Genomic DNA, 45,305 nt, shown 5'->3' on the forward strand with positions numbered 1-45,305 from the left:
GCCAGCCCGGCGTCGAGATCATGTACCCCAACCCCGGTTTCCCGATTTACGAAAGCGTGATCCGCTATTCCGGTGCCATGCCGGTGCCGATCGCCCTCGAGGAAAGCAACGGCTTTGCCTTTTCAGCCGAGGCCGTTCTGGCCCAGATCACGCCGCGCACACGGTTGATCATCATCAACAGCCCTGCGAACCCGACAGGCGGCGTGACACCCCGCGCCGAAATCGACAAGTTTGTCGCCGGGCTGGCCGATCATCCCCATGTCGCCGTGCTGTCAGACGAGATCTACAGCCAGATGTTGTACGAGGGCCGCGAGCATGTTTCGCTGCTGCAATATCCCGAAATCCGCGACCGCCTGATCGTGCTGGATGGCTGGTCCAAGACATATGCCATGACGGGCTGGCGTCTGGGTTTCGCGGTCTGGCCCGACGATGCCGTCGGCCCCGCGACCAAGCTGGCGATCAATGACCATTCCTGCGTGAACGCCGCCACCCAATACGCGGGTATCGCGGCACTGACCGGCCCCCAGGATGCGGTTGCCGGCATAATGGTGGCCTTTGACGCGCGCCGCAGGCTGATCGTCGAAGAACTGAACAGTCTTCCCGGCGTGCGCTGCTCGGACCCCGGCGGGGCGTTCTATGCGTTTCCCAACATCGAAGGCACCGGCATGACCGCCCGCGAAGCGCAGGACCGGTTCCTCGATGTGGCAGGTGTCGCGACCGTCGCGGGGACGTCCTTTGGCAGCTACGGCGAAGGCTATCTGCGCTTCTCCTACGCCAATTCGACCGACAATATAAGCGAGGCGATCAGTCGCATCCGCGAAATTTTGTAAGGGGGACCAACGCGATGACCGATATTCAGTCGATGGCCCACGCCATTCGTTTCACTGCCCTAGATTCCATCCTGAACGCAGGCGAAGGCCATCAGGGGGTTCCTTTGGGCATGGCCGAAATCGCGGCGACGCTTTATGCCCGTCACCTCAAGGTGGACCCGAAGGACCCGCTTTGGCCCGATCGCGACCGTGTGGTGCTATCGAACGGACATGGGTCGATGCTGCTATATTCCTTGCTGCATCTGGCAGGTTACGCGCACGTCTCCACCGACGCGCTCAAGTCTTTCCGCAAGTTGGGGTCGGTCTGCGCGGGGCATCCCGAAATCGAGCAAGAGGCCGGCATCGAGCTGACGACCGGGCTTCTGGGTCAGGGGATCGCCTGCTCTGTCGGGATGGCCGTTGCCGAAGCGCGGCTGGCCGCACAATTCGGGTCCGACCTTGTGGATCACCGCACCTGGGCCTTTGTCGGCGACGGCTGCCTTCAGGAAGGTGTCGGTCAGGAAGCGATATCACTGGCTGGTCACCTGCAACTGGGCAAGCTGACGTTCCTTTGGGATGACAACCACATCACCGATGACGGCACGACAGACCTGTCGATCAGCGAAGATGTACCGGCGCGGTTCCGCGCCGCCAACTGGCATGTGCAAGACGTCGATGGCCACGACATCGAAGCCGTGTCGGCCGCGATGGATGCCGCCAAGGCCGATCCGCGACCGTCCCTGATTGCCTGCCGCACCGTGATTGCCCGGGGCATTCCGCGCCTGCAAGGTCAGCGCGGCGGTCACAGCGCCTCCTTGACGCCAGCGGATTCCGACGAGGCGCGGGCCTTGCTGAAGTGGGACCACGCGCCGTTTGATCTGCCCGAAAACGTACGCCAAGACTGGGCCGCCTGTATGGAACGCGGCAAGCAGGCACATGCGGCATGGAAATCCCGGATAGACGGCCATGCATCGGCGACGACCTTTCACCAGTGGACCAGCGGCGCTTTGCCAAAGGACTGGACTGCCACGATGCAAGGGATCATCAAAGATCAGGCGTCGCTGCGCACCCCGCGCCCGACGATCCAGTCGTCTGGTGAAATCTGCGATGCACTGGCCCGGACACTGCCCGACACCCTTGTCCTGTGCGCCGATCTCGAGGCTCCGACAAACCACAAGCGCAGCCGGACGGCCTTTGACGCATCCGACCGTTCAGGCAGCTATGTCCACTGCGGCGTGCGCGAACATCTGATGGGGTCGATGTGTGACGGGATCGCCGCCCACCGCGGCTTGCGGCCCGTGAATGTCACCTATCTTGCCTTCGCCGATTACGAACGTCCCGCGATGCGCATGGCGGCGGTGATGGGGCTTCCCGCACTTTTCGTGTTCAGCCACGACAGCATCGGCGTGGGCAGCAACGGGCCGACGCACCAGCCGGTCGAGATCCTTGCCAGTTTCCGTGCCATGCCCAACATGAAGGTGTTCCGCCCCGCCGACGCCGTCGAGACCGCCGAAGCTTGGGCGCTCGCGATGGAAGCGACCGACGGCCCAAGCCTGTTTTCACTGTCCAGGCAAACCGCGGATCAGGTGCGCGAAACCTGCACCAACAACCTGACCGCACGCGGCGCATATGTCCTGCACGAAGCGGTTGGCGCGCGCGACATCACCTTGATGGCAAGCGGCACCGAAGTCGGCCTTGCGGTGGCAGCACGTCAGGCGCTTGCGGGGATAGGCATCCAAGCCGCCGTGGTGTCCATGCCCTGTTGGGAACTTTTCGACACGCAGGATGCAGACTATCGGGCCAGCGTCATCGGAACCGCACCGCGCATCGGCATCGAAGCCGCGATGAAGTTCGGCTGGGAACGCTGGCTGCGGGAAGGCGACCATTTCATCGGCATGAACGGGTTCGGTGCATCGGATCAGTCCGCTAAACTGTACGAGCATTTTGGCATTACGGTCGATGCAATCGTCAAATCGGCCCGCAGCATGAAGAAGCAACAAACGTTAAGCTGAAAAATAAAGGCCTGCCCGCCGTCACAGATAGGACAGTCATGAGACCCAGCGGTCAGGCCAGATCAACAAACCGATCAATAGAGCGCGACAGGTAATCTGGCGGAGCATGATCCGCAAGCGAGAACGGATAAAACCGACTTTTCTCACATGCCGGAACTTATCATTTCACGGATTTTCATGGCTTTTTCAAAGTGATCCAGCTTGTGGGTTTTGATCCACCATTCCGCTGCTTCCATTAGCAGCTCTGGATCGTCATTCTTATTTGCAAAAAATGCGTAGAACGAAAGACCTACGGCATCTCCCTTCTTCGCGATCTTTTGGTCGCAGACAAAAATCGCTTTGTCTCTCAAAGAAGGTCTCATATTCTGGTGATCCTTAATTTTGCTTGCTGGCATCAGGAAGATGAAATGAACGGTCAAGGACGGCAAGGCGAAATACGCGATCAAAGTGGGCCTTGATCAGATCTTCGCCAAGGCTTGTTTCAAGGTCGACATACATCGCAAAGCGGCCATAACCAGCCTACCTCTGGGACCAGAGGGCTCATCATCATGATATTCACTGGCATTGAGGATCGCTTTCGGTGCAGTCGATCTGTCCAGATCGGCCGACAAGTGCCAGTGAGTCGCGCGGGCGATTGCGATACCATGCCGCGACCGCTATTCAAGGGCTATGAGACCAATTCTGATCCTAATACTAACCAGCTTGACGGCTGTTCCACTGGCCGCGCATCCGCACGTTTTCATCGATACTGGATTCGAGTTGATCCTCGACGATACCGGGCAGATGACGCATGTGCGGGTGATCTGGCAGTATGATGATTTCTATTCATTGCTAATCACCGAGGACATGGCGCTGGACAGCGATGGCGATGGCGTGTTGGCCGAGGAGGAGATTGCAATGTTAACGGGTTTTGACATGAAATGGGACGAAAGTTTCAATGGCGATCTGGTGGTGACACAAGGCGATAACCCCGTTGCTCTGTCAGGACCGCAAGAAGTCACGGCCAGCTTTGCGGATGGGCGCATCACAACAACACATCTTCGGGCTCTCGAAGTTCCGCTGGTGCCCGGAGAAACCCTGATCATGAAAGCCTATGACCCGACCTATTATGTTGCCTATGAGGTGACTGGCCCCGTGGCAGTGACAGGGGGTGGCGTGTGCCATGTGCGGCAGAAAGCGCCTGATCCGGACGCCGACTTGAGGGCACTTCAAGAGCAGCTTGCAACTCTGGATGCCCAAGCGGATCCACAGGATGCCGGGTTGCCAAATATTGGCGCGCAGATGGCGGACAGCGTGATCGTGATATGCGGCGCGTCCTGACGCTGGCAGGCATCGCGGTCCTGATCGGGCTGCTGGCGATGTGGTGGAGCGGCAGTTTCGACCGCCTCGCCTATTGGGCCGCAGGCCAACAAATGGCATTTCAGAACGCAATCGCCAGTGCTCTGCGTGCCGCCCGTGCAGAACAGCCAGGTGCGGTTTTCGCACTGCTTTCGGCATGTTTCGCCTATGGGCTGGCGCATGCGGCAGGGCCGGGACACGGCAAGGTGTTGATCGGCGGATATGGCATGGCGCGGGGCGTGCCGTTATTGCGTCTGTCGCTTATCGCGCTGGCATCTTCGCTTGGACAAGCGGTGACGGCCGTGGCGTTGGTCTATACCGGGGTAACCCTGCTGAACCTTGGGCGGGAGGCGATGGTGGGTGTGACAGAAGACATCATGGCCCCTGTTAGCTATGCGGCCATTGCGCTGATCGGCGGCTGGCTTGTCTGGCGCGGGCTCGGTCACCTGCGACCCGTGTCAACGCATGATCAGGAAGTCGCAACCTGTGCCAGTTGTGGTCATGCTCATGGGCCAACAATTGCAGAAGTCGAAAAAGCTGGAACACTGCGGGAGGCTTTGGTGCTCATCGCAGGGATTGCCGTCCGCCCCTGCACGGGTGCGCTATTCGTGTTGATCATCACTTGGCAGATGAGAATAGGTGCTCTTGGTATTGCCGGTGCTTTCGCTATGGCACTTGGCACAGCGGCGGTCACTATTGCAGTTGGGCTCGGCGCAGGTGCGTTGCGCGGCAGTGTACTGGCCGGGTTCGCCAAGTCACCGCGTGCTGCAATGTTGGCCGCAATGGTGGAGATATTGGCCGGTGGACTTGTTGTTGTTCTGGCGGCCGGACTGCTTTTTAGGACGCTATAATTTGCCAGAGCAATAAAAGTTCATAGTGCGACATGCGATCCCAACTTTATTACATAATTTCGGGCAAACGTTTTTTGGTTTTTAGCCTCCGAACAACGAACCTTATTGACCCTCTATTATGATCTGCACAAATATTTGTATCGAGAACCTGGATAACAGAGAAGAGGGCGAGCATCAGATCAGCCTCGCATGGATCAATACGAGATCTTCAGGCATGAAGGCTTCATCAGACACCTAAATCAGTTCTGATGCACCACAGCGGTCCTTTTTGAAAACCTTTCTTTCTGCGGCTATCTTGCTCTGAATTGATAATATCGTTCCATCGAGAAGCGTTCTCGGCACGTATTTCCGACGAAAGGTCTGAAAACAAGAACTCGTAGTATGGAAGCAAGTTTAGTACATCTGGCACCATCACACTATGGAGAACAGTTTGTGCGATATCGATCCCCAAGGCCCGCGCCAAGGTGGTGGACGCGTTATATGAAAGGCATCGAGCGGATGTATAACGACCCAGAGACGGCCCGTATGAGCTATGGTGTACCAATTCGCGAGCTGCCTCTCGCAGAGGGCAAATCGCTCCCCTACGTTGTCCTTGCTGACATGCAGCCAGACGTGGCCGAGAGGTTCGCGAAGTACGTCTGCCCCTGTGCTTGCCCCAATGTTCCGAGCCAAGACGCTTTCTACCTCCACGACTGGGAGCGCTGGGGGCGGGCAAACTATCCGAACGGCGCTTCGGAGCAGTGATAGTCCTAACTGACAATCTTATTTTCCCGAAAATATCCGATACTTGTCGCATAACGACGAGGCAAAAAGACTTCGGCAAACAGATATCACGTGCAGCATGCCGCTCCGAACGAAAACACGTCTCGCAAACCTGACGGGTCGGTGTTAACTTGCGGCCGTCTTGCCAAGCATGCGTGAAACAACATACTCCTCCCGCTTACCTTGCTCCCAAAGTGGCTGTGCATCGACATCGTTCATCGTCGCTACGGTCCCACGATCCAGACACGTCGACCATTCCTAGTTTTCTTGCCCAAAATTGGTTATGGAGACTCTCATCAAGGTGCCCCAACCATTTCAATTATTCATGTATAGCCAATCCGCTGAAGCTCTAAGTAGCTTTAGGCAGCAACAGTTTGATTAACCTGCCTTACAATTCTAATGATTTCAGCGGTTTGGTCAGCACCGAAAACCCCAACAATCCCCATATCATCGAGGTCGGTAAAGGGGCTTTCATAGAACATTTTGGGATCAATCAGACCGTTCTCGCATAGACTATCAATGATAAGGCCGATGAATTCATTTTGATTTGCGTTCAGGTCACTGGCGGCGACGAAGGAGCTGAACAAGCCCATGGCGGAAGCACGATCCAGTCCCGTCAATGAACGCAGAAAATGACCAAGACCAGCTTCTGCGTTGAGTTCTGTTATGGTTTTTTGATCCGTTACATTTTCGTCTAACATCATGCGTTCTAATTCAGCTAGGTCAGCTTGGGTTAAGGCATCACCACGACGGAGCTTAAGCATGGCGATATGGTCCTGATGTTGCTCAACGAATTTGCGCGCCTTTGCCTTGAAGCGCACCTTATCGACACCGCCCCCGACTTCCGGCAGATGAATCTTAGTACCTTCGCCGAGTGTATCCTCAAAATTTGTTATGACTATCTTCCGCTCTTTTGCTTCGATCAAGTCAACCAAACCGCGCAGTCGTTTGCGCACATCCTCTAACATTTCAACTGTAATATCCTGCCAGAATCCGTCTGTTTGGATATCAATAATCAGTTCCATCTGTTTCGCAACGGTCGGAACATTAGGCAGCGCCTCCAATTGAGATGCGAAGGACGTCACCTTTTGTTGCAAAACCGCAAACCCAGAATTTCCATTTAGCAGTAGAAGCTGCGCTTTGAGGATGAGCAGATCAAACTGCTTCGCTGGCAATGCACCGTCTTCAAACGCTGTGGGCAAGCCAGCAACTTCGCTTGCCAGCGCCATCCTCGCGTCTAAATCGAGGGTTTCCCAACTATCGGATGATTGGAATTTTTCCACCGACCGACGAGACTGACGCACTATGAAATTCTCGAGATTCATACCTTGCACTTCTTCATGCAGCCGTTTTTTGACGGCATTGAGCAACGGCTGATGTTCTTCGGATTCTTGCAACGCTTCTATTAAGCCAACCCGAACTGAAAATAGCCTTTGACCGATAGGCATCGCAGACGGGCCATCAGTTACTTTTGTATTTTCGTTGAAAAACTCCAAGTTTTGACAGAAATCGAAAACGATAAACTCTTCTTTGTCTTGGCCCGGTCCGAACAGGTTTTCACACGTCCGAGTCCCCCGCCCAATCATTTGCCAGAACTTTGTTTTGGAGCGCACAATCTTAAAAAAGACGAGGTTAACGACTTCCGGAACGTCAATCCCTGTGTCCAGCATATCGACCGACACCGCGATATGAGGCGCTTTTTCGGCCTCTGAAAAATCATCAATGAGGGATTGCGCATACGGAACACTATAGTCGATGAGTCGTGCAAATTTCCCTTCGTAATGCGGGTAGTTCGCATCGAACCGCTCAGCAATGAAATGGGCGTGGCGACTGCTTTTTGCAAAGATTATCGTTTTCCCCAAACGATCCCCGCCAGCAACCTTAATTCCGTTTACCATCAAATGTTCTAGGACTTTGTCGACGGTGTCCTTGTTGAAGAGCCACTTGTTAAGGTCATTGCTTTCGACACTGTCTGGAATATTTCCTTCGTCGTCCCATTCAATAGCATCCCATTCCGCCTTTTCCTCGTCTGAAAGACCGTCATAGTTGATCCCGTCCCGCTGGAATTTGAGAGGGACTGAGATTGACTTCGGGGGCACCAAGTATTCGTCGGCGACTGCGTCTTCAAGGTCATAGGAGTCCGTCGGAACACCACGTTCAAGTTCGAACAAGGAGTAAGTATCGCGGTCGATCTCGTCGCGAGGGGTTGCTGTTAGACCTACCAACATACTGTCGAAATACTCAAAAATAGCGCGGTATTTGCGGTAGACTGAGCGGTGAGCTTCATCGATCACGATTAGATCAAAATGGCCGGGGCCAAAGAGCTTCTCTCCACCTTTTACTTCATCAATCAAACCCATCATTGTTGGATAGGTCGAAAGAAAGACCCGCGCACCGGAGTGATCATTCTTTGCCGGATCGTGCTTTTGCAAAAGGTTCGCGCTTGAAGCTGACGGCAGGTGTGTTTTGAAAGCGTTGTGGGCTTGCTTGACCAACGCCACGCGGTCGGCAAGAAACAGCACCCGACGCGCCCAGTTCGCCCGCATAAGCTGATCAATCAGCGCGATTACAGTTCGGGTCTTCCCGCTTCCAGTCGCCATAACCAGAAGGGTTTTTCGCTGACGATCACGTTCAAAAGCCTCACCAACACGACGGATGGCACGCTGCTGATAGAAGCGACCGGCAATCTCTTCATCTACTGACACGCCATCCAAGACCTTTCGGGTTTCGCGGCGCTGATGAAGCAGGACCAGCTCGTCCTTCTTTAGGAACCCAGACACGCGGCGGGGCGGATACATCTTGTCATCCCAAATCCAATGCTCGTACCCATTGGTCGTAAAGATGACAGGTCGCCGCCCATACATCTGCTCAAGGCAATCGGCATAGTGCTTTGCCTGTTGTTGACCTATCCGGCTGTCTTTGCGTGTCCGCTTCGCTTCAACAACGGCCAACGGCTTTCCGTCGCTGCCCCACAAGACATAGTCGACAAAGCCCTGCCCTTTTTCATTTGGCATGCCCTGAACTGGAAACTCACGGTCGCGGCCTTGATCAAGCGGCCAACCTGCTTCTGCGAGCAACAAATCAATGAACGCATCGCGAGTTGCGGCTTCATCATAGTCATGTGGATCAGGGACAGCTTGGTTGGCTTTGCGTGCTTCCGCGACTTCCGCACGAACATTTTTCAGTTCAGCTTCAAGCGCCAGACGGCCATCTTCGGATGCTTTCCGAGCGGTTTCTGTATCCCTAAGAGATTTGGAGGCCGCCTCATGGCTGTCCTTCAGCTTTTGAATTTGCGCGACCGTGCTTGACGAAATCGTCAGTGTTTTTTCGAGCTTGCCTAAGTCAAAGGACAGCGCAGCATCTGGCTTTGCGCCTTTCGCATAGGTACGGGCGATCCAGTAGCATACATGGAACAGCTCACGCACCGTGGCCGCAGCATCTTGCGCAGTAAGAGGCTTGCCGCTGTCGTGGGCAGCGCGGTTACCTTGGTTCTTGATGAAGCGTGCTTTGGTAACAATGGCAGGCCCGGTGAGCTGCGACAGGCTAGGCTCAGCGATCAACGCCGCGAGGTTGTCTTGATATGGCGAGCGCAGCGAAGGGTCGTTTCGATAAAGCCAGTTGATAGCCGTTTCCAGCGTCAGCCGTGCCCGAAAACATGCTCCACGCGGGTCGGATAAGGCGGAACTCTCGGCGACCTTGGCATGGGTCAAAAGGTCTGGGAAATCGGCAGATAGAAACGCGAACTGGGTCATCAAATGGCTCCTTCTACCAACTGCTCTAACGGTACGTTGGCCATAATGTGTGCGGTCGCCGCTGCGAAATCAGTCGGTTTGGCATGCCCGATATTCATCACCATGTGGAAAAGCAGTTGATCCAGCTCGAACGTGTTCTCAAAGTCGATCATCGTCACGACCGACTGGTCCGAGCGGTCCAGTGCCATGAACTTGAGGTGGGTTTGGTTTGCGGCGTCCGAGACGAGCTGTAGCGTGCCAATCTGAAACGGGTTCAAGAATGTTTCAACAAAGGACTCCTGAACACTGCCAGCCGCGATTTGCCATACGACGTAGGCGACGAGGCCATGGGGCGTTGCGGCGATCCCTTTGTGGGCGATCAACGTCATGGGCTGGATCCCACTCAGGGCCTTGGCATATGGCGGATCTTCGCAGAACAGAACGTAGGTTTCTTCGCCAACTTCCGCGTCAAACGTCGTGCGCGAAAAACCACAGCCATAGCGGGATTGTTCGTCCGTCAAAGTTGGCACTCTAAAGTCGCGTATCCCTTGAAGCCATTGGTTCTGCTTAATCATTTGCCCTAGTCCGAATAAATCGTGTTCGCGTTTAGCGACTGTGTGAAATACGGGGTGAAACCGGCCAACATTATGGTGATCGAAACCATGTCTCGCATCTCGATCTCTCGGATTTGACTTGCAGCAGTCCCAGCGTGGCGAATTCCGGGGTAGTCGTTAGCAAAACGGTAAATCCCCTTGGCAGATTCTCTTATTTGCGCATGAGGCCAAACGGCTGTCTGGTCACACATCGCGCCAAAGGTGTTTGCTTCACGTCTAGCTGTCGCGTTGAACAGTACGACATCCGGGTGTTGCTTCAACAATGCTTCAAGGAGGTTAAACTGGGCAGATATGCACTGTTTGACCTTTCGGGGCGACTGGTCGTCTTTTAAGTCTCGAACACAGTCCTCAAAATCACGCATCAGTGTCGCGAGCGCAGCATCTTGCGAGGTTACCTGCCTGAGATCACGCATGAGACGTGCAAAAACGCCGGGGAGCGTTGGGTGCAGGCTGAACGGGCGGCGGAGGTCATAGCGCAGACTATATTTCTCAAGGAAATCCCGGATCAGGAGGAAATACTTGTTCGTCAGGGCTTCGCTGCCGAAATCCTCGATCACAGTATGAGCGCGTTCAAGGAATTCGAGGGCGGAGAGTTCGCCTTGTAGTGCTGCGGCTTTGGTACCGCGAAAGGCAACGCGGGCTTGATTGGTGTCATCCACAATCGCAGCGAGGGACGTGGCTGGGTCTAATTGGTCAGTGAAGGACTTGTTTAGCTCTCGGTAAAGTTCGCAAAACAGGTCATCTGGCGCGTCTCGGTGATCCGCAAGCTTGCGCCAGACCTGCCGCCACATTTCGGACCAGACGCCGATGATCTCGCCCCGCATCTTAGAGTTCCCCTCGGAAGGCACGATGTTGGATAGACGAGTAAAGTTTGTCGGAAAATTTCAAGGAGTTTTCGGCTTGGGTGGTAAGCGACTTAAGGCTTAATAAGCGGTTCGAAAACTCTTGTTGCAATTTCATAGGTGGTTCAAAAGCTGGATAGTCATTTAGTAGCGTTAAGTTCACTCCAGATTGGCCAGCTGTACGTTCAGAATTTGAAACCACGTGAGCATGCAAACGGGGTGCCTGAAGCAAATAGTATATAAAGTCTTTCGTCACGTCGCCTTTTGGTTCGGCCTTCATAAGGGCAACATTATAAGTTCCTGATAACCCTCTGAAAATCTGAAATACGGGAGGTCCGTAACGTCCAATTATAACATCGTCCTCTTGAAACGGACGTTTTGCGAGCGTTTTTGGTACGTATGTTTTGTACGCGTCAGTTCTAAAGTCGCGCGTTTGGACAAAACGAACGTTTTCTGGTCCATCTTCGTATAGAAAATGCTTTTTAGCGGGTTGAGAGCCGCCCACGATCTTGATTACGTCTTGCAACTTACAAGCTCGAAATTTGTTGGGGTTTTGGGCAGGTTCCCCAAACATCTCAATAAAGATGGACTTTCCTAGCCCCTCCAATTTGCTGAGGGCCATTGTGCGGTTATCGCGAAGTCTATCAGCCTGATCCAACATATCCGCAATCCGAATCTGTTCGCCAAGCGGCGGTAGGTGTACCAACAGGTCTAGAAATGTTTCTCGGTCCAAGGACCGCCGCCTCGCTGTCGTCGAACGTAGTTTCGCAAGATAGTAGGCGATCGCGATCGGCGACTTCAGAAAGGCCTCTAAATAAGAACGATCCACGCTATCGTCGCAAACAATGTCCCATATCCCGTAAGCTGGGCTAACTATTGCTTCATCGTGAAGCATTTGAAACGAAAGTACCCCTTCATCTATAGGGAACCCAACTACCAATTGACCTCTTTTGACTACTTTGTAGTTTGAAGTGTCGTCGCTCGCGATCCGCTTCTTGAATTTTGTCAGAGGATCTACCAAGCCATTTTTCATAGTCATCGATAGCAAGGGGTAATCCCCGTTTGCCGCCTTTATCGTCTTTGCGGGTCTAAGCAGCTTGCTTAATGGGACGGCAGCGACGCTCATCCCAATTTAGCCTTTAGTTCGTTTAAATTCTTGGAAAACTCCACCTCGATCGCGAATAGGTCGGCAATAATATCCTCTGGAAAATCATGTTTTGTTTCTTCCTGCGCCACTTCCTTATAGCGGTTAAGCGAGAGATCCCATGTTCCAGTTGCTTTAATATCTTCCAGCGGCACCATGAAGCTCTGAGCCGTGCGAGGACGATCTTTTTCCTCTGTTAAATTCTGCCATCGGCTCAAAATGTCTGGAAGGTTGTTTTTGGAATGCTCATCTTTAGTGAGTGGCACCTTAGGAACAGGTCCAAGTTTTTCTAATAGTAAAAGCTCGTTTCGTTTGTCATCTAAGCTCAGTCCGTCTTGCTCCATATCATAGAACCAGACATTGTCCGTACCGCCGCTTTCCGTCTTGGTGAAGATCAGAATGGCAGTGGAAACACCCGCATATGGGCGGAATACACCCGACGGCAGCTTGATAATCGCATCGAGTTTTTGATCCTCGACGATGGTCCGGCGAATTTCCTTATGCGCCGTGGAAGATCCAAAAAGTACCCCATCCGGCACAACAACCGCCGCGCGTCCACCTGTCCGCATAAGACGCAAGAAAAGAGCGAGGAATAGCAGTTCCGTCTTCTTCGTCTTGACGATCTTTTGAAGGTCTTTAGCAGTTGCATCATAGTCCAGCGAGCCAGCAAACGGCGGGTTGGCAAGGATCAGGGAATAGGCCCCCGCGTCCTTGCCATGCGCCTCGGCCAACGCATCGCGATAGGAAATATCAGGATTTTCAACACCATGCAGCATCATGTTCATTGAACCGATCCGCAGCATCGTGTTGTCGAAGTCGAAGCCTTTGAACATGTGGTTATGAAAGTGATCGCGGAGTTCTTTGTTCCGTAGCAGTTCGGGGTGCTTCTTGCGAAGGTATTCCCCCGCAGTCACGAGGAAGCCGCAAGTACCCGCAGCAGGATCGCAGATCACATCCTTGGGTGTCGGGGCCATGATGTTGACCATAAGCTCAATGATGTGGCGCGGCGTGCGGAATTGGCCGTTCTGACCTGCACTGGCGATCTTACCCAGCATGTATTCATAGACGTCGCCCTTCGTGTCGCGGTCGTCCATATCAATTTGGTCCAGCAGGCGCATGACCTTGTCGAGCAAGGCAGCGTTGGAGAAGCCAAGCCGTGCGTCTTTCATGTGGGTTGCGAAGGAAGAGCCTTTGTCGGCCATTGTGCGCAGGAACGGGAATACGTGCTGATCTACGAGTTTCAGCTTTTCACGGTTTTCAAAGTTGATCAGCTTCTGCCACCGCAAATCGTCATAGGGCCGCTCAACATGCTCGTCGTCTTCGGGGTCGTCATTGACCTTGTACTTGAAGGTGCCTTCCGGAAAAATTCGACGCTCCATCTCCGTTCCAAGGGTGTTGGCCATGGCCTCTTCCCGTGTGTGGATTTCATCGAGGCGCTTAATGAAGAGCAGGTAAGTGATCTGTTCGATCACCGATAGTGGGTTGGAAACGCCGCCGGACCAGAAAGCATTCCAGATTTGGTCGACTTGCGTTTTGATCGTACCGGTAATCACAACTGCACCCGCTTTTTCTCGATCTCACGCATAGCGAGAGCTATCATCACGACTCCAACCGCGCCACAAAGGCTCAACAAACTTAAGGCAAGTGCAGCTACTTCATGGTCATGCCTTAGGGGTATCGAAGGAAGGAAAAGCGTCATGAGAAGCAAGCAAGTGAAAGCCATTTTGAGAAGCTTCCAAGACAGCCCGCTTAGAAGTGTGTTGTTATAATGCGAGACAAAGCTGGTTTGTGTCATCCGTCATCTCCTTGGCGGGACGCCATATATTCCGCAATGTCACGGTCACTGAAACCCGGTTTTGAAAGTGTTTGTTTTAGTAGGAAAGCGATTGCGCCGACGTGGTGTGAATAGTCGTTGGCGTCTGATTTGGAGAGGTGCGGCAGAATGCGAGCAAGCTGTTCTGCTATCATCTCGCTCGACAGGCCAATCTCGCCGAGGACTAGGCTATCAAGGGTCGTGCCAGACATTTCGGCCGCCTTTATGAGCACGGAAACAGGCGTCTCACGGTTGCCCCACTCATAATTACGGTATGCGGCAACTGATACATTAAGCGCCTTCGCCATGTCGCCCTGCGACAAGCTCTTACTTTGGCGCAACATGCCGAGTCGTGCTCCAACCGCTGTATTGTCGAGTGCTGTCATAAAACGTTGACTTGCACTACGAACGTATCGCATGTAATCATAATGTATCGCATTCGTGCTTTTTTAGATATTTACTCATCATTGAGGTCAAACATGTCACAAACAGATGAACTTTCACAAGGCTTTGTATCGCCTCAAAGGTTATCAAAAACTTCCGGCTGGCCCATTGGTCGGGTTCGCCGCCTGATCAAAGATCGAAAAATCCGCTTCGTCATGATCGGACGAAACTACTATTTACCTTCGACGGCACTCTCTGAATACTTCGATCAAAACATGGTGGACCCGATGAAGTGTAGTGGGATCGAGGTTTAAAATGAGCCGTGCGAGTTTAAGCATCAGCGTAGTCGAAAAGCGGATGAAATCTGCTACTGAAGCTGCGCACTACTGTGGTTTGGCCGTCAAACATTTCAAAGCGCTTTGCCCCGTTCGGCCCATAGTCTTGCAGCAAAACAACTTGTTATATGACAAAATTGATCTCGACAGATGGATTGATGCAGTCAAATCAGACGCGGAAATGCAAACCCAACAAAGCATACTGGCGAAACTTGCATGACGCTAATTCGAGTAAAGGGCTTCAAGATTTTCCTCGACCGACATGGCAAAAAGGTGCGGTGTTATCATCGGAAGACAGGGGAATCGATAGACCTCACCAAATACCCGTTGGGTACAGCAGAGTTCTTTGCTGAGTGTGGTCGCATCACAGCCGTATCTAACGCGCAAAAATTACTTGAGCCAAAGGCTGGTACACTTGGGGCACTAATGCAGTTTTATGAGGAAACAGATCACTTTCGCGACGATCTTTCCGCCGTTAGCAAGAAGGACTACCGCTGGTGTAGAAGTTTTCTGGAAAGCGTTAAAGATACTCCGATCCATATAATCGATACGCCATTAATCTCTGGAATTCATGACATTGCCAGTGAGAAACGCGGCTTTAGGCGAGGCAATTTAGTCAAAACCTACCTCAGTGAGGTCTTCAAGTATGCCATTCCAAAGGGATTAATTGATGAGAATTATGCGAAAGACGTTATTAATAAACGTCGGCCTAAATCCAAGCCACGAGCAAATAAGCCTTGGTCACTTGCCGAGATCACTCTCATCTTTACCCGTGCTCCCGCACATATTAGCGCGCCACTTGGTATCATGCTTGGAACAGGTTTGGACCCCACCGATGCATTAGAATTGCCCAAAAGTGCGATACAAGATGGTGTAATATGGGATTGGCGGAACAAAACGGGCCATGAGCAAGCAGTTCCAATCGGTCCGCTTTTGCGGGCAGTCCTTGAGACGATAGCCCCCCACGACGCAGAAACGGTTTTGGCAAACTCTCGGGGTCAATCTTGGAAATACAGCGGTTTTTCCTCTAGCTGGCACACTTTCAAAAACAATCTTGCTACCGAAGGCTATCCCGTAACGCATCTTACACCAAAGGGTCTTCGGCACACTCTTGCCACTAGCCTAAGAGAAGAAGGGCAAGACGAACGCGCAATCGCGGACGTTCTCGGACAGAAAACACCCTCCATGGCGAGGCACTACTCGCGCAACGCATCGTTGGCAAAGAAGAACAAGAAAACGCTGAAATCGATCAGAAAACGAGAGAAAGCTTTGGCGGAAGTTGTCAAACCATCAAGAAAAACTGTCAAACCCATTGCACCCGAAGGGGGAACAATATGAAATATTCGTTATATATCAAGAGTTTAAATGGTGCCCAGGGGCGGAATCGAACCACCGACACGAGGATTTTCAATTTTCTTAGGTTTCCATTCAAACCCTCGCAAGACGCCTTAGGCCGCCGCAATCCTTCAATAGGATCAATTTCTTAGAGATCGCAGGCCGTCTCAGGACTAGCCAACTGTTTCCAAGCCAGCCCAAGTATTTTGGCACCCCACCGACACCCAGCATTCATTTTTCATCATCCGCCCGCTCGTCCATATGCTGGGTTGAGGGCTCTTTGAAATGAAGCGATTGGAGATAAACCATGTCGGCACGGGTTGGCCATTTTGAGTAACAATATTCGCGTGCTTCATCAGGTATGAATAGTAAACCAGACCTCGTTGGAAATTCTGTCTCAAGTTGAGAAATTTGCAACCAGATACTCATCGAGTCCAGTTGAGCATGCGCTTCGCGAAAACGGCAATACCAACTCAATTCATACATTTCGATTTCATCGAAGCGACGGGCGAGGTTCAGTGCTTTTGCGTGATCAGGAAACCCATCATATAGACCCAGTAGGCCATCTAGACCTGCCCAAGAGTATGTATCGCCCCTGACAACCATCTTTAGGACCTGTTCAGCACTCAGCTTGTCGCCAAAGCGACGAGTTAGGTCGACTAGGATTTTCCCAAATTCCTGTGAGCCTACTCGAGATAAGTGCGGCCCTCGTTTGATCAGCTTGTCTATGGTCCCGTTGAATATTGAAACGTGCCCCCCTTCACCGAGATGTTCAAGGAGGCCTGAAGCCAGCTCCAACGCCTTCTGATCATACTTTGATGAAAACACTTCAAATAGCTTCTGGACAGCCATCAACTGAGACCCATTAGTCACGCCAAGCGCTATCTCAGGTAACTGATGTTGGAACGAATGGTTCAACACGTTTTCTTCTGGAACCTTGACCAGAACGCTTTTGGCCCCGTACAAAATATCTTCCCTGCCAATTAGATACTCTTGTAGCCACAGATAGTGTATTTCTTTGCTTCGGACGTTCACCAAGAGAAGGAGTACCGGAACTCTAAACTGGTTAGCGTATTTCAGATAATCGGTTTTCAACCGAATATAATAACCGCGGTTCCTGAAGATAGGCTTGAGAGTTCCTTTGACCTGAATTTTTACGAGCGCGCCGGACAGTTCTTCGATTCCATCAACGATGTCGATTAGCTCTGCTTCCAGATCAATCCCACAGTCATGCGACTGTGTTCGGCAAATCCAGTTCGGAGCATCTAGAAAAGCTCCCTGGGCAAGGTTTTCGGCTTGGTCACCTGTTCTTTGAGAGATAGATCGTTTTGGCAATATACTGTTCCATCAATACCTTGTGGCATGTTGATACCGAACCATCTGGCCAAGACAACCTTAAGGTGCCAAAGATATAGTGTTTGGTACAAATCAGTTTGAGATATCCAATTGCCGAAACGTCACAACAACCATCAGATCGAAGATGCCAGCAGACGACAGTTTGACCGCTTGCTTCCCGATGCATGGGTTTCACGCCCAAAGCCATCTGACTATGGAACCGACTTAGAAGTCGAAATATTTGAAAAAGATGGGACCGCCACTGGCCTCATGTTCTATGTTCAACTGCGAGGCACCGATGACACAAAAAAGGAAACCAGCACAACTCTCAGCTTGGAGCAGCTTCGTTATTTCCACCAGCTAGATGTACCGACGCTACTGGTTCGCTTCTGCAGGCCTACAAGTAAATTTCATTGTAAATGGCACTTTGAAATCCATCCGACCGCTAAGCAAGAGACACAGGATTCCTTAACCGTCAATTTTTCGGGTAACCAGCAATGGAATGATGATACGCTGCCTGCTTTAGCGTCAGACTTGAAAATCGCTCGGCGCGCAAAGAATTTGAACGCCCATGGATTCGTCTCACTCAAAGCAGATTCCATAGACTTTGGAGCGTCAAAAACCTTCGAGTTAAAATTGGCCATCCAGCAGGCAACAGAAATATGCGGAACAATTGTACCCGCGGACACCTTACCAGATGATCGACATCTCCCACTGCTAATATCCCAAATAGGTAGTTCGATAACAATAAGATGTGGCAAGCTGACTAGCATCGAAATCCCTGAGGACGCTTTGGGCGACGAGCTTTCTACTGCTCTGCTTTACTGTGCATGTATCGTAAGCTCGGATATGGGGTGCACACATCAAGCCCAAGCGATTGCAAATTCGATCCTGCAAGACAAGCTTGTCGCCCCCCATCCGTTTATCGCTTTTCGTGCAGCTTTAGCTCTACGGTCGGCTCCTGCTGATTTAGTCAGCTTTGCTTTGCTAAATGACCTAGAGGACCCCTCATCGCCTGCGAACCCGATGTTGACTGTCGCACTAGTCAGCGCCTCACAAAAATCACACACTCAAGATTGGCTTAACGTCTGGTACGATGCGGTTCGGCATTTCGCCATTCAAAACGACATGCAGGGTCCCGCCGCCGCAACCTTTTATAATCAAGGCAATGTTGCTCTTCAAACTGCAAATTTTGCCGATGCCGTTTGGTACTATAACCAAGCCCGAAAGCTTCGCCCCGAGTACCTGACCACGGATTACTTTCTTCAGGAATTCGGTGGAGCCCTTTACAATTCTCGACATTATCGTCCAGCCAGAAAGCTTTATGAGTCGGCGATCACAGATACATCGTCAGCGACAGACTGGCACAGATTGGGTGATGCCCAGCTCCTCTCGGGCGAAATTGAACTTGCAACAAAGTCTTACGAAACCGCCGAAGGCTCACAGCGGCTAAGCCCTGAAAAGTTCAGCTCGCAAATGAAGCTATCGCTTTGCGATTGGCTAATTGCAAAGTACGGGGAAAATCTTGTCGTTCGCTGGCATGAAGCATCGAAAATGCTCCGACGCATTGAAATTCGAAACGCGCAAAAAGAGCAAGAATACCATAAAATACTACTAGAGGCCAATGCGCTAGACCCCGTTTCAAACTTCAACATGGGAACATCCTGCGCGAATAGATCAGAATTTGATGACGCCTTACACCACTTCTTACTTTGCGGCATACAATGCCCCCATGATCTTGAGGCATGGAGCAATGCCATAAAATGCGCTTGGAACGTTAACCATCATGCTTTTTTCGCAGTGCTTTCAGCAGCCTATGCGCACAATGCACTCGACGGCTATGCCCTCTTCAGAAGTGATTTAACAAATCAAGGCATGCCGGATAACCTGATTGAAATGTTGGATGCTCTGGTAGGAGAATTGGATGATCCAACACAAGTTTCAGATGAATTTTCTAAGTTCTTACAGCGCCACTTCAGCGATGGCGAAACGGTATGAGCGGTCTTGCATTCTGGGTTTTTTAAGCATGGAAACCAAGAGTCGAGTTAAGAACTTTCGTGGTAGCCTTGCCACTTAGGATTGTATTTAGTAACAATAATGAAAGTCGTAAGCTCATGGTGAGCCCCGCCTTCAAATGGCTCTAAATGCCTCTTCAAAGCGGACGGGCACGTTCAATTCGTGCGCGGCGACAGGAAAACTATGTTTGAACTTAATAGAACCCAAGCACGCTGGGCATTCAAAGACCTTCTGGGACAAGCCAATCACTTCTTGATCACAATCCTAGTCGGGTTAGACGGGGTCCGTACTGAAAAAGTCGAACTCAGTCCTGAATTTCGAACTTCTTGGAATCCCCAGAGTATTTCGAGATCAGCAGACCGCAGTCGGGTTTTCGTTTTGGATCTTGCCCTCATCCGCGCAATAGACGCTCTCGATACCTACATGATGATGTCTGCGCGAAAGCCGTCATCCTTATCCACGTTAGACTTTAGAGCTGCCATGGACGGAAGCCGCCGAAGCGTTGCAAATCGCTTTGACGCTTTTGATGAGCACCTCAGCGCGCTACCGCCCCAACACAAAGCAATTCTTTCCATTGCAATCGAATGGAGAAATCAGAGAGTTCATTCCCTTTCGAGCGATCCAATCGAGAAAAAGACTCTCCGTGTTGTTCGAGATAATGCAGAATTTTTCAAGTCTGGGTATAGCGGATTAGACGTCGATGACTTCATCTCACATTTCAAGTCAAGAGAAGCCCCAACATTCAAAGAAGCCGCTTCAGTTATTCGTCTCACCCACGAGGCTGTAGCCCATTATGATGCGGAACTTCTCCAAAACCTTCCCATCGAACGCTACCTTAAAGAAGCTCTCTTAAAATTTCTGGAAACAGACAACGCCAATCCACTCAGGTCCATACAAAAGACATGGGACCACCCAGAAAAAAAGCGGATCAAGGTCATACGACTCCTGCGGATGATTGGAGTGAACCAAACCGATGCAATCAAAGGCCGACTGGTGCCAGATAAATTTGTTGACGAACTGGTTGGCCTAAAGAGCGGTGAGGTCTTGGGTCATCTGCAGAGTTAATCTTGCTGCTTCCAACTAGGATGGTCAATTTAAATCATACTATTTCAGGGCTCTTCTTTCCCTTTTAAGTTTCATCAAACCATACCCTGACACGCGGATTCTGGGTGTCTTACAGTGTCCACATGAAACATACACTGACAACAAAATCACTCGACGCTATGAAGCCTGCCGCCGTTAAGCGGTACGAGGTTCAAGATGCGAAAGCACCCGGCCTGCATGTGCGTGTGTCGACCACAGGTGCGAGGATGTTTTACACCATGTCCCGCGCCAACGGCAAACGCAGGCGCATTAAAATCGGACCCTACCCTGTGCTCTCTTTGGCCGAGGCGAGACGCCGTGCGATGGAGATCGCACGTTCAATCGAACTAGGTGAATACGACGTTGCGCCGGAAGGCCCTGACGAGACAGCGCCCACCCTCGGTGAGGTCATCCCACAGTTCATCGAACTCCATGCCAAACCCAACACCAAGGACTGGAAACGCACCGCAAGCGTGTTGCGCAAGTTTGATTGCTTGAAAGACAGGCCCCTTGATCAGATCAAACGACAGGACGTTACCAAGGTCTTGGATGGCATTATCGCCAACGGAACGCCGACACGCGCAAACCGGGCGCTCTCAGCTATCAAAAAACTGATGAACTGGTGCGTCATGCGTGGCACCATCGAAACGTCACCTGTGGCTCTGCTCAGGCCGCCGACACGCGAAATCCAACGTGATCGCGTGCTCATCGATGACGAAATTCATGCAATATGGCGGCACAGCGAAACTGAGGACTATCCTTTCGGACCTTTCCTCAAATTGTTGATGATAACGGGGCAACGCCGAAGCGAGGTGTCTGGCATGCGCTGGTCTGAACTCAATCTTGATGAGGGCGTTTGGGAACTACCAGCAAGCCGCGTGAAAAACGCTCGCCTGCATATCGTCCCCCTGCCTGCACAGGCGGTGGCGATCCTGCGATCACTGCATAGGTTCCTCAACAGCGACTTCGTATTCACGACGACGGGGCGTTCGGCGATTTCTGGGTTTGGTCGTCTGAAAGAACGGATCGAGGCGACGCTGCCTGAGAACACGCAAGATTGGCGCTTCCATGATTTCAGACGCACCGCCTCCACAGGCATGGCTAAGATCGGTGTGATGCCCCACGTGATCGATGCTGTGACCAACCACAAATCAGGGGTCGTCTCAGGCGTCGGTGCAACCTACAATCGCTACACGTATCTGAATGAAAAACGTGAGGCATTGGATCAATGGGCCGCGCAGTTGGACGTCATCGTAAGGAGTTAAAGTCTTGGCAATAAGCGATTTCGACAAAAGTCCATTCGTTGGACCTCGGCAAGCATTTGAGATCGTGGGCAGTAGGCGTTGCCCGATGCACCCGAGACCGACACGCGGACTATTGATCAGGCTGTTGGAGTTGAGACGGAACCAAATATCTGAGTCTTTTCAAGTGGTCCGCATTTGCAGCAATCTACAATCACACATTTGGGTGCCGCATGGGTGGGTTTACTCATTGGTTGGAGTGTCCACGGAGTCATTTTGCATCCATCCCTTTTTGTGGAAGTGTCGCGTGACGATTGAGCGGTTGTAGAGCGGGAAGCCGATCCACAAGCCGTTGGCTGTGATCAGCGACAAGATCGACCACAGGAACATGCCCTTGAATAAGTAATACAGCGGACCGAACAGCAGGCACCACAATCGATGCCAGTTTCCGAGTATGACCTTTTGCTGTCCGTTGAATTTCCATGTTGCCCGAATGACCATTGTGGTCTCCTTTGTTGATTGCGGCTGCAACAGCGCAATAAGATCGAGCGATGGTCGACGTCAGGGTATTTCCTAGATGACTGGGCGTCTGCGCGGCGCACAGGGGCCAGCACTGGCGTCAGCGGCGCATTCGTCGCAACACGTCGTTCCCGCCGGCCACGAGGCCCTCTGGCTCAATGTAACGCGGCCACGCGCGCTTACGGCACCCAAGCGAGATATGGCAGTCACAGCCATCGCTGAAACAACAGCAATTATCCAAATAAATCAGATAGTTAAATGGTGCCCAGGGGCGGAATCGAACCACCGACACGAGGATTTTCAATCCACTGCTCTACCCCTGAGCTACCCGGGCACCGGAGACCACCGTAATGGTCGGGTGAGCGGTTTCTAGAAGGTTGCTGCTGGGGTGTCCATAGTCTTTTGCACTGTTTGGCAAAGGTTTTTTGCTTACGGCCCAAACGGGGTTCAATGTGGCTTTGATGGCGCGTTCAATGCGGCTTCTGTTGCCTCTAGTGCGGTCTCGATATCATCGGGGTCATTGCTGGGGGCCGCATAGCTGCCGTTAAGCCACTTGGCCAAGTCGATGTCGGCGCAGCGGCGCGAGCAGAAGGGGCGGTATTTGGGTGAAATTTCGCCGCTGCAGATTGGACAACTCACTTTAGAACCTCAGACATTGGCATGCGGGCGCGTTTGCGTTGCAGTTCGTAATGGCCCAAAGGCGTCCAGCCGATCAAGGTGGTCTCCACATCATCGGCGCGGAAGGCCTGACGCAAGGCTGTCTCGAAGGGACGGCGGTCTTTCTTGGGCATGGGCGCAAGATCCAGCGTAATCTGCCCACCAAGGCCGCGCAGGCGCAGCGCGCGGGGCAAAGCACGGGCGCAGGACATGTTGGCCTTGACCCCTGCCGCAAGGGACACATCAGCGCCGGTATTCACGTCCACAGCCACCAAGGCGCGGGTGGGCTCTACGAACATCGATGCGCCACCATCTAGCGTGACACGAGGTTGGCGCAGATTGTCGATGGCATCCAGCACGGCGTGAGTTTCAAAACTGCCCGGTTCCGTCACAACTTCGGCAGGTGCTACCCAATCACGCCAAGCAAGAATATGCGGGCCATCACCTTCGGACAGCACTTCCATTTCGGTCGCCGTGTCGCCAAGCACCTTGTCGGCGAGGGTCAGCATGGCGTCGATGTCATCGGCGATATCGTCGCCATCTGCACCAGCACATGAAGATCGCAGAATCAGGCCATGTGTGGCCCCTTGGGCCGCCTCGTGAGCAATCTCGAGCAAACGGTCACGCTCTTCCTCGTCACGGATAGAGCGCGAGATGTTGGTGCCCGGCGCACCGGGCGTCACGATGGCATAGCGGCTTTTGAACAGCACCTTTTGGGTGACGGGAACAGCCTTGCCGGGTTCGGCATAGCCTGACACCTGCACCAATATCGGCTGACCAGGGGCAAGCCCTTTGATCTGGCGCAAGAAGGCCGAACCATCAGGGGTTTTCAGGAACATACCGCCCTGCCCTTTGACAGGCCGGTCCGCGATGGCGCGGTAGATGGTACCGGGGCGAGGTCCGTCGCTGTCGATCAGCAGATCATCCAACTTACCGTCAACCATCAAGGCAGCGGCCTCAACCCCTGCGAAATGGTCCAGAACGATTGTGCGGCCCTTCATGATGTCTCTCCATCGAAAATATAGCCTGCGGCGCGCAGCAGGTTTGCGGTTTCGGCAAGGGGCAGCCCCACAATGCCGGTAAATGACCCGCTGATCCACGGGATCAACGCGCCTGCGGGGCCTTGGATGCCATAGCCGCCCGCCTTGCCCTGCCAGTCGCCGGTGGCAAGATAGGCGGTCACCTCGGCGTCGGACAGGCGCTTCATGCGCACCGTGCTAACCACGTCACGTTCCCACATCTTGTCGCCACGTTTGACAGCGACAGCCGTAATCACCTTGTGACGACGCCCCGACATGAGCCGTAAAAAGCTGGCAGCTTCGTCCGCGTTTTCGGGCTTGCCCAGAATGCGCCGCCCCACGGCAACGGTGGTATCGGCACACAGCACGATATCTTCCGGGCCAACCTGCAAAATCGCGGCCTTTTCACGTGCCATCCGCGCGCAATAGGGACGCGGCAGTTCGGCCTTGTGAGGCGTCTCGTCAATATCAGGGGCGCGGATGTCGTCAGGCACAACGCCAATTTGCGCCAGCAATTCCTTGCGGCGCGGACTGCCTGATCCGAGAATAAAGGTCATATGCAACCCCGAAGCGCTGACCGAAAATCGCGAGACTTCCGGTAAAACGCGTTATTTAAAGCGGTAATTGATCCGGCCCTTGCTCAGATCATAGGGGGTCATTTCCACCTGTACTTTATCGCCTGCCAGAACACGAATGCGGTTTTTGCGCATTTTGCCTGCCGTATGTGCGATAATCTCATGGCCGTTTTCAAGCTCGACCCGGAATGTCGCATTCGGCAGGAGTTCCTTGACAATACCGGGGAATTCGAGCGTGTCTTCCTTGGCCATGGTCTCTCCTTGAATACTATGTCCCGCAATTCCGGGACGCAGGCTTAAATGGGCGCAATCTTCCCGTTTTTCAAGGCCTATTCACATTAAGGATACGTTTATCGCCGTTGCGTCGCGTCCGGCCTGATCTTGCCAATGCGCGCGGTTCAACACAACGCCATCTGCACGGACACGGGCAATTTGGGCCAAATCGACCTCGGCATAGGTCCATCCGGGCACGTTAATGTCGGCTGCGGCCAGCACCCCGGTCGGCGGAAAGCCGACATCCGGCGGGCAAAAGATGCCCCCCGCCCCATAAGACAGGCCCAAAGCGTCCGACCAATCCGCAGGCCCAACGCACGAAGACATCGCCGTGATGCACTGATTCTCAAGCGCGCGGGCCATGGACCCGATCCGAACACGCCAATAGCCTGCCATGGATTCGGTGACGCTGGGGACCGCGATGATGTCACATTCGGCAAGCGCGCGGCCCAGCAGCGGAAATTCGCTGTCGTAGCATATTAGGATGCCGATTTTACCAATCGTAGTGTCAAACACCTGCAAGGCATTGCCGCCGATAACATGCCAGACCTCGCGCTCGAAACGCGTCATAATCTGCTTGTCTTGCACGCCGATCTTGCCATCGGGTGTGATCAACCTTGCGCGGTTCACGGGCCGCGTCGCAGTCGCCGCAGGGCCAGAGGCGGCAACGATATGGACGCCGTATTCTGCCGCCAGCTTTTGATGCAACACGTCTGCGTCGGGCAATCGGTCCGATACTGCAAACAAAGATGCCTCAAGATCAGCCGCCACGTCGAGGCCTGCCAAGGTCGCCAGCTCCATCGCGCCATATTCCGGGAAAACCAGCAGTTTCGCCCCGTATTGGGCGGCCCCTGCGACCCAGCTGGCCAGCTTGTCTTCATACTGGGCCCAGCTGGTCAGCACATCCAGGGGATAGGCAGCTGTTGCGATCTTCATCTTATGTCTCCGGCTTGTGTGATGCCTATGGTGCGCCCGATGCGGCTCCGCTTCAAGAGGTGGCTGCGCTGGCATGCACTATTTTGACATTTAGAAATCCGCCACCTGCTAGTGACATAAAACTTGCCACTTATCGCAAATAGTTTCACAAAAATGAAAACCAACCAAGGGTATGGCAATGATCAAGAAGGGCGTAACCCTGCGCGGGATCGAAGTCTTCGAAGCGCTGGCAAGCTGTGGATCGGTCGCACAGGCGGCGGAAATCACGGGCCTTAGCCAACCCGCCGTCAGCCAACAGATAAGCAACCTTGAAGCGGCCGTTGGCGTGGCCCTGCTGGACCACAGCCGCCGACCAATGCGGTTAACCGCAGCAGGCGAAGGTTTTTTGCGGCGTATGACATTGGCGTTGACGCAACTGCGGCTGGCGCAAAGCGAATTAACGGTGATGGATCTAGCCCATTTAACGGACCTCAGCTTGGGTGTGATCGACGATTTCGACAATGACCTGACCCCGCGCTTGGCCACGATGCTGGCAGATAGCATGGCGGGCTGTCGGTTCCGTATGATCACGGACAGCAGCAAAAACCTAATCCAAGCGATGCAGGAAAAATCCTTGCACATTGCCATCGCAGCCACCAGCGGCGATGCCAAGGAAGGGCTGATCGAACTGCCCCTGGCCCGCGACCCATTCATCGTTGTCACACCATCGGATTTTCACGGACGGGTTGTTGATCTGCTGGAAGGGCGCGGGCAGCTGCCATTCCTCCGCTACGAATCACATCAGTTGATCGCGAACCAGATCGAAAACCACCTGACGCGCAGCAATATTACACTGGAATCGCAATTCGAAATCGGCAGCCATCTGGCGCTGATGGCCATGGTGGCACGCGGCATTGGCTGGGCGATCACCACACCGTTCGGCTTTGGACGGGCAGAACGGTTTCATGCAGCCCTTGGCGCGCATCCCTTGCCCGCACCCGGCGTATCGCGGCAGATATCGCTGTTCACGGGGGCCGACTGGACGGGACCGGTGTCGCGCAATATTGCCACCACCATGCGTCAATTACTGCAGACCCATATGATCGCGCCAATGCATACGCAGCTACCTTGGCTTGCAGGCAGCTTTCACACCCTTGAGGGTTAGCAGCCTTGCACGCGCCGTTGCTTGCTGGTTCATTGACCGAAACGAAAGGCACCCCTCATGAGCAAGATCGTAATCCTCACCGGTGCAGGCATATCCGCCGAAAGCGGGATCGAAACTTTCCGCGCCGAAGACGGCCTTTGGGCGCAACACCGGGTAGAGGACGTGGCCACACCTGAAGGATTTTCCCGAGATCCCGAACTGGTGGTTGATTTCTATAATGCCCGCCGCAAGCAAGCCGCCGAAGTGTCGCCCAATGCCGCCCACAAGGCATTGGCCCGGCTTGAGCAGCTATATGCGGGTCAGGTGGTTGTGGTCACTCAGAATGTCGATGATCTGCACGAAAAAGGCGGGTCAAAAAACGTGATGCACATGCATGGCGCGTTGAAATCGGCCCTGTGCGCGGCCTGTAATCACCGCTGGCCCGCGCCAATGGTGATGGCACCGGGGGATGTTTGCCCGAAATGCGCGGCCCCTGCTGCGCGGCCTGATATCGTCTGGTTCGGAGAGATGCCATATGACATGGACGAGATCTTTGACCATCTGGCCGAAGCTGACATCTTTGCCGCCATTGGCACATCGGGAAATGTCTATCCTGCGGCGGGTTTCGTCGCCGAGGCACGGCGCAACGGTGCCCACACAATCGAGCTGAACCTAGAGCGGTCCGCCGTGGGCAACCAGTTCGCGGAACATCGCACAGGCCCCGCGACGCGCGTTGTGTCCGAATGGGTCGACGAGGTGCTGGGAAACACGGCGCATGGGCGGCCCGGCTTCAGGTGATCCTGTCGCCAGACCGCCAAGCGTCGCTTAGTTAGACATGTCGCCATGTTTGGCGTGGTTCATTTTGTCATGGCCGGAATGGTCCATTGTGCCGTGGCCAGGCTGACGGTCCTGATCAACGATTACGTCAATCTCAACCGGTCCGGCCTTTTCAAACTCCAGCGTCACTTTGATAATATCGCCCTGCTCAAGAGGCCGCTTCAGCCCCAAGAACATCAGGTGATCACCGCCACGTTTGAATTCATGGGCCGCGTCCACCGCGATTGGCACGCCGCCCTCGATTTCGCCCATGCGCATCACGCCATTCGCATCTTCGGCGTGCTGGTGCAGTTCGACTTTCTCCGCCACATCCGAAGACGCACCAACCAGCCGGTCATCGGCCCCTGTGTGGTTCATCAGCATGAGAAAGGCGGCACCGGATGTTGATGCAGCGGTCGAACTGCGGGCATAGGCGTCATGCACCATCATGCCCTGTGCTGCCAAAGGTGCGGCGGACAGCAAAACGATCGCGCAGACCGCGCGGGTCAAAGATATAAGTTTCATTGGGATTTCCTGTAAATTGATAAGTGTCTGAGGTATTTTGAATCAGACAAATACAGGGGGCCCCCTTGGGCCGGGTCGTTCAATACGTTGCGCGAGGACCGGCAAAACCGGCTTGGGACGGGCCCGTTCGAAAGTGATCAGCCGCTCTGGCACGACCGGCCGAAGCACCGCCTCGTCGAAGGCGATATTCAATGCCGAATCGGGACATATATGCGGTGCGCTGGTTGGCTTGCCCTGCGCGTCGAAATAGATAGCCAAAGGCCCAGAGCCCGTACACAACACCATCTGCCCCGTCGCGGCGGACGCCCCACGGGCCACAGCCATGCTTTGCCCGGTCAAGGCCAGCATCATGGCAAGCGCAATCGCAATGATAGAACGGAATGTCATAGGGGGCTTACTTAAGGCGTCGACCACAAATCTGCGAGAGGTAAAAACGCCGCAACCCCGGCCAAGAGACCGGGGATGCAAAATTCGTGTCGTAAAGGACAGCTTAGGAAAGCGCGTCAGCAGTCGTTGTTGCAGACTTAGCAATCGCTTTCTTGACCTTCAGGGCGTTGCCGGACAGTTCTGTATCCTTGGCTTTCGCCATGAACTTGTCCAAACCACCACGGTGGTCAACAGTGCGCAACGCAGCCGCGGAAATGCGGAACTTGAAGCTGCGGCCCAGCGATTCAGACTGCAGGGTCACATCGTTCAAGTTAGGCAAAAACCGGCGACGGGTGCGGTTTTTGGCGTGGCTTACGTTGTTGCCCGTCATCGGGCCTTTTCCGGTCAATTCGCAAACACGCGACATGGGTTAATCCTTTTGCTGCGGGGCGGTGACGGCGATCCGGCACAAACCCAAACGGGCTGCTTTACGGCAACCCTGAAATTCGTTTGCTGGCTTTAGGCGGAATCAGTAGCGGGGTCAACCCAAGCCTGCGCTACAAGATGCGTTTTTCCTTTTGCATCCGTGCAAAAGATTTGCCATTTGTGACCCATGCATATTCAGACACGCGCCCTTCTTGTCCACCTCTTTACTGCAACGGGTGCGATTTTCGCCATGCTTGCCATGCTCGCTGCGGTGGACGGCAAATGGGATATGATGTTCCTGTGGCTGGTTGTCGCGTTTTTTGTCGATGGCATCGACGGCCCCTTGGCGCGCAAATATAATGTCAAAACCAATGCGCCCCAGTTCGACGGAGTCCTGCTGGACCTGATCATCGACTATCTGACCTATGTGTTTATCCCAGCCTTTGCGCTGTTCAAATCCGGCCTGATGGACGGGTGGAGCGGGTGGGTGATGATCATCATCATTACCTTCGCCAGCGCGATGTATTTCTGTGATACCCGCATGAAAACAAAAGACAATTCCTTTTGGGGTTTTCCGGGGTGCTGGAACATGCTGGTGCTGGTGCTGTTTGCGCTCAGCCCGCCTTGGTGGGTGTCGCTGATCCTTGTGACCTTTCTTGCCGGGACAATGTTCGCGCCGCTGAAATTCGTCCACCCCGTCCGCACAGAGCGCTGGCGGCCAGTGACATTGCCCATGGCGCTTGCGTGGACCTTCTTTGCAGGATGGGCCGCTTGGGTCGATTTTCATCCCGAAAGTTGGGCGCATTGGGGGTTGGTTATCACCAGCTTGTATCTGACCTTCGCAGGCGTCGCCCAGCAGTTCCTTTACGAGCGTAACTTGTAGGGTGGGTGAATAACCCACGCCCCTCTTCGCTCAAGAAAAATCCGTTATATCAAAAGACCTGCCGCACCCTCGTGGCGCAGCAGTGCGATCTTGGTCTCAATTCCCCCTGCGCCGGAATATCCTGTCAGCCCCTTGGCCCCCATCACTCGGTGACACGGAATGATCACGGGAATCGGGTTCTGCCCACAAGCCTGCCCCACCACCTGTGCAGGGATGCCAAGCTTTTTGGCAATATCGCCATAGGTGCAGGTTTCACCAAAGGGAATCGCTGAAATCTCGCCACAGACGGCGCGCAGAACGTCGCTGCCTGCGACCTGCAATGGCACGTCGAATTGCGTCAACCTGCCCGCATCAAAGGCCCGCAATTGATCAGCGGCACGGTCCAAAAGATCGCTGGTGGCCCCTGCATCTACATGACCCCAAGACAGGCGCGTGATCGCGCCTGTCTCTTCGGTCAGGGTCAGCGTGCCGAACTGCGTCACAACCGAGCATTGCTTCATGCCGCAGCGTTGCTCAGCGGGGGCACCATCCTAGGACACGGCCTCGTCACAACGGCTGCATACGCCAGCGTGGCTATGCGTGCCGACATCCGGCAACACCTTCCAGCAGCGCGCACATTTTTCGCCGTCCGCCTTTTCAAAGATCACCGCGACGCCGTCCGTTTCCGGCATGCGGAACGCTTCGGCGGGGGCATCATCGCCTGTGATCGTGATCTGCGACGTGATGCAGACATCCTCAAAGGCGACGCTTTCCAGTGCTGCACGCTGCGCATCATCGGCGACATAGACAATGGGGGCCGCCTCAAGCGAGGCCCCGATCACTTTCTCGACCCGCTGCACCTCGAGAGCCGACGTCACGACCCGCCGTGCGGCGCGTACCTTGGCCCATTTGGCCGCCAGATCGGCGTCCAGCCAGTCCTTGGGTGTTTCGGGGATGTCAGTCAGATGAACCGAGCTTTCTTCGCCGGGGAACCGCTCCAGCCAGACTTCTTCCATGGTGAACACCAGAACCGGGGCCAACCATGTGGTCAGACGGTGGAACAGGATATCCAGCACAGTGCGCGCCGCACGACGGCGTGCCGTGTCACCATCACAATACAACGCATCCTTGCGCACATCGAAATAGAACGCCGACAGATCGACCGTCGCAAAGGTGAACACCGCCTGAAAAACGCCCTGAAAATCGAACTTGGCATAGCCGTCGCGCACGACTTGATCCAGCTCTGCCACACGGTGCAGCACCCAGCGCTCAAGTTCCGGCATATCAGCGGGGGCCGTCCGGTCGCTTTCTTCGAAATCGGACAGCGCGCCCAGCATATACCGCATGGTATTGCGCAGGCGGCGATAGCTATCGGCGACGCCTTTCAGAATTTCAGGCCCGATGCGCTGGTCTGCGGTATAGTCGGTCTGCGCCACCCAAAGCCGCAGAATATCCGCGCCGTATTGCTGCACGATCTTTTCGGGCACGATGGTGTTCCCGATGGATTTGGACATCTTCATGCCCTTCTCGTCCAGCGTAAACCCGTGCGTGACCACATTGCGGTACGGCGCGTGGCCTGTCGTGCCAACCGATTGCAGCAGCGATGAATGGAACCAGCCCCGGTGCTGGTCGGTGCCTTCCATATAGACATCTGCGATGCCATCCTTGGTCCCGTCCGGGCGGTCGCGCAGTACAAACGCATGGGTCGAACCGGAATCAAACCACACGTCCAAAATGTCGAACACCTGATTATAGTCGTCAGGGTTCACGATCCCGCTCAGAAAGCGTTCCTTGGCCCCGTCTTCGTACCAGACATCCGCGCCATCCGCTTCAAACGCGTCAACGACACGCTGGTTCACATCCCCGTTGCGCAGCAGGAAATCGGCATCCGTCGGCAGCGCGCCCTTTTTGGTAAAGCAGGTCAGCGGCACACCCCACGCGCGTTGGCGCGACAACACCCAATCAGGCCGTGCCTCCATCATCGAATACAGGCGGTTGCGGCCCTTTTTGGGCACCCAGTTGACGTTATCAATTTCGGTCAGGGCACGTTCACGGATCGTCTTGCCATGCATGTCCAACCCGTCGCCGACAGGTTTGTCGATCGCGGCAAACCATTGCGGCGTGTTGCGATAGATCACCGGAGCTTTGGACCGCCACGAATGCGGGTAGCTGTGCTTGATCTTGCCACGCGCCAGCAGCCCGCCAACTTCGACCAGCTTGTTGATCACGGCGGTGTTAGCATCACCCTCTTTGCCGTTTGGCTTGAGGATGCTTTTCCCGCCAAAGAACGGCAGGTCAACGCGGAAGGATCCGTCTTCGACCACATTGTAGGTGATCACTTGCTCCAGCATCCCCAGATCGCGGTACAGTTCATATTCCTCAAGGCCATGCGACGGCGCACAATGCACGAAACCCGTGCCTTCGGTGTCGGTCACAAAATCAGCGGCACGGAAATCACGCAGATCATCCCATTCGCCATTTGCGCCTTCTGCACCGGCCAGCGGGTGCTGCAAGCTGATCTTGGCCAGATCATCCTGCGTCACATCAGACACACGGCGCACTTGCGTTTCATCAAGACGCGCGCGACCGAACACCTCCATCGCCATCCCGTCGGACAGGATATAGCGATCACCGACGTTGACCCAGGATTCCTCTGGGCAGTCGGTCACTTCGTACAGGCCGTAAGCAATGTCTTCGCCGTAAACGACGGCCTTGTTGCTGGGCATGGTCCAAGGCGTCGTGGTCCAGATCACCACCTGCGCCCCGTCCAATGCAGCGTCGCCCGTCCCCACAACCTTGAATTTCACCCAAATGGTAAAGCTTTCCTTGTCGTGATACTCCACCTCAGCCTCGGCCAAAGCGGTCTTTTCCACCGGCGACCACATCACGGGCTTGGATCCCTGATAAAGCGTACCGTTCATCAGAAACTTCATGAACTCTTCTGCGATCACACGCTCCGCATGGAAATCCATGGTCAAATACGGATCGGCCCAATTGCCGGTGATGCCCAAACGCTTGAATTCTTCGCGCTGGATGTCCACCCAACCGGCAGCAAACTTGCGGCACTCAGCGCGGAAATCATTGATCGGCACGTCGTCCTTGTTCTTGCCCTTCTGGCGGTATTGTTCCTCGATCTTCCATTCAATCGGCAGACCGTGACAATCCCACCCGGGGATATAGCGCGCATCAAAACCCATCATCTGGTGCGATCGCACGATCATGTCCTTGATGGTTTTGTTCAGCGCGTGACCAATGTGCAGATGGCCGTTGGCATAGGGCGGTCCGTCATGCAGCGTAAAAGGTGTGCGCCCTTCTTTCTCACGCAACCGATCATAAACGCCAATCTTCTCCCACCGCTCAAGCCATTCCGGCTCGCGCTTGGGCAGCCCGGCGCGCATCGGAAAATCGGTCTTGGGCAGATTCAGCGTGGATTTGTAGTCTACTGTTTCGGGGGTGTCGGCGCACATATGGGGCGTCCTTTGGCAAACGAATATGAAAAGGGATGGTCAGCTGCGGTGCGAGTGTCTCGAACACCTAAGGCCCGGCGTCTCGTCAAATCAGAGCGCCGGGAAAATAATTCGAATAATGATCACGGATATCCGGTTCATACGCGCCTTATAGGCTCCACCAAGACAACCGACAAGCCCCCCACCCCGCGTTCTCTGGCTCTTAAATATCCCGGGGTTTGGGGCAGCGCCCCAATCTTGCGTCCCACTCACCCCTCAGCCTGCGGTCCTTTGCTGAACAACCCCGACAAGGCCCGCTTGATGATGCTGCGCACCTTGGGTCTGCGCCCTTGGGAAAACGGCATCGGACGGCAGACTTCCATAGCGGCAACACCGACCCGCGCCGTCAGTGCACCGTTAACCAGCCCCTCGCCAAAGCGGCGCGAAAGCTTGGCCAACATCGTCCCACCCAAAATCGGCTCGAGCATATCGTCGCCCACCGCAACCGCGCCGGTGGCCACCAGATGCGACATCACCACCCGCGTCAGCCGCCACGACCCGAAAAACCCCGACCGTCCGCCATAAATCTCGGCGATGCGGCGGATCATGCGCAGGTTGCTGGTCAGGGCTGCGGCCACATCAGCCAGTGCCAGCGGCACCAGTGCGGTCACCGTCGCGACTTGCCGCGCTGCGGCCTCGACCTCGCGGCTGGCGGCAATATCAAGCGGACCCAGCAATTCTGTCTCGGCCAAAGCCAACAGACTATGGGCATCCAGCTGATCTTCGCGCAGCTCGGCCAAGCGGTCGCGGCCCCAGCGGGTGTCTTCACGTCCCTTGTACAGTCCAACCAAACGGTCCGTCACCGACCGCGCTGCTTTCAAATCATCTTGCGCCAACGCCTCGCCTACGTCGTGGTGCAATCCGTCCAGCCGCGCGAGCCGGCTAAACGCCGCAAGCTCGCGCAGGCACAGCAAGGCCAACACCAGCAGCAATGCGCCGATCAGCACGCTCATTGCCAACCCGATCACGGGATAGCTGGCCATCAGACCGGCAATGAAATTCCACGCAGCAATGGATACCAGCGCCCCGACAAAGGTCGTGAGCAACCACCAGAACAGCTTGACCAGCTTTGACGGTTTGCGCGCCCCCAGCCGTGCTGCGATCTGCATCGCCTGCCCTTGGGGTGCGGGCATGCCAACCTCGGGCACGGGGGGCGCTTCGGAAACAGAAGGGCGGGGTGCCGCGTCTTCTTCTAGATCAAACAAGATCGGACCTTTTGCCATCACGCAGCCCCTTTTTTCCATTCGAACCGGATGTCCGGTAAACCAAAGTCATTGCCGGACCCGTCGCTGCGCGCAATCTCGACAAAGGACGCCTTGCGATAAAACCGCGACGCCCGTGCATTTGCTTCAAAACTCCACAGCCCCAAATCATCCCGCGCACGTTTGGCGCGTTCCATCAGGGCGCGAGCAATGCCTTTGCCCTGCGCTGCGGGGTGCAGATACAGGCCGTGAATTTCTGCCTCGCGCCGCGCGAGGAAACCGACGATCAGCGCCTCTGACCGTGCGACTTCGACCCAGCCAGCGTCGATCATGTCGCCCAACGTGCCAATTTCCTCGGCATTGCTGTGGACGCGGGGCAGCCACCCAAGGCCCGCGTTTGCCTGCGCCATCACATCGGCCAAAGATCCGGCGTCCAGTACATGTGCAGGTCCGATCGCGAGCTCCTCCAATGTCACAGCTTGTCGCCGATCAGGAATTCAGCCGCTTTGTCCAACCGGATATGCGGTGGACCGTCGCCGGGGCGCAGGTTCAGCTTTGCAGGGGCAAAGCGCATGATTTTATAGTCCTGATCCAGCCATTTATCTGCGCCTGCCCGCGCGGGGCTTAGCAGATGCGCGGGGTCTTTGGGCAATTCGCCCGGATAGAACGCCGCCTCTTTTCCGGTCTCAAGCAAGCTACCCCGCACGACATCCAAGGTTTCGCCGTCATGCGGCATCGACGCTTCGGTCGTGGCGCGCAGCGATGCCAGTGACATCGCAGAGGTGCCCGCCCCTGCGAACCGCGCGCGGTCACGGGCATCACGGGTCAGCGCCTCCATGATCGCGGTCAGACTGGGGTGTTGGGAATGATGCAGATGATCGGCTTTGGTCGCGGCGAAGAGTATTTTCTCGACCCGTTTGCCGCGCAGAATTTGTGTCATAAAGCCGTTGCGACCGGGTTTAAAGCTGCTCAGGATCTCGCTCATTGCGGCGCGCAGGTCTTCGACCGCGCGCGGGCCTTGATTGATCGCGCCAAGGGCATCGACCAGCACGACCTGACGGTCAATCTTGGCAAAATGGTCGCGGAAAAATGGTTGTACGACCTTGCGTTTATACGCCTCAAAACGCCGCGCCATTTCGCGCAGCAGCGACCCGCGTGGCCCGTCCCCGCCGGGCAGCGGCGCGAATGTCAGCACAGGCGATCCGGCCAGATCACCGGGCAACAAGAACCGCCCCGGCGTGCAATCCGAATAGCCGTTTGCGCGTGCAGTTTGCAGATATTCGGCAAAGCTTGCAGCAAGGGTTTGGGCTGTAGGCTCATCAAGGTCGGCTTGTGGATCAGTATCAGCGATCAACGCGCGATACGCTTCGGCTTCCGCGCGCCCCTCGATCCGCTTGAGAACCTGCGCGGACCATTTAGCGTAATCCACATCCATCAACGCCAGATCCAGCAGCCATTCACCCGGATAATCCACGATATCCAGATGGATTGTGCGCGGTCCCTGAAACCCCGCCAACAGACCGTTGGGGCGCACACGCAGGGACAAGCGCAGTTCAGATATCGCGCGGGTGCTGTCGGGCCAATGGGGCGTCGGGCCGGTCAAAGCGGCAAGATGGTTCTCATATTCAAAGCGCGGCACGGTGTCGTCAGGCTGGGGCTGCAAAAACGCGGCCTCGATCCGGCCCTCGGACGCGGCCAGCAAACCCGGCATCCGTCCGCGGTCCAGCAGGTTCGCCACCAGCGACGTGATAAACACAGTCTTTCCCGAACGCGCCAATCCGGTGACGCCCAGACGGATGACCGGCTCAAAGAACACCTCGGACACGCCATCCTGCACGTTTTCCACCTGCCGCCAAATACCATCGGCAATTTTTGAAAGTACCAAAGCCCGCGCCCGCCCTAATCTTGTTGTTGCCTGGTCTTGCTGCTGAAAGAGAACATAAGCACGGGGAGCAGGGATTGCCAGAAGGCACCACCCACGCTAAGCCCGCGCCATGTATCGCTTTGCCCTGAAAATCGAATATAACGGCGTACCTTTCGTAGGCTGGCAACGGCAGATCGGCCTTGCAACGGTTCAGGGTGTCGTCGAAGCGGCCTTGGCCAAGGTTGAGCCCCGCGCCCACAAGATCGCTGCCGCAGGGCGGACCGATGGGGGTGTGCACGCAATGGGTCAGGTGGCCCACTGCGATATGGAACGCAACTGGGAACCGTTCCGTCTATCAGAAGCGCTGAACTATCACATGAAACCCAACCCGGTGGCGGTCGTCGATTGCGCGCCCGTGGGTCAGGATTTTCATGCGCGTTTTTCAGCGCAGGAACGTCGCTATCACTTTCGCATTCTGGTGCGCCGTGCGCCTGCGACCCATCAGGCAGGGCTGGTCTGGCAGGTAAAAAAACCGCTTAATCTGGAGGCAATGCGCGCAGGGGCGGCGCATCTAATCGGGAAACATGATTTCACCACGTTCCGCTCCACGATCTGCCAGTCGGCGACGCCGGTCAAAACCGTTGACCGTATTGATATTTCTGCCGTCGAAACCCTTGGCGGGCTTGAGGTACATCTGGACGTGCGCGCACGGTCGTTCCTGCACAATCAGGTTCGCAGCTTTGTCGGCACCCTAGAACGGGTTGGCGCAGGGTCGCTGACGCCCGATGATGTCAAAACGATGCGCGATGCGCGCGACCGGCAGGCATGCGGTCCGGTATCGCCGCCGCATGGGTTATATCTGACGCATGTGGGATATCCCGTGGATCCGTTCGCACGCTAGGTTTTCTGGATCGGGTTCCAAATGCCGTGATGCGGGCCTTCGGCGTCCAAACGCTCGAACCCATGTGCGCCAAAGAAATCACGCTGCGCCTGAATAAGGTTGGCCGTGCCACGCCCGCGCCGGATCGTGTCATACCACGCCAATGCCGCGCTAAGCGAAGGCACGGCGACACCTGCGAGAACAGCCGCCGCAACGACGCGCCGCAAAGCGCCGATTGACCTTTCCAGCATCTCTGAAATCGCAGGCGCAAGCACCAGTTCGCCCTGAGGAGCATCGCCCCGAAAGGCTGCGGCGAAATCGTCCAGCAAGGCAGAGCGGATAATACACCCGGCCCGCCAGATTTCGGAAATGCGCGCCATATCAAGCTGCCAGTCAAAGTCTGCCGACGCCGCGGCAAGGATACGAAATCCCTGCGCGTGGCCGAGGATACGAGCGGCAAGCAGGGCGTGTTCAAGATCAGCGGGTGGTGGGAAATCGCTTTGCTGTGGCATTTCCGGCAGCTGCGGCTCGGCGGTCACGCGTGTTCCCTTCTCGCTCGACCACCCGCGCGCACCGACTGCGGCCTCAATCGTGCTGGCGGATTGCCCCAGTTTTAGCGCCTCGATCAAAGTCCAGCGACCGGTGCCCTTTTGCCCCGCATGATCAAGGATCACATCCACCAAAGGTTGGCCCGTTTCGGGGTCCACTGTCTTAAGCGCCGCCGCCGAAACCTCGATCAGATACGAGCTTAGCGGGCCGTTTTGCCAGCCTTCGAACAGCGCGCCGATTTCTGGGGCTGACTGGCCGCCCGTATCACGCAGCAGGCCATAAACCTCTGCGATCATTTGCATATCAGCATATTCGATGCCGTTATGCACGGTCTTCACAAAATGGCCCGCCCCATCGGGGCCCAGATGCGCCACACAGGGATCGCCCTCGAACTTGGCAGCGATGGCCTGTACCATCGGGCGCAGCTGGTCCCAGCTGTGCGGCGTACCGCCCACCATCATCGACGGGCCATGCCGCGCCCCTTCGGCACCGCCCGAAACGCCCATCCCAACGAAATGCCGCCCCGTCCCCTTGAAGGCGGCGGATCTGCGACGGGTATCGTTGAAATCTGCGTTGCCGCCATCAATGATCGTGTCGCCTTCGTCCAGCAGGGGCATGATCGCGTCAATCATGGCGTCCATTGGCGCACCCGAGGGGATCATGAACAAAATGCTGCGCGGGCGGGCAATGGCGGCGACGAAATCCGATAGCGTTTCGGTGCCTGTCAGGCGCGCCTCAAGGGGGCCGGACGCATCAATGAATGGGACGATCCAATCCGCTTCCTTATTGCTGACCGCGACCTTGAACCCGTGATCCGCAAGGTTCAGCGCCAGCGCGCTCCCCATGGTGCCCAGACCGTAAACCCCGATATCGGCGTCGCCGTGATGCATTATCATGCCTCTTGTTCCTTCTTGGTTTGCGAAAAGAGTGGCGATGCGAACTCTGCGCTACAAGGGTAAACTGGCAAGAATTTGATTTCAGTTATGAATTCGTTTACAAAGAGCACATAAAAGCAAAAACAAGTATTCAGGCATTTGGTTTCAGAATGATGCACGCCTTCAAACGCGCGTGGGCGGATATGATCCTTCCCATGTGGCAACGCCCAAAAATGGTGCAGGTCGCAGCACTGTGCTACCGTGAAACGGAAAACGGGAAACAGGTCTTATTAGTCACCAGCCGGGACACCGGACGATGGATTGTGCCTAAAGGCTGGCCGATCGACGGGATGAACGGTGCGCAGGCCGCACTTCGCGAGGCATGGGAAGAGGCAGGTGTGTCAAAGGCCGATATAGAAACCGATCCCATCGGATTTTATGATTACGACAAAGGGTTGAACGACGGGCTGTCCACACCTGTGGTGGCGCAAGTCTATTTGACACGTGTGCGCCATATTCAAGATGCCTACCCCGAGGTCGGCCAGCGCACACGGCGTTGGTTTACCCCGAAAGAAGCCGCGCAGCTTGTTGCAGAACCAGCGCTTAGGGAAATATTGTTAAGCCTCTGATGCCCCTGCATGCCGTCTGGCTTGTTAAATCATCTGCCATATGCCACCACCGCCGGGTTTGAGAAACCGGAGCCTTCATGACAGACGCACCCAAAGGTCAGCAGTGGAAAACACTGGACACCGACCTGCACCGCATTTCGCGCGTTGAGCAAGCCGCCAGTTATGTTGCGCGGCCCATGGTCGGTCTGGGCATCGCTTTGGCCTTTATTGTCATGGCGGCTTTGGCGGCTGCCGTCTTCCTTGGGCATGCCCCCTCGAATTTTATCGTGATCGCAGCGGCCGCATTCGGGGCCTATATGGCCGTCAATATCGGCGCAAATGACGTTGCCAACAACATGGGGCCTGCGGTCGGGGCCAAGGCGCTGAGCATGGGCTGGGCCATTGTGATTGCCGCCGTATGCGAAAGTGCCGGCGCGCTGCTGGCGGGGGGCGATGTCGTCTCAACCATTGCCAAGGGCATCATCGACCCCGCATCGGTTTCAGATACCAAAGTCTTTATTTGGGCGATGATGGCCGCGCTGATATCTTCTGCGCTTTGGGTGAACCTTGCCACTTGGGTGGGCGCGCCGGTGTCGACCACACATTCGGTTGTGGGCGGCGTCATGGGGGCCGGAATAGCCGCAGCAGGGATGGCGGCCGTCAACTGGGCGTCGATGGGTATGATCGCCGCAAGCTGGATCATTTCGCCAGCGTTAGGCGGCCTGATCGCTGCGCTGTTTCTGGCCCTGATTAAATCTAAAATACTATATCAAGAGGATAAAATCGCAGCTGCGCGCCGCTGGGTTCCGATATTGATCGGCGTCATGGCAGGCGTCTTTGCCGCCTATCTCGCCCTAAAGGGGTTGGGCAAAATCATCCACATCAACATGGGCAGCGCCCTGTTGATTGGCTTGGGGTTGGGTGTCGTGGCCTATGTGCTGTCGCGCCCTTATGTCGAACGCAAATCCCACGGGATGGAGAACCGCAATAAATCCGTCAAACTGCTTTTCGCCCTGCCCCTGATCTTTTCCGCAGCCCTGCTAAGCTTTGCCCACGGGGCGAATGATGTCGCCAATGCCGTGGGACCGTTAGCAGCAATTGTGCATGCCAGCGAATTCGGCGGGGTAGAGGCCAAAGTATCAATCCCCATGTGGGTCATGGTCATCGGCGCTTTCGGAATCTCGTTCGGGTTGTTCCTGTTCGGCCCCAAGCTGATCCGCATGGTGGGCAGCCAGATCACGAAACTGAACCCGATGCGCGCCTATTGCGTAGCGCTTTCAGCCGCGATTACCGTAATCGTCGCATCAGGGTTGGGCCTGCCCGTCAGTTCAACGCATATCGCTGTGGGGGGCGTGTTTGGCGTGGGGTTCTACCGCGAATGGCATATGGAACGCCGCCTGCGCCGCCCCGGTGCCATTGTCGGCCGCGTGAACAGCATGGCCATCGAGGAACGGCGCAGGCGCAAGCTGGTGCGCCGGTCGCACTTCATGACAATCCTCGCCGCTTGGGTCATCACGGTTCCTGCGGCGGCAATCATGTCGGCGGTGATTTACTGGGTCCTGACCAGCCTAGTCAGTTAAGGTCCGACGGTGTCAGATTGGGCAGCCCCTGCCGTGCGTCTTGCGCCCTTTTGATCTGCTGGGACACGCGGATACACATCGGGGTCGGCACTGACTTTTGGGCCCCCATGTCGATGATCAACCCCTGAAGCGCGTCAATCTCTGTCGGTTTGCCAAGCTCGATATCATAGGACATCGACGTGCGCGCGGTCGGATCAATCGTCAGCATCTTTGTCGCGACGCGTGAAAACAACGGCGTGGGCAAGCGCAACACCCACGGGATCAGGCCAACTGGCAGCGGCGTGGTGGACGCTGCCGAAATGCCATGCGCCTTGAGCACAAGCAACGCCTCGGCCATTTGCGCGGCCATGATGCAGCGCCACGGGCGGCTAAGCAGCTGTTCCTGCAAGGTCAGTCCCGAGAGCGCGTTCAAGCCATTGTTCAGGTTGATCAGCAGCTTGCCCCATTGGACGGCTTCAATCTGCCCCGTTTCGGTGAACATCAGATCGGGCGTGTCCAGATGTTGGCCGATATCTTTCGGGCCAGCCTCGATCACAATGTCGCCGCTGGTGGCGCGATGATAGCTGCCAGCGGCCGTTGGGACGACATTGAAGGGCACCATTCCTGCGCGCACATCAAATTGCGGCAAGCATTGGCGCAAAACCTGTGCGGCCTCCATCCCGTTTTGCAAGCTTAGCACCGTTGCTGTCGGTGCCGCATGGGTGGCGATGGCATGAGCTATCGTCGCACTATCGCCGGTCTTTACGCAGACTAGGATAATTCGGGCACTAGCCAAACATGCCAAATCGTCTGACAGGGTCACGTCAGAGCCATCGACCGCACAATCAAGCCCGCCAAAATCGGTCAGGCGCAAACCGTGCGATCTGATATGGTCAAGAATACGCGGGCGGCCCAAAAGCGTGACGGGGTGCCCCGCCGCCGCCAACAGCCCGCCCACGAAACAGCCGATCGCCCCTGCACCCGCAACGACGATCGGCTGATTTAGCATCACTTGCCCAAGCACCAGCGCATGACGGATTTTTGAGCATGCAGCCGGTTTTCCGCCTCGTCAAAGATCACCGAACTGGGGCCATCCATCACCGAGCTTGTCACCTCGTCATCGCGGTGCGCGGGCAGGCAATGCATGAACAAGGCATCTGGTTTTGCCTTGGCCATCAGCGCATCATTCACCTGATAGCCGCGCAGTTGGTTATGGCGCCGTTCACGCGCTGATTGCGGGTCGTGCATGGAAACCCATGTGTCTGTGACCACCAGATCAGCGCCCTCGACCGCCTTGTTCGGGTCGCGTTCAGTTGTGTAAAGCCCGTTGAGCGAGGATTCCGGATCAAGGGTTGGCGGGCCAGTAAAGACCAGTTCAAAGTCAAAGCTTTTGGCCGCGTGGGCAAAGCTTGCGAACACGTTGTTGCCGTCCCCGGACCAGACGACTTTCTTGCCCTTGATCGGGCCGTTGTGTTCCTCGAAGGTCATAATATCCGCCATGATCTGGCATGGGTGCGTCCGGTTCGTCAGCCCGTTGATGACCGGAACAGACGCGTATTCAGCCATTTCAAGCAGGGTTGCTTCTTCGAAGGTGCGGATCATGATCAAATCGACATAGCGCGACAGCACACGCGCGGTGTCGGCGATGGTTTCGCCGTGGCCAAGCTGCATGTCAGCACCGGACAGGACCATCGTTTGGCCGCCCATCTGGCGCACACCGACGTCGAAACTGACGCGGGTCCGTGTAGAGGGCTTTTCGAAAATCAGCGCGACCATGTGGTCTTTGAGCGGCTGCTCGTCATCAGGCGCACCGCGGGGGCGTCCTTGACGGCTGGCTTTCATGGCGGCGGCGTGATCAATGATGTGCCGCAGATCGGCAGGATCGGTTTGGTGGATATCGAGAAAATGGTTCATAAGAGATTCTTTTATTTAGAAAGGAAGGGGGGCCAGCCCCCCAACCCCCCGGAGTTTATTTGGCAAAATGAAGATCAGGCGGATTTGAGGCTGCCTGCTGCTTGATCAAGGCGCGAGATGGCTTCGGCAATTTCTTCATCGGTGATGTTGAGAGGCGGCAGAAGGCGGATCACATTATCTGCTGCTGGAACTGTGATGACCTCATGCGCATAGCCGGCACTGAGCACATCGCTGTTGGTTGCCTTGCATTTGAGCCCAAGCATCAAACCGCTGCCGCGCACGCTTTCGAATATATCGGGATGGTTGGCGACCAGACCTTCTAGCTTTTGGCGGATCAGCCCTGCCTTGCGGTTCACCTCGGCCAGGAATTCAGGTGTGCCGATAATATCGATAACGGCGTTGCCGACGGCACATCCCAACGGGTTGCCGCCATAGGTCGATCCATGGGTGCCAGCGGTCATGCCCGATGCGGCATCTTCTGTCGCAAGAACGGCCCCCAAGGGGAACCCACCGCCGATACCTTTGGCGACCATCATGATGTCAGGGGCAATGCCGGACCATTCATGGGCAAAAAGCTTGCCAGTCCGCCCAACACCGCATTGCACCTCGTCCATGATCAGCAGGATGCCATGTTCATCACACAGATCGCGCAAACCCTTGAGACATTGATCAGGCACCGGGCGAATGCCGCCTTCACCCTGAACCGGTTCGATCAAGATTGCAGCCGTGGTATCGGTAATCGCTGCCGTCAGCGCATCATGATCGCCAAATTCAAGATGTACAAACCCCGGCAAAAGCGGGCCAAACCCTTTGGTCATTTTTTCAGACCCCGCAGCCGCAATCCCGGCAGAGGACCGACCATGGAAGGAGCCCGAAAAGGTGATGATCTCGACACGGTCAGGCTGACCTTTGTCATAGAAATACTTGCGAGCCATCTTGACCGCCAGTTCACAAGATTCAGTGCCGGAATTTGTGAAAAATACCGTGTCGGCAAAGCTGAGCGCGACCAGTTTATCGGCCAGCGCCTGTTGTTGCGGGATTTGGTACAGATTCGACGTGTGCCAAAGCTTGCCCGCCTGTTCCGTCAGGGCAGATACCAATGCAGGATGTGCATGCCCCAAGGCGTTCACGGCGATACCGGCCCCCAGATCCAGAAATCGGCGACCGTCTTGTTCGATCAGCCAAGCGCCTTCGCCTTTGACAAAGCTAAGTGGCGCACGAGAATAGGTCGGCAGAACAGATGGGATCATCAGGAACATCCTTAGGGGTTGGCCGCATCAAAGCCACAAAAGGCCATGGGTTCGGCAAAGGGTCAATGGGATTTACGAAACAGCGACGGATTATTGTCGCAAAAGATCACGTCTACCCCTGTCGGGGCAGTCAGCTGGCTTAGCTTTGGCGTCGTCGCGAGATATGGGATACGCATTTGATCATGGCTGTTGGATAAAGCCCCATTCCGGTTTTGCAAAGCTAAATTGCGATGGCCGGTCGTGTTTTCCGAGCTGGTCTGTGAAGATAATCAAATATGATGTGGTTTTGAGGGCCTGAATACAGCCACAAGCGGCTCAAACACAGGATCGCGCCTTGCACCCAAGCTGTCAGTGATTAGTATAGGAACTTGAAATTTTCCAAGGCGGTCCGAGTTGGGGCCGCTTTTTAGCTAAGGACGCCAAATGTCTTGGACCGATGACCGCGTAGAGATTTTGAAAAAGATGTGGGGTGAGGGGCAGTCCGCCAGCCAGATCGCCAAAGAGTTGGGCGGCGTGACACGCAACGCCGTGATTGGCAAAGTACACCGCTTGGGGCTGTCGAACCGCACCACCACTGGTGCTGCAGCGGCCCCTGTTGCAGCAGCACCCGCAGCCCCCAAGGCCGAGGCAAAGCCGAAACCGGCCCCCAAGCCCGAACCCAAAGAAAAGGTCGAAGAGGTCGCCGAGACACCTGCGCCCAAGCCGAACCTGCCAGCACGGGCCAAGATTATCCCAGCCGGCCAGCCTTTGCCCCCGCAGCCGTCGGCTAACGAGATCAGCCCCGAAGCGCTGGCTAAGGTTAGTGAGATCGAGAAGAAATCAAAGAAGATCGGCCTGATGGACCTGACCGAACGGACATGCAAATGGCCTGTCGGCGATCCCGCAACGGATGATTTCTGGTTCTGCGGTCTGCCTGTGCAGCAGGGTAAACCCTATTGCGAAGCCCATGTCGGCGTCGCCTTTCAACCGATGAGCGCGCGGCGCGACCGCCGCCGGTAAACGCGCAGCAAACATCCTCTCCCCCGTCGTGCAACCCCTGCGCGGGAGAGGGACTTACATCTCAAAGCTTTGATTTACACCACCGCCCCGACGACACTAGCCGACGGCCGTTTTCCCACGCCGGTCATTGCGAAGCTGGGCATACAGCACATGCGTGCGCCACCGCCCGTCGATCTGAAGATAGCTCTGCGCTACCCCCTCGTATTTAAAGCCAGTCTTTTCCAGCAACCCCCGCGATGCAGCGTTTTCAGGCAAGCAAGCAGCCTCAATCCGGCTAAGATCCAGACGGGTGAACGCATGGTGCACCGTCGCTTCGATCGCTTCGCGCATATAGCCGCGGCGCGCGAATTGTTCGCC

General features: G+C 55.4%; 45 protein-coding genes and 1 tRNA gene. 17 read left to right on the top strand and 29 right to left on the bottom strand.

Annotation, left to right across the window (positions count from 1 at the left end; translation table 11 throughout):
* Both ABYT07_RS01255 and tkt read left to right on the top strand, forming a co-directional pair.
* A partial coding sequence (locus tag ABYT07_RS01255; RefSeq protein ID WP_372988795.1) for a pyridoxal phosphate-dependent aminotransferase occupies positions 1 to 830 on the top strand: 830 nt, incomplete at its 5' end.
* A gap of 14 nt (positions 831 to 844) precedes the next feature.
* Positions 845 to 2,821, top strand: coding sequence for a transketolase (gene tkt, locus ABYT07_RS01260; protein WP_372988796.1), 1,977 nt, complete (start codon positions 845 to 847; stop codon positions 2,819 to 2,821).
* A 143-nt stretch (positions 2,822 to 2,964) separates the two neighbouring features.
* Here the strand turns inward: tkt and ABYT07_RS01265 are convergent, their stop codons facing one another.
* Positions 2,965 to 3,183, bottom strand: coding sequence for a DUF6500 family protein (locus ABYT07_RS01265; protein ID WP_372988797.1), 219 nt, complete (start codon positions 3,181 to 3,183; stop codon positions 2,965 to 2,967).
* 307 nt (positions 3,184 to 3,490) lie between these two features.
* On the opposite strand from ABYT07_RS01265, the gene ABYT07_RS01270 reads away from it, so the two are divergent.
* Together ABYT07_RS01270 and ABYT07_RS01275 are read left to right on the top strand one after the other, a co-directional pair.
* Positions 3,491 to 4,141 carry a DUF1007 family protein gene (locus tag ABYT07_RS01270; protein WP_372988798.1) on the top strand — a complete coding sequence of 217 codons (651 nt, stop codon included), beginning with the start codon at positions 3,491 to 3,493 and terminating at the stop codon, positions 4,139 to 4,141.
* Complete coding sequence (locus ABYT07_RS01275; RefSeq protein ID WP_372988799.1) at positions 4,126 to 5,010, top strand: nickel/cobalt transporter; 885 nt, start codon at positions 4,126 to 4,128, stop codon at positions 5,008 to 5,010. The genes ABYT07_RS01270 and ABYT07_RS01275 overlap by 16 nt, the downstream gene beginning before the upstream one ends.
* A gap of 1,121 nt (positions 5,011 to 6,131) precedes the next feature.
* Here the strand turns inward: ABYT07_RS01275 and ABYT07_RS01280 are convergent.
* The 7 genes from ABYT07_RS01280 to ABYT07_RS01310 are packed head-to-tail and all read right to left on the bottom strand — an operon-like array spanning position 6,132 to position 14,302.
* Complete coding sequence (locus ABYT07_RS01280) at positions 6,132 to 9,524, bottom strand: DEAD/DEAH box helicase family protein (protein WP_372988800.1); 3,393 nt, start codon at positions 9,522 to 9,524, stop codon at positions 6,132 to 6,134.
* Positions 9,524 to 10,033 (bottom strand): hypothetical protein, encoded by a 510-nt coding sequence (locus ABYT07_RS01285; RefSeq protein ID WP_372988801.1) that lies wholly within the window; start codon positions 10,031 to 10,033, stop codon positions 9,524 to 9,526. The genes ABYT07_RS01280 and ABYT07_RS01285 overlap by 1 nt, the downstream gene beginning before the upstream one ends.
* Positions 10,034 to 10,083: 50 nt before the next feature.
* Complete coding sequence (locus ABYT07_RS01290) at positions 10,084 to 10,941, bottom strand: hypothetical protein (protein ID WP_372988802.1); 858 nt, start codon at positions 10,939 to 10,941, stop codon at positions 10,084 to 10,086.
* 1 nt (position 10,942) lies between these two features.
* Complete coding sequence (locus ABYT07_RS01295; protein WP_372988803.1) at positions 10,943 to 12,085, bottom strand: hypothetical protein; 1,143 nt, start codon at positions 12,083 to 12,085, stop codon at positions 10,943 to 10,945.
* Complete coding sequence (locus ABYT07_RS01300; protein ID WP_372988804.1) at positions 12,082 to 13,656, bottom strand: N-6 DNA methylase; 1,575 nt, start codon at positions 13,654 to 13,656, stop codon at positions 12,082 to 12,084. Before ABYT07_RS01300 ends, ABYT07_RS01295 begins: the two co-directional genes overlap by 4 nt.
* The gene (locus ABYT07_RS01305) at positions 13,653 to 13,898 is read right to left on the bottom strand and encodes a hypothetical protein (RefSeq protein ID WP_372988805.1); all 246 of its coding nucleotides are present in this window, start codon (positions 13,896 to 13,898) and stop codon (positions 13,653 to 13,655) included. Before ABYT07_RS01305 ends, ABYT07_RS01300 begins: the two co-directional genes overlap by 4 nt.
* Positions 13,895 to 14,302 carry a helix-turn-helix domain-containing protein gene (locus ABYT07_RS01310; protein WP_372988806.1) on the bottom strand — a complete coding sequence of 136 codons (408 nt, stop codon included), beginning with the start codon at positions 14,300 to 14,302 and terminating at the stop codon, positions 13,895 to 13,897. Before ABYT07_RS01310 ends, ABYT07_RS01305 begins: the two co-directional genes overlap by 4 nt.
* Positions 14,303 to 14,395: 93 nt before the next feature.
* Between ABYT07_RS01310 and ABYT07_RS01315 the strand changes: the two genes are divergently transcribed.
* The 3 genes from ABYT07_RS01315 to ABYT07_RS01325 are packed head-to-tail and all read left to right on the top strand — an operon-like array spanning position 14,396 to position 15,973.
* Positions 14,396 to 14,614: a hypothetical protein gene (locus ABYT07_RS01315; RefSeq protein WP_372988807.1), complete on the top strand. Its 219-nt coding sequence runs from the start codon at positions 14,396 to 14,398 to the stop codon at positions 14,612 to 14,614.
* Position 14,615: 1 nt separating this feature from the next.
* Positions 14,616 to 14,855, top strand: coding sequence for a hypothetical protein (locus tag ABYT07_RS01320; protein WP_372988808.1), 240 nt, complete (start codon positions 14,616 to 14,618; stop codon positions 14,853 to 14,855).
* Positions 14,852 to 15,973 carry a tyrosine-type recombinase/integrase gene (locus ABYT07_RS01325; RefSeq protein ID WP_372988809.1) on the top strand — a complete coding sequence of 374 codons (1,122 nt, stop codon included), beginning with the start codon at positions 14,852 to 14,854 and terminating at the stop codon, positions 15,971 to 15,973. Before ABYT07_RS01320 ends, ABYT07_RS01325 begins: the two co-directional genes overlap by 4 nt.
* A 228-nt stretch (positions 15,974 to 16,201) precedes the next feature.
* Here the strand turns inward: ABYT07_RS01325 and ABYT07_RS01330 are convergent, their stop codons facing one another.
* A complete protein-coding gene (locus ABYT07_RS01330) occupies positions 16,202 to 17,305 on the bottom strand; it encodes a DUF4365 domain-containing protein (RefSeq protein ID WP_372988810.1) in 1,104 nt (367 codons plus the stop codon).
* Positions 17,306 to 17,416: 111 nt separating this feature from the next.
* Here ABYT07_RS01330 and ABYT07_RS01335 point away from each other — a divergent pair, with 111 nt between their 5' ends.
* The 3 genes from ABYT07_RS01335 to ABYT07_RS01345 all read left to right on the top strand — a co-directional run bounded on the left by ABYT07_RS01335 (position 17,417) and on the right by ABYT07_RS01345 (position 21,669).
* Positions 17,417 to 19,303 (top strand): DUF4365 domain-containing protein, encoded by a 1,887-nt coding sequence (locus ABYT07_RS01335; RefSeq protein ID WP_372988812.1) that lies wholly within the window; start codon positions 17,417 to 17,419, stop codon positions 19,301 to 19,303.
* 201 nt (positions 19,304 to 19,504) lie between these two features.
* Positions 19,505 to 20,386, top strand: a complete 882-nt coding sequence (locus ABYT07_RS01340) for a hypothetical protein (RefSeq protein WP_372988814.1) — start codon at positions 19,505 to 19,507, stop codon at positions 20,384 to 20,386.
* A 122-nt stretch (positions 20,387 to 20,508) separates the two neighbouring features.
* Positions 20,509 to 21,669, top strand: coding sequence for a tyrosine-type recombinase/integrase (locus ABYT07_RS01345; protein ID WP_372988816.1), 1,161 nt, complete (start codon positions 20,509 to 20,511; stop codon positions 21,667 to 21,669).
* Positions 21,670 to 21,888: 219 nt separating this feature from the next.
* On the opposite strand, the gene ABYT07_RS01350 is transcribed toward ABYT07_RS01345, so the two are convergent.
* The 7 genes from ABYT07_RS01350 to ABYT07_RS01380 all read right to left on the bottom strand — a co-directional run bounded on the left by ABYT07_RS01350 (position 21,889) and on the right by ABYT07_RS01380 (position 25,624).
* Positions 21,889 to 22,146 (bottom strand): hypothetical protein, encoded by a 258-nt coding sequence (locus ABYT07_RS01350; protein ID WP_372988818.1) that lies wholly within the window; start codon positions 22,144 to 22,146, stop codon positions 21,889 to 21,891.
* 277 nt (positions 22,147 to 22,423) lie between these two features.
* A tRNA-Phe gene (locus ABYT07_RS01355) sits at positions 22,424 to 22,498 on the bottom strand.
* Between the two features lie 113 nt (positions 22,499 to 22,611).
* Positions 22,612 to 22,803, bottom strand: coding sequence for a DNA gyrase inhibitor YacG (locus ABYT07_RS01360; RefSeq protein WP_372988820.1), 192 nt, complete (start codon positions 22,801 to 22,803; stop codon positions 22,612 to 22,614).
* Complete coding sequence (locus tag ABYT07_RS01365; RefSeq protein WP_372988822.1) at positions 22,800 to 23,822, bottom strand: ribonuclease E/G; 1,023 nt, start codon at positions 23,820 to 23,822, stop codon at positions 22,800 to 22,802. The genes ABYT07_RS01360 and ABYT07_RS01365 overlap by 4 nt, the downstream gene beginning before the upstream one ends.
* On the bottom strand, positions 23,819 to 24,397 hold the full coding sequence (locus ABYT07_RS01370; protein ID WP_372988824.1) for a nucleoside triphosphate pyrophosphatase: 579 nt from the start codon (positions 24,395 to 24,397) through the stop codon (positions 23,819 to 23,821). The genes ABYT07_RS01365 and ABYT07_RS01370 overlap by 4 nt, the downstream gene beginning before the upstream one ends.
* A 51-nt stretch (positions 24,398 to 24,448) precedes the next feature.
* Positions 24,449 to 24,667, bottom strand: coding sequence for a translation initiation factor IF-1 (infA, locus tag ABYT07_RS01375; RefSeq protein WP_005851736.1), 219 nt, complete (start codon positions 24,665 to 24,667; stop codon positions 24,449 to 24,451).
* 81 nt (positions 24,668 to 24,748) lie between these two features.
* Positions 24,749 to 25,624 (bottom strand): carbon-nitrogen hydrolase family protein, encoded by an 876-nt coding sequence (locus ABYT07_RS01380; RefSeq protein WP_372988827.1) that lies wholly within the window; start codon positions 25,622 to 25,624, stop codon positions 24,749 to 24,751.
* 178 nt (positions 25,625 to 25,802) lie between these two features.
* Here ABYT07_RS01380 and ABYT07_RS01385 point away from each other — a divergent pair, with 178 nt between their 5' ends.
* Positions 25,803 to 26,768, top strand: coding sequence for a LysR family transcriptional regulator (locus ABYT07_RS01385; protein WP_372988829.1), 966 nt, complete (start codon positions 25,803 to 25,805; stop codon positions 26,766 to 26,768).
* A gap of 57 nt (positions 26,769 to 26,825) precedes the next feature.
* Positions 26,826 to 27,545 (top strand): Sir2 family NAD+-dependent deacetylase, encoded by a 720-nt coding sequence (gene cobB, locus ABYT07_RS01390; protein WP_372988831.1) that lies wholly within the window; start codon positions 26,826 to 26,828, stop codon positions 27,543 to 27,545.
* A 27-nt stretch (positions 27,546 to 27,572) separates the two neighbouring features.
* On the opposite strand, the gene ABYT07_RS01395 is transcribed toward cobB, so the two are convergent.
* The 3 genes from ABYT07_RS01395 to rpmB all read right to left on the bottom strand — a co-directional run bounded on the left by ABYT07_RS01395 (position 27,573) and on the right by rpmB (position 28,881).
* Positions 27,573 to 28,088, bottom strand: a complete 516-nt coding sequence (locus ABYT07_RS01395) for a copper chaperone PCu(A)C (RefSeq protein ID WP_372988833.1) — start codon at positions 28,086 to 28,088, stop codon at positions 27,573 to 27,575.
* A 42-nt stretch (positions 28,089 to 28,130) separates the two neighbouring features.
* On the bottom strand, positions 28,131 to 28,475 hold the full coding sequence (locus ABYT07_RS01400; protein ID WP_372988835.1) for a hypothetical protein: 345 nt from the start codon (positions 28,473 to 28,475) through the stop codon (positions 28,131 to 28,133).
* A gap of 103 nt (positions 28,476 to 28,578) precedes the next feature.
* A complete protein-coding gene (gene rpmB / locus ABYT07_RS01405) occupies positions 28,579 to 28,881 on the bottom strand; it encodes a 50S ribosomal protein L28 (protein WP_008226682.1) in 303 nt (100 codons plus the stop codon).
* A 186-nt stretch (positions 28,882 to 29,067) separates the two neighbouring features.
* Between rpmB and ABYT07_RS01410 the strand changes: the two genes are divergently transcribed.
* On the top strand, positions 29,068 to 29,763 hold the full coding sequence (locus ABYT07_RS01410; protein ID WP_372988838.1) for a phosphatidylcholine/phosphatidylserine synthase: 696 nt from the start codon (positions 29,068 to 29,070) through the stop codon (positions 29,761 to 29,763).
* A 44-nt stretch (positions 29,764 to 29,807) separates the two neighbouring features.
* On the opposite strand, the gene ABYT07_RS01415 is transcribed toward ABYT07_RS01410, so the two are convergent.
* The 5 genes from ABYT07_RS01415 to ABYT07_RS01435 all read right to left on the bottom strand — a co-directional run bounded on the left by ABYT07_RS01415 (position 29,808) and on the right by ABYT07_RS01435 (position 36,335).
* Positions 29,808 to 30,263 carry a methylated-DNA--[protein]-cysteine S-methyltransferase gene (locus ABYT07_RS01415; RefSeq protein ID WP_372988840.1) on the bottom strand — a complete coding sequence of 152 codons (456 nt, stop codon included), beginning with the start codon at positions 30,261 to 30,263 and terminating at the stop codon, positions 29,808 to 29,810.
* Between the two features lie 30 nt (positions 30,264 to 30,293).
* Positions 30,294 to 33,209, bottom strand: a complete 2,916-nt coding sequence (gene ileS, locus ABYT07_RS01420) for an isoleucine--tRNA ligase (protein WP_372988842.1) — start codon at positions 33,207 to 33,209, stop codon at positions 30,294 to 30,296.
* Between the two features lie 248 nt (positions 33,210 to 33,457).
* Positions 33,458 to 34,471 carry a YcjF family protein gene (locus ABYT07_RS01425; protein WP_372988844.1) on the bottom strand — a complete coding sequence of 338 codons (1,014 nt, stop codon included), beginning with the start codon at positions 34,469 to 34,471 and terminating at the stop codon, positions 33,458 to 33,460.
* Positions 34,471 to 34,926 carry a GNAT family N-acetyltransferase gene (locus ABYT07_RS01430; protein WP_372988846.1) on the bottom strand — a complete coding sequence of 152 codons (456 nt, stop codon included), beginning with the start codon at positions 34,924 to 34,926 and terminating at the stop codon, positions 34,471 to 34,473. The genes ABYT07_RS01425 and ABYT07_RS01430 overlap by 1 nt, the downstream gene beginning before the upstream one ends.
* Positions 34,923 to 36,335: a YcjX family protein gene (locus ABYT07_RS01435; RefSeq protein WP_372988848.1), complete on the bottom strand. Its 1,413-nt coding sequence runs from the start codon at positions 36,333 to 36,335 to the stop codon at positions 34,923 to 34,925. The genes ABYT07_RS01430 and ABYT07_RS01435 overlap by 4 nt, the downstream gene beginning before the upstream one ends.
* Positions 36,336 to 36,444: 109 nt before the next feature.
* Here ABYT07_RS01435 and truA point away from each other — a divergent pair, with 109 nt between their 5' ends.
* On the top strand, positions 36,445 to 37,215 hold the full coding sequence (gene truA / locus ABYT07_RS01440) for a tRNA pseudouridine(38-40) synthase TruA (RefSeq protein ID WP_372988850.1): 771 nt from the start codon (positions 36,445 to 36,447) through the stop codon (positions 37,213 to 37,215).
* Here truA and gndA read toward each other — a convergent pair.
* A complete protein-coding gene (gene gndA / locus ABYT07_RS01445) occupies positions 37,212 to 38,639 on the bottom strand; it encodes an NADP-dependent phosphogluconate dehydrogenase (protein ID WP_372988852.1) in 1,428 nt (475 codons plus the stop codon). The genes truA and gndA overlap by 4 nt on opposite strands.
* 149 nt (positions 38,640 to 38,788) lie before the next feature.
* Here gndA and ABYT07_RS01450 point away from each other — a divergent pair, with 149 nt between their 5' ends.
* Together ABYT07_RS01450 and ABYT07_RS01455 are read left to right on the top strand one after the other, a co-directional pair.
* Positions 38,789 to 39,247, top strand: coding sequence for an NUDIX hydrolase (locus ABYT07_RS01450; RefSeq protein WP_372988867.1), 459 nt, complete (start codon positions 38,789 to 38,791; stop codon positions 39,245 to 39,247).
* 77 nt (positions 39,248 to 39,324) lie between these two features.
* Positions 39,325 to 40,806 carry an inorganic phosphate transporter gene (locus ABYT07_RS01455; RefSeq protein ID WP_372988854.1) on the top strand — a complete coding sequence of 494 codons (1,482 nt, stop codon included), beginning with the start codon at positions 39,325 to 39,327 and terminating at the stop codon, positions 40,804 to 40,806.
* Here ABYT07_RS01455 and ABYT07_RS01460 read toward each other — a convergent pair.
* The 3 genes from ABYT07_RS01460 to ABYT07_RS01470 all read right to left on the bottom strand — a co-directional run bounded on the left by ABYT07_RS01460 (position 40,799) and on the right by ABYT07_RS01470 (position 43,949).
* Positions 40,799 to 41,794, bottom strand: coding sequence for a 2-dehydropantoate 2-reductase (locus ABYT07_RS01460; protein ID WP_372988856.1), 996 nt, complete (start codon positions 41,792 to 41,794; stop codon positions 40,799 to 40,801). The two genes, ABYT07_RS01455 and ABYT07_RS01460, sit on opposite strands and share 8 nt — an antisense overlap.
* Positions 41,794 to 42,699: an ornithine carbamoyltransferase gene (argF, locus tag ABYT07_RS01465; protein WP_372988859.1), complete on the bottom strand. Its 906-nt coding sequence runs from the start codon at positions 42,697 to 42,699 to the stop codon at positions 41,794 to 41,796. The genes ABYT07_RS01460 and argF overlap by 1 nt, the downstream gene beginning before the upstream one ends.
* 74 nt (positions 42,700 to 42,773) lie before the next feature.
* Entirely contained in the window at positions 42,774 to 43,949 is a 1,176-nt protein-coding gene (locus ABYT07_RS01470) for an aspartate aminotransferase family protein (protein WP_372988861.1), read from the bottom strand.
* A 423-nt stretch (positions 43,950 to 44,372) separates the two neighbouring features.
* Between ABYT07_RS01470 and ABYT07_RS01475 the strand changes: the two genes are divergently transcribed.
* Entirely contained in the window at positions 44,373 to 44,948 is a 576-nt protein-coding gene (locus ABYT07_RS01475; RefSeq protein WP_372988863.1) for a GcrA family cell cycle regulator, read from the top strand.
* A gap of 96 nt (positions 44,949 to 45,044) precedes the next feature.
* Here the strand turns inward: ABYT07_RS01475 and ABYT07_RS01480 are convergent.
* The coding region (locus tag ABYT07_RS01480; RefSeq protein ID WP_372988865.1) for a GNAT family N-acetyltransferase at positions 45,045 to 45,305 on the bottom strand (261 nt) is incomplete at its 5' end.

The sequence above is a fragment of the Sulfitobacter sp. genome (genome assembly GCF_041552635.1).
GTDB lineage: Bacteria > Pseudomonadota > Alphaproteobacteria > Rhodobacterales > Rhodobacteraceae > Sulfitobacter.

Bases quoted from the DNA above. Each gene is read 5' to 3' on its own strand.
- tkt (WP_372988796.1), top strand. From the start codon at position 845: ATGACCGATATTCAGTCGATGGCCCACGCCATTCGTTTCACTGCCCTA.
- ABYT07_RS01265 (WP_372988797.1), bottom strand. From the start codon at position 3,183: ATGAGACCTTCTTTGAGAGACAAAGCGATTTTTGTCTGCGACCAAAAG.
- ABYT07_RS01270 (WP_372988798.1), top strand. From the start codon at position 3,491: ATGAGACCAATTCTGATCCTAATACTAACCAGCTTGACGGCTGTTCCA.
- ABYT07_RS01275 (WP_372988799.1), top strand. From the start codon at position 4,126: ATGCGGCGCGTCCTGACGCTGGCAGGCATCGCGGTCCTGATCGGGCTG.
- ABYT07_RS01280 (WP_372988800.1), bottom strand. From the start codon at position 9,524: ATGACCCAGTTCGCGTTTCTATCTGCCGATTTCCCAGACCTTTTGACC.
- ABYT07_RS01290 (WP_372988802.1), bottom strand. From the start codon at position 10,941: ATGCGGGGCGAGATCATCGGCGTCTGGTCCGAAATGTGGCGGCAGGTC.
- ABYT07_RS01295 (WP_372988803.1), bottom strand. From the start codon at position 12,085: ATGAGCGTCGCTGCCGTCCCATTAAGCAAGCTGCTTAGACCCGCAAAG.
- ABYT07_RS01305 (WP_372988805.1), bottom strand. From the start codon at position 13,898: ATGACACAAACCAGCTTTGTCTCGCATTATAACAACACACTTCTAAGC.
- ABYT07_RS01310 (WP_372988806.1), bottom strand. From the start codon at position 14,302: ATGACAGCACTCGACAATACAGCGGTTGGAGCACGACTCGGCATGTTG.
- ABYT07_RS01315 (WP_372988807.1), top strand. From the start codon at position 14,396: ATGTCACAAACAGATGAACTTTCACAAGGCTTTGTATCGCCTCAAAGG.
- ABYT07_RS01320 (WP_372988808.1), top strand. From the start codon at position 14,616: ATGAGCCGTGCGAGTTTAAGCATCAGCGTAGTCGAAAAGCGGATGAAA.
- ABYT07_RS01325 (WP_372988809.1), top strand. From the start codon at position 14,852: ATGACGCTAATTCGAGTAAAGGGCTTCAAGATTTTCCTCGACCGACAT.
- ABYT07_RS01340 (WP_372988814.1), top strand. From the start codon at position 19,505: ATGTTTGAACTTAATAGAACCCAAGCACGCTGGGCATTCAAAGACCTT.
- ABYT07_RS01345 (WP_372988816.1), top strand. From the start codon at position 20,509: ATGAAACATACACTGACAACAAAATCACTCGACGCTATGAAGCCTGCC.
- ABYT07_RS01350 (WP_372988818.1), bottom strand. From the start codon at position 22,146: ATGGTCATTCGGGCAACATGGAAATTCAACGGACAGCAAAAGGTCATA.
- ABYT07_RS01365 (WP_372988822.1), bottom strand. From the start codon at position 23,822: ATGAAGGGCCGCACAATCGTTCTGGACCATTTCGCAGGGGTTGAGGCC.
- ABYT07_RS01370 (WP_372988824.1), bottom strand. From the start codon at position 24,397: ATGACCTTTATTCTCGGATCAGGCAGTCCGCGCCGCAAGGAATTGCTG.
- infA (WP_005851736.1), bottom strand. From the start codon at position 24,667: ATGGCCAAGGAAGACACGCTCGAATTCCCCGGTATTGTCAAGGAACTC.
- ABYT07_RS01380 (WP_372988827.1), bottom strand. From the start codon at position 25,624: ATGAAGATCGCAACAGCTGCCTATCCCCTGGATGTGCTGACCAGCTGG.
- ABYT07_RS01385 (WP_372988829.1), top strand. From the start codon at position 25,803: ATGATCAAGAAGGGCGTAACCCTGCGCGGGATCGAAGTCTTCGAAGCG.
- cobB (WP_372988831.1), top strand. From the start codon at position 26,826: ATGAGCAAGATCGTAATCCTCACCGGTGCAGGCATATCCGCCGAAAGC.
- ABYT07_RS01395 (WP_372988833.1), bottom strand. From the start codon at position 28,088: ATGAAACTTATATCTTTGACCCGCGCGGTCTGCGCGATCGTTTTGCTG.
- ABYT07_RS01400 (WP_372988835.1), bottom strand. From the start codon at position 28,475: ATGACATTCCGTTCTATCATTGCGATTGCGCTTGCCATGATGCTGGCC.
- rpmB (WP_008226682.1), bottom strand. From the start codon at position 28,881: ATGTCGCGTGTTTGCGAATTGACCGGAAAAGGCCCGATGACGGGCAAC.
- ABYT07_RS01410 (WP_372988838.1), top strand. From the start codon at position 29,068: ATGCATATTCAGACACGCGCCCTTCTTGTCCACCTCTTTACTGCAACG.
- ABYT07_RS01415 (WP_372988840.1), bottom strand. From the start codon at position 30,263: ATGAAGCAATGCTCGGTTGTGACGCAGTTCGGCACGCTGACCCTGACC.
- ileS (WP_372988842.1), bottom strand. From the start codon at position 33,209: ATGTGCGCCGACACCCCCGAAACAGTAGACTACAAATCCACGCTGAAT.
- ABYT07_RS01425 (WP_372988844.1), bottom strand. From the start codon at position 34,471: ATGGCAAAAGGTCCGATCTTGTTTGATCTAGAAGAAGACGCGGCACCC.
- truA (WP_372988850.1), top strand. From the start codon at position 36,445: ATGTATCGCTTTGCCCTGAAAATCGAATATAACGGCGTACCTTTCGTA.
- gndA (WP_372988852.1), bottom strand. From the start codon at position 38,639: ATGATAATGCATCACGGCGACGCCGATATCGGGGTTTACGGTCTGGGC.
- ABYT07_RS01450 (WP_372988867.1), top strand. From the start codon at position 38,789: ATGATGCACGCCTTCAAACGCGCGTGGGCGGATATGATCCTTCCCATG.
- ABYT07_RS01455 (WP_372988854.1), top strand. From the start codon at position 39,325: ATGACAGACGCACCCAAAGGTCAGCAGTGGAAAACACTGGACACCGAC.
- ABYT07_RS01460 (WP_372988856.1), bottom strand. From the start codon at position 41,794: ATGCTAAATCAGCCGATCGTCGTTGCGGGTGCAGGGGCGATCGGCTGT.
- argF (WP_372988859.1), bottom strand. From the start codon at position 42,699: ATGAACCATTTTCTCGATATCCACCAAACCGATCCTGCCGATCTGCGG.
- ABYT07_RS01470 (WP_372988861.1), bottom strand. From the start codon at position 43,949: ATGATCCCATCTGTTCTGCCGACCTATTCTCGTGCGCCACTTAGCTTT.
- ABYT07_RS01475 (WP_372988863.1), top strand. From the start codon at position 44,373: ATGTCTTGGACCGATGACCGCGTAGAGATTTTGAAAAAGATGTGGGGT.